This window comes from Nostoc paludosum FACHB-159 (assembly GCF_014698835.1).
Classification (GTDB): Bacteria; Cyanobacteriota; Cyanobacteriia; order Cyanobacteriales; family Nostocaceae; genus Nostoc; species Nostoc paludosum.
Genome location: NZ_JACJTU010000056.1, coordinates 1 through 44,861, shown reverse-complemented (window position 1 = coordinate 44,861; position 44,861 = coordinate 1). Strand labels below are relative to the sequence as shown.

39 protein-coding genes, 1 tRNA gene and 1 pseudogene are annotated in these 44,861 nt (G+C 42.6%); 20 read left to right on the top strand and 21 right to left on the bottom strand.

From position 1 onward, the window contains the following. From H6H03_RS32955 to H6H03_RS32940, 4 genes and pseudogenes are all read left to right on the top strand, one after another. A pseudogene (locus tag H6H03_RS32955) lies at window positions 1–134 on the top strand (photosystem II q(b) protein); the annotation flags it as partial. A 129-nt stretch (window positions 135–263) separates the two neighbouring features. Further along, window positions 264–401: a hypothetical protein gene (locus tag H6H03_RS32950; RefSeq protein WP_190959240.1), complete on the top strand. Its 138-nt coding sequence runs from the start codon at window positions 264–266 to the stop codon at window positions 399–401. 69 nt (window positions 402–470) lie between these two features. Then, window positions 471–1,028 carry a recombination mediator RecR gene (recR, locus tag H6H03_RS32945; RefSeq protein WP_199339172.1) on the top strand — a complete coding sequence of 186 codons (558 nt, stop codon included), beginning with the start codon at window positions 471–473 and terminating at the stop codon, window positions 1,026–1,028. Between the two features lie 343 nt (window positions 1,029–1,371). Next, window positions 1,372–1,647 (top strand): DUF5132 domain-containing protein, encoded by a 276-nt coding sequence (locus H6H03_RS32940; protein ID WP_190959239.1) that lies wholly within the window; start codon window positions 1,372–1,374, stop codon window positions 1,645–1,647. Window positions 1,648–2,022: 375 nt separating this feature from the next. Here H6H03_RS32940 and H6H03_RS32935 read toward each other — a convergent pair whose 3' ends face one another. Further along, window positions 2,023–3,303: a vWA domain-containing protein gene (locus H6H03_RS32935; RefSeq protein ID WP_190959238.1), complete on the bottom strand. Its 1,281-nt coding sequence runs from the start codon at window positions 3,301–3,303 to the stop codon at window positions 2,023–2,025. After that, window positions 3,300–4,556 carry a vWA domain-containing protein gene (locus H6H03_RS32930; protein WP_190959237.1) on the bottom strand — a complete coding sequence of 419 codons (1,257 nt, stop codon included), beginning with the start codon at window positions 4,554–4,556 and terminating at the stop codon, window positions 3,300–3,302. The genes H6H03_RS32935 and H6H03_RS32930 overlap by 4 nt, the downstream gene beginning before the upstream one ends. Window positions 4,557–4,788: 232 nt before the next feature. Between H6H03_RS32930 and H6H03_RS32925 the strand changes: the two genes are divergently transcribed. The 3 genes from H6H03_RS32925 (at window position 4,789) to H6H03_RS32915 (ending at window position 6,980) form a co-directional block, all read left to right on the top strand. Next, window positions 4,789–5,451, top strand: coding sequence for an ATP-dependent Clp protease proteolytic subunit (locus tag H6H03_RS32925; protein WP_190959236.1), 663 nt, complete (start codon window positions 4,789–4,791; stop codon window positions 5,449–5,451). A gap of 103 nt (window positions 5,452–5,554) precedes the next feature. Continuing rightward, window positions 5,555–6,148: an ATP-dependent Clp protease proteolytic subunit gene (locus H6H03_RS32920; protein WP_073642384.1), complete on the top strand. Its 594-nt coding sequence runs from the start codon at window positions 5,555–5,557 to the stop codon at window positions 6,146–6,148. A 208-nt stretch (window positions 6,149–6,356) separates the two neighbouring features. Then, window positions 6,357–6,980, top strand: coding sequence for a J domain-containing protein (locus H6H03_RS32915; protein WP_190959235.1), 624 nt, complete (start codon window positions 6,357–6,359; stop codon window positions 6,978–6,980). A gap of 449 nt (window positions 6,981–7,429) precedes the next feature. Here the strand turns inward: H6H03_RS32915 and H6H03_RS32910 are convergent. Continuing rightward, a tRNA-Val gene (locus H6H03_RS32910) sits at window positions 7,430–7,501 on the bottom strand. 291 nt (window positions 7,502–7,792) lie between these two features. Here H6H03_RS32910 and fbp point away from each other — a divergent pair. The 5 genes from fbp (at window position 7,793) to H6H03_RS32885 (ending at window position 15,144) form a co-directional block, all read left to right on the top strand. Next, window positions 7,793–8,842 carry a class 1 fructose-bisphosphatase gene (gene fbp, locus H6H03_RS32905; protein ID WP_190959234.1) on the top strand — a complete coding sequence of 350 codons (1,050 nt, stop codon included), beginning with the start codon at window positions 7,793–7,795 and terminating at the stop codon, window positions 8,840–8,842. A gap of 289 nt (window positions 8,843–9,131) precedes the next feature. After that, window positions 9,132–10,277: a transaldolase gene (gene tal, locus H6H03_RS32900; RefSeq protein WP_190959233.1), complete on the top strand. Its 1,146-nt coding sequence runs from the start codon at window positions 9,132–9,134 to the stop codon at window positions 10,275–10,277. Between the two features lie 240 nt (window positions 10,278–10,517). Next, entirely contained in the window at window positions 10,518–12,047 is a 1,530-nt protein-coding gene (gene zwf, locus H6H03_RS32895) for a glucose-6-phosphate dehydrogenase (protein WP_190959232.1), read from the top strand. A 175-nt stretch (window positions 12,048–12,222) separates the two neighbouring features. Continuing rightward, window positions 12,223–13,587, top strand: a complete 1,365-nt coding sequence (opcA, locus tag H6H03_RS32890; protein WP_190959231.1) for a glucose-6-phosphate dehydrogenase assembly protein OpcA — start codon at window positions 12,223–12,225, stop codon at window positions 13,585–13,587. Between the two features lie 78 nt (window positions 13,588–13,665). Beyond that, the gene (locus H6H03_RS32885) at window positions 13,666–15,144 is read left to right on the top strand and encodes a cobyrinate a,c-diamide synthase (RefSeq protein WP_190959230.1); all 1,479 of its coding nucleotides are present in this window, start codon (window positions 13,666–13,668) and stop codon (window positions 15,142–15,144) included. Window positions 15,145–15,675: 531 nt separating this feature from the next. Here the strand turns inward: H6H03_RS32885 and H6H03_RS32880 are convergent. Beyond that, window positions 15,676–16,116: a Crp/Fnr family transcriptional regulator gene (locus H6H03_RS32880; RefSeq protein WP_096537316.1), complete on the bottom strand. Its 441-nt coding sequence runs from the start codon at window positions 16,114–16,116 to the stop codon at window positions 15,676–15,678. A 707-nt stretch (window positions 16,117–16,823) separates the two neighbouring features. On the opposite strand from H6H03_RS32880, the gene H6H03_RS32875 reads away from it, so the two are divergent. The 3 genes from H6H03_RS32875 to H6H03_RS32865 all read left to right on the top strand — a co-directional run bounded on the left by H6H03_RS32875 (window position 16,824) and on the right by H6H03_RS32865 (window position 21,707). After that, window positions 16,824–17,498 carry a cadmium resistance transporter gene (locus tag H6H03_RS32875; RefSeq protein WP_190959229.1) on the top strand — a complete coding sequence of 225 codons (675 nt, stop codon included), beginning with the start codon at window positions 16,824–16,826 and terminating at the stop codon, window positions 17,496–17,498. A gap of 280 nt (window positions 17,499–17,778) precedes the next feature. After that, entirely contained in the window at window positions 17,779–18,411 is a 633-nt protein-coding gene (locus H6H03_RS32870) for a pentapeptide repeat-containing protein (protein ID WP_190959228.1), read from the top strand. A gap of 290 nt (window positions 18,412–18,701) precedes the next feature. Continuing rightward, window positions 18,702–21,707 carry a UPF0182 family protein gene (locus H6H03_RS32865; protein ID WP_190959242.1) on the top strand — a complete coding sequence of 1,002 codons (3,006 nt, stop codon included), beginning with the start codon at window positions 18,702–18,704 and terminating at the stop codon, window positions 21,705–21,707. Between the two features lie 168 nt (window positions 21,708–21,875). Here H6H03_RS32865 and H6H03_RS32860 read toward each other — a convergent pair whose 3' ends face one another. From H6H03_RS32860 to H6H03_RS32820, 9 genes are all read right to left on the bottom strand, one after another. Further along, the gene (locus H6H03_RS32860) at window positions 21,876–22,550 is read right to left on the bottom strand and encodes a DUF305 domain-containing protein (protein WP_190959227.1); all 675 of its coding nucleotides are present in this window, start codon (window positions 22,548–22,550) and stop codon (window positions 21,876–21,878) included. Window positions 22,551–22,782: 232 nt separating this feature from the next. Next, the gene (locus H6H03_RS32855) at window positions 22,783–25,062 is read right to left on the bottom strand and encodes a dynamin family protein (protein WP_190959226.1); all 2,280 of its coding nucleotides are present in this window, start codon (window positions 25,060–25,062) and stop codon (window positions 22,783–22,785) included. A 242-nt stretch (window positions 25,063–25,304) separates the two neighbouring features. Continuing rightward, the gene (locus H6H03_RS32850) at window positions 25,305–27,386 is read right to left on the bottom strand and encodes a dynamin family protein (protein WP_190959241.1); all 2,082 of its coding nucleotides are present in this window, start codon (window positions 27,384–27,386) and stop codon (window positions 25,305–25,307) included. A 16-nt stretch (window positions 27,387–27,402) separates the two neighbouring features. After that, window positions 27,403–27,729 carry a DUF3040 domain-containing protein gene (locus H6H03_RS32845; RefSeq protein WP_190959225.1) on the bottom strand — a complete coding sequence of 109 codons (327 nt, stop codon included), beginning with the start codon at window positions 27,727–27,729 and terminating at the stop codon, window positions 27,403–27,405. Window positions 27,730–27,860: 131 nt separating this feature from the next. Beyond that, a complete protein-coding gene (locus H6H03_RS32840) occupies window positions 27,861–28,253 on the bottom strand; it encodes a hypothetical protein (protein ID WP_190959224.1) in 393 nt (130 codons plus the stop codon). Window positions 28,254–28,367: 114 nt separating this feature from the next. Continuing rightward, window positions 28,368–28,703, bottom strand: coding sequence for a hypothetical protein (locus H6H03_RS32835; RefSeq protein ID WP_190959223.1), 336 nt, complete (start codon window positions 28,701–28,703; stop codon window positions 28,368–28,370). A 5-nt stretch (window positions 28,704–28,708) separates the two neighbouring features. Next, window positions 28,709–28,972 carry a type II toxin-antitoxin system RelE family toxin gene (locus H6H03_RS32830; protein WP_190959222.1) on the bottom strand — a complete coding sequence of 88 codons (264 nt, stop codon included), beginning with the start codon at window positions 28,970–28,972 and terminating at the stop codon, window positions 28,709–28,711. Further along, window positions 28,965–29,243: a hypothetical protein gene (locus tag H6H03_RS32825; RefSeq protein WP_190959221.1), complete on the bottom strand. Its 279-nt coding sequence runs from the start codon at window positions 29,241–29,243 to the stop codon at window positions 28,965–28,967. Before H6H03_RS32825 ends, H6H03_RS32830 begins: the two co-directional genes overlap by 8 nt. 47 nt (window positions 29,244–29,290) lie before the next feature. Then, the gene (locus tag H6H03_RS32820; RefSeq protein ID WP_190959220.1) at window positions 29,291–29,584 is read right to left on the bottom strand and encodes a hypothetical protein; all 294 of its coding nucleotides are present in this window, start codon (window positions 29,582–29,584) and stop codon (window positions 29,291–29,293) included. Here H6H03_RS32820 and H6H03_RS32815 point away from each other — a divergent pair. From H6H03_RS32815 to H6H03_RS32805, 3 genes are all read left to right on the top strand, one after another. Continuing rightward, entirely contained in the window at window positions 29,577–30,551 is a 975-nt protein-coding gene (locus tag H6H03_RS32815) for a cysteine synthase A (RefSeq protein ID WP_190959219.1), read from the top strand. The genes H6H03_RS32820 and H6H03_RS32815 overlap by 8 nt on opposite strands. A 107-nt stretch (window positions 30,552–30,658) precedes the next feature. After that, window positions 30,659–30,985, top strand: coding sequence for a (2Fe-2S) ferredoxin domain-containing protein (locus tag H6H03_RS32810; protein ID WP_190959218.1), 327 nt, complete (start codon window positions 30,659–30,661; stop codon window positions 30,983–30,985). A 221-nt stretch (window positions 30,986–31,206) separates the two neighbouring features. Continuing rightward, complete coding sequence (locus H6H03_RS32805; protein WP_190959217.1) at window positions 31,207–32,145, top strand: DUF5331 domain-containing protein; 939 nt, start codon at window positions 31,207–31,209, stop codon at window positions 32,143–32,145. A 43-nt stretch (window positions 32,146–32,188) separates the two neighbouring features. On the opposite strand, the gene ygfZ is transcribed toward H6H03_RS32805, so the two are convergent. The 5 genes from ygfZ to H6H03_RS32780 form a co-directional block, all read right to left on the bottom strand. Continuing rightward, a complete protein-coding gene (ygfZ, locus tag H6H03_RS32800; RefSeq protein ID WP_190959216.1) occupies window positions 32,189–33,184 on the bottom strand; it encodes a CAF17-like 4Fe-4S cluster assembly/insertion protein YgfZ in 996 nt (331 codons plus the stop codon). Window positions 33,185–33,713: 529 nt separating this feature from the next. Further along, window positions 33,714–34,001 (bottom strand): type II toxin-antitoxin system Phd/YefM family antitoxin, encoded by a 288-nt coding sequence (locus tag H6H03_RS32795; protein ID WP_190959215.1) that lies wholly within the window; start codon window positions 33,999–34,001, stop codon window positions 33,714–33,716. Window positions 34,002–34,169: 168 nt separating this feature from the next. Then, window positions 34,170–34,466, bottom strand: a complete 297-nt coding sequence (locus H6H03_RS32790; RefSeq protein WP_190959214.1) for a hypothetical protein — start codon at window positions 34,464–34,466, stop codon at window positions 34,170–34,172. Beyond that, entirely contained in the window at window positions 34,453–34,746 is a 294-nt protein-coding gene (locus tag H6H03_RS32785; RefSeq protein WP_190959213.1) for a BrnT family toxin, read from the bottom strand. The genes H6H03_RS32790 and H6H03_RS32785 overlap by 14 nt, the downstream gene beginning before the upstream one ends. Window positions 34,747–34,946: 200 nt before the next feature. Continuing rightward, window positions 34,947–35,435 carry a hypothetical protein gene (locus H6H03_RS32780; RefSeq protein WP_190959212.1) on the bottom strand — a complete coding sequence of 163 codons (489 nt, stop codon included), beginning with the start codon at window positions 35,433–35,435 and terminating at the stop codon, window positions 34,947–34,949. A 164-nt stretch (window positions 35,436–35,599) separates the two neighbouring features. On the opposite strand from H6H03_RS32780, the gene H6H03_RS32775 reads away from it, so the two are divergent. Further along, window positions 35,600–37,510 carry a protein kinase domain-containing protein gene (locus H6H03_RS32775; protein WP_190959211.1) on the top strand — a complete coding sequence of 637 codons (1,911 nt, stop codon included), beginning with the start codon at window positions 35,600–35,602 and terminating at the stop codon, window positions 37,508–37,510. A gap of 209 nt (window positions 37,511–37,719) precedes the next feature. Here H6H03_RS32775 and H6H03_RS32770 read toward each other — a convergent pair whose 3' ends face one another. Next, window positions 37,720–38,826, bottom strand: coding sequence for a saccharopine dehydrogenase family protein (locus H6H03_RS32770; protein ID WP_190959210.1), 1,107 nt, complete (start codon window positions 38,824–38,826; stop codon window positions 37,720–37,722). 134 nt (window positions 38,827–38,960) lie between these two features. Further along, window positions 38,961–40,475 carry a C-3',4' desaturase CrtD gene (gene crtD, locus H6H03_RS32765; protein ID WP_190959209.1) on the bottom strand — a complete coding sequence of 505 codons (1,515 nt, stop codon included), beginning with the start codon at window positions 40,473–40,475 and terminating at the stop codon, window positions 38,961–38,963. 633 nt (window positions 40,476–41,108) lie between these two features. Here crtD and H6H03_RS32760 point away from each other — a divergent pair. Continuing rightward, window positions 41,109–42,389: a M16 family metallopeptidase gene (locus H6H03_RS32760; RefSeq protein ID WP_190959208.1), complete on the top strand. Its 1,281-nt coding sequence runs from the start codon at window positions 41,109–41,111 to the stop codon at window positions 42,387–42,389. 113 nt (window positions 42,390–42,502) lie between these two features. Here H6H03_RS32760 and H6H03_RS32755 read toward each other — a convergent pair whose 3' ends face one another. Next, entirely contained in the window at window positions 42,503–44,626 is a 2,124-nt protein-coding gene (locus H6H03_RS32755) for a glycoside hydrolase family 10 protein (RefSeq protein WP_190959207.1), read from the bottom strand. Window positions 44,627–44,861 lie beyond the last annotated feature (235 nt).

Here is a 44,861-nt window from a genome sequence, read left to right as displayed (position 1 = left end):
GGGCTGACATCATCAACCGCGCTAACTTGGGTATGGAAGTAATGCACGAGCGTAACGCTCACAACTTCCCCTTAGACTTGGCGGCTTCTGATGTTGCTCCTGTTGCTTTAACCGCTCCTTCCATCAACGGTTAATCAGTAATTAACCCAAATACACTAAAAAGCGATCTCCGAAGGGGGGCGCTTTTTAGTGTCTTAAAATTGGGGGTAAAGACATATGCCTTCAACTAATTCAATCAAGATATACGAAACTTCAATCATGCGATGGTAGTCGTCTACAGACCTTTTCATATCACTGGTGCAAGCCTGACTCAATTTTATGATGTTTCAATCGAGCGATCGCCCCTCACCAAAGCCATTGGCTCAAAACCACTCCAAAATTCTGTAGGAATGTCATCATAGTTAAGGTGAAAACATTCTGGAGACAAAACCACGGTTTACGCACGTCCTTTAGCACGGTTAATTGAGCAGTTGCAACGCTTACCAGGAGTTGGCCCCAAATCTGCCCAGCGACTGGCTTTGCACATTTTGAAGCGACCAGAAGCAGAAGTAGAAGCTTTGGCGCAAGCTTTGGTAGAGGCAAAAAAACAGATCGGCTTGTGTTCTGTCTGCTTTCACTTATCTGCTGAGCCAGTTTGTGAAATTTGTCGTAATGTCAACCGTGATAACAATACTATTTGTGTAGTAGCAGATTCTCGTGATGTGATTGCCCTAGAAAAAACTCGCGAGTACAAGGGCAAGTATCATGTTTTGGGTGGGGTAATTTCTCCCATTGACGGAATTGGGCCAGAACAGTTAACGATTCAAGCTTTGGTACGTCGGGTGAGTAAACAACAACCCCAAGAAGTGATTTTGGCAATTAGTCCGAGTGTAGAAGGGGAGACAACTACACTGTATCTCGGTCAGCTACTAAAGCCATTTACCAAGGTGACACGAATAGCTTTTGGTTTACCTGTTGGTGGTGATTTAGAGTACGCTGACGAAGTTACTTTGGCAAGAGCCTTGGAAGGACGCCGGGAATTAGACTGAACTACCCCAACTAAAATTAAAGCATCAGCACGAATTGGTTCGAGAGATAATTATTATGACGTTCTCCCCCGTTAACCCTATGAGTATAACGGGGGCTTATTGTTATCTGCGGTTTACTGTTGTTAGCTGATGTTTAACTTATGGCATATCTATAGCAGGCAATAAGCAACAAGCTTAAATTTACACATTCATTTTGGTGTATCGTTGAGCCGAAAGCTTGCGATATAAAACTTTAAAGCGATTTTGTTTAACGTAACAATAAGTTGCTGGATGTTCTGATATTCAATTTTAACGAGAAGATAAAAAATAGGCTCAACTGAGATTAAACAAGGGAGGTAATACTATGTCAGTTAAGCTTTTACCCGACCTTGGCGATTTAGTAGAAGGACTGGGAGTTACAGGAATTGTCGGAATAATTCTTGTACCTGTTTTTCTTCCACTCATAGGTAGTGTTGGTAGACCCATAGCCAAAGCGATGGTCAAAAACGGCATTCTTTTTTATGAAAAAAACAAGGCTGCATTGACAGAATTAGGTGAGACTTGGGAAGACATCATAACCGAGGCGAGATCTGAGGTTGGAGAACAACGAATGAAATCGGCTAAACCTATGGATACATAAACTAAAGGGGAAGCTCACTCAGAAAATGCGAATTTTGGTTGGCGCTATTATCAAGTCCATTGTTGGTTGAGGAGTTTTTGCGTCAGCCGACGATCTCACTAAAGCTTTTTGGAGATGGTTTGCAACTTGTTAAGTATAAGCGATCGCAGATTTATGTAAACTATCCACACAATTAAACAAGACATGTAATGACTGCATTCAACGTAAGCAGCGACAACCAACTTTGGCAACCCGACCACAGTTTTTGAACCTTCTGCTTTATAGAATTGTTAGCCAGCATTCGGTAGGTTTTTCTACCGATAGAGTTTAATATGCTCATTTTTAAATTTAAAATACTTTACATACTCACCGTTAATCAGCAAAGCTGAATTTTTACTATTCCTGTAAAACCGTCTTTGATGCAATCCTAGTTTTCTTCAGGTCTGCTTCAGAAAGTTGTTCCCCAGCTTGCAGGCGGGTGGCGGAAGTTTGCAACACTGTCGCTGCACCTTTATCTCCTATCTGTAGTGCGGTTTTGGCAGCTGTTTGTAACATTGTAGCTGCACCAGTGCGATCGCCCTGTTGCAATTTCGCCTCCGCTAACTGGGTTTGCCGATACTTGGCTAATGCTAAAATAGATTGCTGCACCTGAGGATTAGATGCTGGTTGATAGTCCCTGACCACATCTGTGTAAACTGGCACGATGGGCGAAAGTAACCCCTGCTGGTTAATCAAAGGGTCATCGTAACGGATTTGCAGATGCCCAATTACCTGTTTACCTTCTGGCAACTGTCCCAAATAAATATTAGCCAAAACTACCCGTTCTACATCCTGCATCAAATCTCCCAAGCGCACAGCAAAACCAGAATCAGCTTCTGATTCCACTGGTAACTCAATGGTGTCTGGGGAAACTTGGGCAATGGGTTTAAATTCTGCTAATCGCACATTGGGCACTAAAGATAATAACAAATAGGCATTGGTTAGCCCCACAGATTGAATGCGTCCAAACAAACGGCTAAACTGCTCTAGAGCTTGTTCCGGACGCTCAATATAAGCTAAAGTTCCACCACCGACATCGGCAATTTTTTCTAACAAATCTTGATTCCAGTTATTACCAAATCCGAGAGTATTGATAGTTAAGTTCAGCTTGGCAGCTTTTTGCGCGAGTTCCAAACAGCGCTTGTTGTCATCAGGGCCGATGTGCCACTTCCAAATTCGCAAACTGCTTTCACCTTGGCCATCCGTCAGCAGAAAAGCTTGGGAAACAGCGCCTCTTGTGCCCTTCATCAGTTCTGTAATTCCCAGTTCCAAACCCTGAGCAATTATTGTACCGCCACTAGCACTGAGTTTCTTTTTAATTTGAGATTTGATGCTTTCGGGGTCTTCAATAATTTGGTTGGGGATAATGACTTCCGCAGAACCCGCAAAAGCGATAACTGAGATGCGATCGCCAGGCTTCAACCGATCGATTAATCCTTCCACTGCTTGAATCACCGTTGTAATTGGTTGTCCATGCATGGAACCGCTTTTATCTAGAATCAAGCAGAGGTTAAGGGGGAGATTTTGGTCAAACTCACCAGCAATTGCCGAAATTGTCATTGCCAATTGACGTTGGCTGCTTGTTTGAGCCACATCAACATTATTGTCATTTAGCGCCGAGAGCAATTTAACTTTCATTGCGGAGGGGTATCTTGCAAAACTGTTTTGGAGACAATTCTGGTTTTCTTGCGATCGCTTTCAGACAAATCTCCACCAGATTGTAACTGGGTGGCAGAAGTTTGCAACACTGTCGCTGCACCAGTATCTCCCATTTGCAAAGCAGTTTTGGCAGCCGTTTGTAGCATCGTCGCCGCACCAGTGCGATCGCCTTGTTGTAATTTCGTCTCGGCTAACTGGGTTTGGCGATACTTCGCTAATGCCAAAATCGATTGTTGCACCTGGGGATTGGGGTTTGGTTGGTAATCTCCGACTATATTGGCGTAAACTGGGATATTTGGCGTCAATATACTCGTTTCGTTGCTAGCTGGGTCGTCGTAGCGGACTTGCACATTGGCGATCGCTTGTTTCCCTGATGGTAATTGTCCCAAATAAATATTAGCCAAAATCACCCGTTCTGCATCTTTCATTAAATCTCCCAAGCGCACAGAGAAACGTCCGTCAGGTTCTTGTTGCAGTGGTAACTCAATTGTGTCTGGAGAAACTTGGGCAACGGGTTTGAGTTCGGCTAGCCTGACATTGGGCATGAGGGAGAATATCAAATAAGCATTAGTCAACGCTACTGCTTGAACGCGGCTGAACAAACGGCTAAATTCATCAACTACGCGATCGGGTTTTTGAATATAAGACAAAGTACCCAAACCAGCATCAGCAATTTTTTCTAAAACATCTTGGTTCCAATTGTCACCAAATCCTAAAGTATTCAAAGTCAAATTATAGCTGGCAGCCAATTGGGCAAATTTCAAACAGCGATTATTATCACCATGTTCATTTTCGCCATCGGTTAATAAGAAAGCTTGGGAAACGCTATCTTTTTTACCCTTGGCTAATTCTTCAATCCCCAACCGCAATCCTTCATCAATGGAAGTCCCACCATCGGCGGCTAGACGCTTAATTTGCTGTTTAATTTTTTCTGGATCTTCGATCGCCTGACTCGGCACTAAGACTTTAGCACGGTGATTAAAAACTACAACACTCAAGCGATCGCCAGGACTTAATCGATCCACCAGACGACTCGCGGCATTTTTCACCGTTTCTAGCGGCCGCCCATTCATCGAACCACTATGGTCGAGAATCAGGCACAAATTGAGTGGCACATTGCGGTCTTGAACTTCTGCGATCGCCGAAATCGAAATTCCCAACTGGCGTTGAGAGTTGATTTGATTGGCGTCCAAATTACTATCATTCAAGGCAGGCTGTAAGCTAACCCTCATAACTCAAAATTCCTATTTAAGATATAGATATTTGTAAATAACTTCAAAGCACTACTTTAGCGCTACGGAAAACCTATGCAATACATTAATATAATCAGAATATCTTAGAAGCCAAATATTGGCAGATGCTAGCCCCCCTTCAGTACTAGGGAGAAATCCACACCTTGAACCAAGTTAGCATCACGCTAGGATGTATTACAGTTAACGGCATAATTTCAGGCGATCAGTTGCTATGGACATTTCCGCCATCAAGGCTGTTCAATCCCCTTATTACGGCGATCGATTTTACCGGAAACCGCCGCCAGATTTACCGTCTCTACTATTAAAGGAGCGAATTGTCTACTTAGGAACTCCTTTAGTTCCACAAATCACAAAACTGATCATCGCCGAACTCCTGTATTTGCAGTCCGATGACCCAGAAAAACCAATTAAAATTTACATCAACTCTACAGGCACTTCTGGTTATAGTGGCGAACCCATAGGCTTTGAAACCGAAGCCTTCGCCATCTATGACACAATGAAATATATCAAGCCTCCTATCCACACCATCTGCATCGGTTCCGCGATGGGAATGGCAGCGATGATCCTCAGTGCTGGTACGAAAGGTTGCCGTGCTAGCTTACCCCATGCTTCGATTATTCTGCACCAACCCAAGAGTTTCGCCCAAGGTCAAGCAACGGATATTCAAATTCGGGCCAGGGAAGTTCTAGTCAACAAGACAGCAATGATTGACATTTTGTCTCGCAACACAGAACAACCGTCAGAAAAAATTAGCAAAGATATGGATCGTTTACTATACATGACTCCCTATCAAGCTAAGGAATACGGATTGATTGACCGAGTTTTTGAAAAAGAAGAATTGGCCAATCCCCCACTACCTGCCAGCGTCCTTTAAAAAATGCAGTGAGTCTGATTTCTTCTGATTTCAACTCACTCTACCCCAGAGGAGCTACCAGGCTTCATCCTTGCTATAAATCATTGTAATAACGGAGCAAATTATGCCTATTGGTTACCCTAGCGTTCCCTATCGGTTGCCAGGGGGACAGATGGAGGAATGGGTTCACATTTATACTCGTCTTTCCCTGGAACGAATTATTTTCCTGGGTGAAGAAATTGATGATAAGATTGCCAACGAGATTATAGCCTTCTTGCTATATCTGGATTCAGAAGATCCAGGCAAAGATATTTACATATACATCAATTCCCCTGGTGGTATGGTTACCTCTGGGCTGGCAATTTATGACACCATGCAGCACATCAAATCAGATGTGGTCACGATATGCACCGGTCTAGCAGCCTCTATGGGGTCATTTCTACTAGCAGGCGGAGCCAAAGGCAAACGTCTAGCGTTGCCTCACTCACGGATTATGATTCACCAACCTTCTGGTGGCACCCGCGGGCAAGCAAGCGATATCGAAATTGAAGCCAGAGAGATTCTGCGGATTCGTAACCAGCTAAATCAAATTTATGCTGACAACACAGGTCAAACCCTAGCAAAGATTGAAAAAGACATGGATCGTGACTTTTTCATGTCTGCCCAAGAAGCTAAAGAATACGGTTTGATTGACCGTGTGATTGAAGAAAGACCGTAGGAAGAGGACGTGGGGACGCGGGGACGCGGGGAGATGAGGGATAAGAATTAATAACCCATGCCCCATGCCCCATGCCCCATTCCCCATGTTAAAAAAACTGTCAAAATTGAACTTTAAAATATTAAATTTACCTTTATGATTAATATCTCAGGCTTTAAGTTCATAGCTGATAGCCCGTAGCTAAATATTCGATAGCTCATAGCTCAAGATGGATCTTGGAGATTGCTACCGTTTATTGGGTTTAAGGTCGGGAGCCTCTTTTGCTGACATCAAAGCGTCTTATCGACGACTGGCGCAGCAATATCACCCCGATATCAACCCAGATGACAACAAAGCAAAAGATAAGTTTATTGCCTTGACAGAGGCTTACAAAGTCCTGCTGACAGTGGTACTGCCAGAAGAAACAGCTGCACATTCCAATTCGGTGTCAACGTCGGGACGCGATCGCCCCAAAGCAACGCATCGGGAAAAAACACCAGGCACAAAGGCGAAAACCCACCAACCAGGGACACCAAAGCCACCTAATTTGGTGGAAATAGAACAGCGGCTCAAATGGAAAACTTATGAGCAATTGCAGCGATTTTTGCAAGAAAGACGATTTCCCCAAGCGATCGCCTTAGCCGAAGCTTTATCAGATCGGTTATCAAGTGATGCAGAAGTCCGCCAATGGCTAGCAGTTGCCTATCAAATCTGGGGCCGAGCATTAATTTCTGAAAACCAACTGCTCAAAGCTAGAATTTATCTGAAAAAAGCCCTGAAAACAGACCCTCATAATAAAAGTCTCTGGTATGAAGTGCAGCGGGATTTCGAGCGTTTAGAACAAATTTTTTGAAGAAGAATACAGAATTCAGAATGGGCTACGCCCCGCTGCGCTAACAGAATTCAGAAATAAATTAACGTGAGTTGGATGGGTTAAAAAAGGCAAAAAGCTTGCCAGATATCAAGTGTGAGAAGCTGAGCAGGACATAAGGCGATGCCTGCGGCTGGCTTTGCCGACGCTAAGATTGATTGAGAATCGGTCAAAAAGTCACAAAAAAAGGCCGAAACTAAAAATATCTAAGAAAAATAAGATACAAAGAAGCCTGTGCTACATTGCAGCAAGCACAAGTTAATTTTGCTGGATAAGGAGATTTAGAACTCAATCTGGTAAAAACGTGTTTAATTCAATATCCACTTTTTCAACCATAATCTGCCGCGCGAGTCCTCAAGCATAATGTTGCCGCTGGGGCAAACTTATGCTTGAAATCACAAAGTGCGACATATAATTTGCGAATCTACAAATGGGCGATACTGGATTTGAACCAGTGACCCCATCCGTGTGAAGGATGTGCGCTACCCCTGTGCTAATCGCCCAAGATTTCAGATTATATCATAACTGTTACAAAAAATTGTAGATTTTTACTAATAAGAGAATAATTTATTAAATTCTAAGTGCGTAGGCGTAGCCCGTCGTAGACATCGCTCCCTCTCCAACACCTCAATATCAGCTATCGCTCTAAGGACTATAGTCATCAAAGATTCATTTCTTTAGTTTATCTAAAGTCGCATCTCAGTTCTCAAATTACCTTCCTAAGATAGAAACAGCGACCATAAAGTTGCGACATATAACCCAACTAACAGCTAGTGGCTACGGAGAACACAAAAATGACTCAAGCGCCAGAATCTTTAGACTTGTCCGTCAACGACGCTACAGACAAAGCTTTAGATCGTGATTGTACAACTCTATCGCGTCACGTCTTACAGCAACTTCAAAGTTTTTCGGCAGATGCACAAGATTTGAGTGCGCTGATGAATCGTATCGCCCTGGCTGGCAAATTGATTGCTCGTCGCATGAGTCGGGCTGGTTTAATGGAAGGCGTTCTCGGATTCACTGGAGAAGTGAATGTGCAAGGTGAGTCCGTCAAAAAAATGGATGTGTATGCCAACGATGTCTTTATCTCAGTATTTAAGCAAAGCGGCTTAGTTTGTCGCCTCGCTTCTGAGGAAATGGAAAAACCCTACTACATCCCAGAAAATTGCCCCATTGGGCGCTATACCCTGCTATATGACCCAATTGACGGTTCATCCAACACGGATATTAATCTCAGCTTAGGTTCCATTTTCGCCATTCGCCAACAAGAAGGAACTGATAGCGATCAGCAAGCAAGTGACCTCCTGGCCAACGGACGCAAGCAAATTGCTGCCGGATACATCCTCTATGGGCCCAGCACAATGCTAGTCTATAGTATAGGTAAAGGCGTACATTCCTTTGTTCTCGACCCCAGCTTAGGCGAATTTATTCTTACAGAAGAAAATATCCGCATTCCTAACCACGGTGCTGTTTACAGCGTAAATGAGGGTAACTTCTGGCAGTGGGAAGAATCAATTCGAGAATACATTCGCTACGTTCACCGCACAGAAGGCTATACCGCTCGATACAGCGGGGCAATGGTGAGCGATATCCATAGAATTTTAGTTCAGGGTGGTGTATTTCTCTACCCAGGTACTATTCAAAAACCAGAAGGGAAATTGCGTTTGCTTTATGAAACCGCACCTCTAGCGTTTTTGATTGAGCAAGCAGGTGGCCGTGCAACTACAGGGCTAGTAGATATTTTGGATGTAGTGCCAAAAAAACTGCATCAGCGCACACCTTTAATTATTGGTAGTAAAGAAGATGTCGCTAAAGTGGAGTCTTTTATTCAAAACGGTCATTAAATGAGGATGAAAAAGCGTCAATAATGCATTTAGATTTCATTAATTAAAGGTTAATCATGGTGATTTAGGATTGGGAATGCAGAATAGCACTTCTTGAAAATAAATTAAGGATTATCTCAGCTGGCCGATGCGATAAGTGATTGGCAACGTCACAATTCAAGAGTTACCGTCAACAATCAACAGTATTCAACACTTAATAATCAACAGATGTTAACTGATAGCTGTTTGAGAATTTGATGGATGCCAACTTCACTAGGAAACATCATACAGGAGTGAAACAAACTAGGTTATGGCAACCAATCATCTACTAGAAATTAAGCAATACGGTCAAAGTATCTGGATGGATAATTTGACTCGTGACATTATTCAATCAGGCGAACTCCGAGACTTAGTTGAAAATCAAGGAATTGCTGGGATAACTTCCAACCCAGCGATTTTTGAAAAAGCGCTCGCTGGCAACGTCATTTATGATGCTGATATAGAAGCTGGAGTTCGGGCTGGCTTACCAACATACAAAATTTACGAATCGCTGATTTTTGCAGATATTCGTAGTGCGTGTGATATTTTACGCCCTGTTTATGAAGCCTCGAATAAACTCGATGGTTATGTGAGTATCGAAGTACCACCCACCATTGCCCACGATACCCAAGCAACAATAGCCGAAGCCAGACGGTATTTTCAAGAAATTGACCGGGAAAATTTGATGGTTAAAATTCCTGGTACCGAAGCTGGTTTGCCAGCAGTAGAACAGGCGATCGCCGAAGGCATCAATGTTAACATTACATTGCTGTTTTCTGTAGAAAGCTACGTCAACACAGCTTGGGCGTATATTCGGGGATTAGAAAAACGGGCAAGCGATGGTAAAGATATCAGCGAAATAGCTTCAGTTGCCAGCTTCTTCCTCAGTCGGATCGATAACAACATCGACGCCAAAATTGATGCTAAGTTGAAAAAAGGTGTTGATGATATTGCAGTAGAAGCCAAGCTAAAAGCTGTGAAAGGAAAAGTAGCGATCGCTAACGCTAAGATAGCCTACCAAGAATACAAGAAAATCATCGAAAGCGAGCGTTGGCAAGCCTTAGCAGCAAAAGGAGCCAAAGTACAGCGGCTACTGTGGGCTAGTACCAGCACCAAAAACCCCAGCTACAGCGACGTGATGTATGTCGATGAGTTGATTGGCAAAGATACCGTGAACACCGTACCGCCAGGCACTATCAAAGCTTGTGCCGATCATTGTAACGTAGGCGATCGTATAGAAACAGGAACAGAAGAAGCTTACAAGCTGATCGAAAACCTCAAAGACCCCGACATCAACATTAATCTCGATACCGTCATGGATGAACTCCTAGCTGAAGGTATTGACAAGTTCATCCAACCCTTCCAGTCCTTGATGAACTCTTTAGAAGAAAAAATCAAGGTATTGTCGCCAGTGTAGGGGCTGGGGAGTGGGGAGATTGGGAGATGCGGGGCAGAGGGGCAGAGGGGACAACGGGATAAGGGGACAAGGGGACAAGGAGAATAATTCTTAACCAATGCCCAATGCCCACTTGCCCTGAGCGTTCGCGTAGCGTCTCGTAGAGAAGCCGAAGGGATGCCCAATGCCCAATGCCCCATGCCCCATGCCCCAATCCCCAGTACCCAATCCAAAATCCAAAATCTAACATCCAAAATTCCTATGGTCAGTCTGCTAGAAAATCCCTTGCGCGTTGGTCTGCAACAACAAGGGATGCCCGAACCGCAAATTATAGTTATCTTTGGCGCTTCCGGTGACCTTACCTGGCGCAAACTAGTACCAGCACTTTTCAAATTGCGGCGAGAACGGCGCATTCCACCTGAAACTACCATCGTCGGCGTAGCACGTCGAGAGTGGACTCACGAATACTTCCGCGAACAGATGCAAAAAGGGATGGAAGAGGCACATCCCGATGTCGATTTGGGGGAACTCTGGCAAGACTTCTCTCAAGGTCTGTTCTACTGTCCTGGCGATATCGACAAGCCCGAAAGTTATCAAAAACTGAAAACTTTATTAACCGAACTAGACGAAAAGCGGGGCACGCGAGGCAATCGGATGTTTTACCTCTCCGTTGCCCCAGCATTCTTTCCCGAAGCAATTAGGCAGCTAGGAACTGCTGGGATGCTAGAAGATCCCTACAAACATCGTCTGGTAATTGAAAAACCCTTCGGTCGTGACTTGGCTTCCGCCCAAAGTCTCAACCAAGTAGTACAAAAATTTTGTAAAGAAAACCAAGTCTATCGTATTGACCACTACTTGGGTAAAGAAACAGTCCAGAATTTGCTGGTGTTTCGCTTCGCCAATGCGATTTTTGAACCCTTGTGGAATCGGCAATTTGTTGACCACGTGCAAATTACCGTAGCAGAAACCGTGGGCGTGGAAGACCGCGCTGGTTACTATGAAAGCGCCGGCGCACTACGGGATATGTTGCAAAACCATTTAATGCAACTTTACTGCCTGACAGCAATGGAAGCACCCAACTCAATGGATGCCGACAGTATCCGTACTGAAAAAGTAAAGGTTTTGCAAGCTACACGTTTAGCTGATGTCCACAATCTCTCACGTTCCGCAGTGCGCGGTCAATATAGCGCTGGTTGGATGAAAGGTCAACCAGCACCAGGGTATCGGGAAGAACCAGGTGTCAATCCCCAATCTACAACACCCACCTATGTCGCCATGAAGTTTTTAGTTGATAACTGGCGCTGGCAGGGTGTTCCTTTCTATCTGCGGACTGGTAAGCGGATGCCGAAAAAAGTCAGTGAGATTTCCATCCACTTCCGCGACGTTCCTTCTCGGATGTTTCAATCCGCCGCGCAACAGAGAAACGCCAATATTTTGGCAATGCGGATTCAGCCGAACGAAGGAATTTCCCTCCGCTTTGATGTGAAAATGCCTGGGGCAGAATTCCGCACCCGTTCCGTGGATATGGACTTTAGTTATGGTTCGTTTGGCATCCAAGCAACTTCCGATGCCTACGATCGCCTCTTCCTTGATTGTATGATGGGCGATCAAACATTATTCACCCGCGCCGACGAAGTAGAAGCAGCTTGGCAAGTAGTAACCCCAGCCCTTTCAGTTTGGGATGCACCCACAGACCCAACTACCATTCCCCAGTACGAAGCCGGTACTTGGGAACCAACAGAAGCAGAATTATTAATTAACCAGGATGGCCGTCGTTGGCGCAGACTGTAAAAAGTTAGGAGTTAGGAGTTATGAGTTATGGGTTATAGGTTATGAGTTTTGAGTTAATAATTGTTAGCTTCTAACTCCTAACTTTCAACTTCTAACTCCTAACTTTCAACTCCTAACTCCTAACTCCTAATTCCTAACTTATCCAAAATCCAAAATCCAAAATCCAAAATTGACTATGGCTCCCCAAGCTCCTACTATTTTTTCACTTCAAGCTCCGAAGGATATTTCACTCACAGAAATAGAAGCGGAACTGAATCAAATCTGGCAAAGTTACGGTATTACCGGCGAAGATGGTGCGCTTCCTGCTGCCACTCGCGCCACGACATTTACTTTAGTGGTTTACGAACCAGAAGAAACCCAGTATCTTTTAGCTACTTTAGGTTTTTATAACGGGCCACTGGATGGAATTTTAGGGCCTCAAATGGAAGCCGCTCTACGACAAGTACAGATAAAATATTCACTGCCAGAAACCGGAATCGCAACACCTGAAACCCTGGCTTTATTGCGAGAAGAATTCACCAAACGTCAAGGAAATGGCGCTAGCGGGGATAATGGTTCTTCCTATAACTTAAATGCCCCAAGCCCCCGAATAGCTGATGAAATCGCTCTCCGTAACCCCTGCCGGATTATTGCCCTGTTCCCCATTACTGGAGAAGATGAAGGCGTTAAGGCTCAAGTTTCTGCCTATTGCCCCATTCAAAAGCAATCTTCAAGTACACTCATCTGCTGCGAATACATCACTCTTAGTGGCACCGCTGCTGCCTTGGAACGCGTAGGCGGGATGATTCCGGCATTGTTGATTGGTGGCTTGCCCAAATTTCTTTGGTGGAAGGCAACACCAGACCCCAACAACACTTTATTCAAGCGGCTGTCAGCAGTTTGCAATAACGTGATTGTGGATTCTTGCCGCTTTAACGAGCCAGAAAGCGACTTACTCCGCCTCCAAGAATTGGTGGAAACTGGTGTTCCTCTAGCTGACTTGAACTGGCGTCGCCTTTCAGCATGGCAGGAATTGACAGCTGAAGCCTACGATGCACCCCACCGTCGTGCTGCTCTCAAAGAAATTGATAGAGTAACAATTGATTACGAAAAAGGCAACCCCGCACAAGCATTGCTGTTTTTGGGCTGGCTGGCAAGTCGGCTAGAATGGCTGCCAGTTTCCTATCAAAAGGAAAGCGGAGATTACGACATTACCCGTATTCGCTTCCTTGCCAAAGACCAGCGACAAGTAGAAGCTGAGTTAGCCGGAGTCCCTGTTGCTGATGTCGGTGAAATTATTGGTGACTTGATTGCTATCCGCCTGAGTTCCACAAATACTCAAGCAGATTGTGGTACAGTAATCTGCTCAGAAACCGGTGGTTGTATGCGGATGGAAACACACGGTGGTGCCCAAGCCGCAGGTCTGTTTCAACAAGTGAGTTCACTCTCAGAACAAAAGGCGGAAGCATTGCTGAGTCAGCAGGTGCAACGTTGGGGTCGCGAGTCACTTTTTGAAGAAAGTCTAGGAGTGATAGCGAAAACTTTTAAGATTGGAAGTTAGGAGACGCCATTAATCGCGTCTGTACAACAGTTAGGAGTTATAATGCATAATTTCTGACTCTTAACTTTTAAATTTTTCATGTCTCTAATCATTGCTGGAGAACGTAGTGGGGTGGGCAAGACAACAGTCACGCTCACCCTTTTAGCATCTTTATGTCGTCGCGATCGCTCTGTACAATCTTTCAAGGTCGGCCCAGATTACATCGACCCCATGTTTCACCAACATGTAACTGGTCGTCCTTGTCGAAATTTAGATCCAGTACTAACTTCTGAGGCCTACGTCCAGCAATGTTTTGCCCGTCATAGTCAACTCACCGAATATGCCCTAGTGGAAGGAGTGATGGGGCTATTTGATGGAATTGGGCATAGTGTGGGGGAGACGCGGGGAAGCGGGGAGACGGGGACGTGGGGAATACCCAATGCCCAATGCCCAATGCCCCATGACCCATGCCCAACTGACTTTGCTAGTACCGCACACATCGCACGGTTGTTAGATTTACCTGTGGTGTTGGCGATCGATTGTAGCCGTTTGTCTGGTTCTGTGGCAGCGATCGCCCACGGCTACCAATCTTTCGATCCCCGAATTAAAATGGCTGGGGTAGTATTAAATAGAGTGGGGAGCGATCGCCATTTGTCTCTCCTCAAAGACTCCCTACAATCCCTACAATTACCGATTCTCGGTGTGCTGCGGCGTCAAGATAATATCACAATTCCCGATCGCCATTTGGGTTTAGTACCCACGGCCGAACTTCCCGAACTCGATGCTGTAATCAATCGCCTTGCCGATTTAGGAGATACGTGCTTCGATTGGCAACGCTTATTACCGCTGTTACAATCAAAACCTCTCCCCATTTCCCCATCTCCTCATCTCCCTACAGACGCGATGAATCGCGTCTCTACCTACTCCCCTGTTAGAATTGCCATTGCCCGCGATCGCGCTTTTAATTTCTATTACCAAGACAATCTCGATTTACTGCAACAACTGGGTGCAGAACTAGTTTTCTGGAGTCCTCTAAAAGATGCTGAACTACCAAAAGATGTCCAAGGAATGTATTTTGGGGGTGGTTTTCCAGAAGTTTTTGCCCAGCAATTAGCAGAAAATATCAGCGCCCGTAATGCAGTAAAAAGAGCAATTCTCAAAGGAATGCCCACAATTGCTGAGTGTGGGGGATTAATGTATTTGTGTGAAGAAATTATCGATTTTGAAGGTAAATCTTGGTCGATGGCGGGAGTTTTACCAACATCTGCCGTGATGGGTGGGCGTTTAACTTTGGGTTATCGTCGTGCTGTAGCTTTGCAAGATAATCTGTTAGTCAAGGTAGGTAAAACTGTTTACGGACACGAGTTTCATCGTTCTCATTTAACCTCAATTCCCAATCAGCCCCTATTTGAAACTTCTCGCTACGATTGTGAGGAAAATATGGGATGCGAGGGATGGAGTTTACCTGCAAATGTTCATGCTTCTTATGTTCATTTACATTGGGGAGAAAGTGTAGAAATTCCACAGCAGTTTATTAAAGAATGTCTGAAAGTAGCATCTTCAAAAACATGGATTTAAGGGAACTCCAACCCACTTCCATTCCTCTGACCGAGAGAGTTTTTTTCAGAAATCAAATACAGCAGTTTGCAACTAAATGAGGTTCTTGTCAGCTTTTGGTGATCACTAGTGGGCTGGTTTAGGCAGAAGGCAGAAGGCAGAGGGCAGAAGGAAGAAAGAAGAAAACTACAGAAATTCCTGCTGTGCAAGGGTTACAGAACCTCTAGATCACAAGAAAAGTCTTCAAGTTTGATCTGAGTCTTGGCCACAAGTTCTACGACGACAGGCAGAATCTTAAAACCCTTCTGCCTTCTGCCTCCTGCCCTCTGCCTTAAAGCGCGTAACTTTTCATCATCACCAAAAGTTGCCAAGAACCCTAAATGAGGTACAGAACCAAGGATTCACAAATCAAATTATTCTTCTCCCTCCTGCCTGGTTGTTGAATCTCGACTTCGCTCGATTACCGCGTAGTCGAAACACTGCCTTCTGCCTCAAAACCAGTGACTTTGTACTTCATGCAAAAGAAAACTGCTGTATTATTCCTATAGATGATTAACTTGGCAAAGAAGTCACATTCATATCATCGTTCAATCTGCGAATCAGCCGCGATAGCTCACGAATGATATTCACCGCAATATCTGGAGTTTCTTCAATGGCATCATATAATTGCTCTTGGGTCAGCTCTAGAAATTCGCAAGGTTCCAAAGTGGTGGCGCTGGCGGAACGGGGTTGAGTATCAAATACTGCCATCTCACCAAAGTATTTTCCCTGTTCTACTTCTGCCAGCTGTTTGTTCCCAATATGGACTCTAACACGACCTGATACCACAATGTAGAGCGATCGCCCTTCTTCTCCTTGCCTAAAAATCGTGTAATTAGCTGGAAATGACAATTCATTCATCACTGAAGTCAGCCGCACAATAAAATCGTCCCGCAATTCCTTAAAAATTGGGACTCGCCGGACAAATAATAGACGGTCAACACTAGTTAGCATAATTACGAGTTGAAAATAAGAATTCAGAATTGGTGAATTCAGAATTCACAAATTAGAGCAAGGAAACGGGATTAGACCCGCCACTAATTGTAGTCCACCAAATTAAAAATTTGGTGTGGTGCTTGAGCAGTTATTCATTAAAAGCGACGGGAAACTCCACAGAGCAAGTGGCGTGGAGTTTTTTGTTTATGACTTCTCAGTCTGGAATTATTTATTGTTAAAAAAATTAAACATTACTAATACCATTGACAAAAATCTTTGCAATCCAAGAATTAACGTAGGGGGATACAGATGTACGCCCCTAGCAACGCATTTGCAACCAGAATTTCGTTTGACACTCTCACGACTAAAGTTGCAAAGCTTCTTCTGATTCTGAATTCACCAATTCTGACTTCTGAATTCTCTTTTAATCACTTTAATTTATCATTTTAAAAAACAAGAGTATTTGCTCTTATTCGGTCAAAGGTCATAATATTGACTGCATGAACTCCCAAGGTACCTTGCTGAGAAAAAAATCACCAATTTGATTGGAGGCGTAGTTTACTACCGTAGGCATCGCTTCTAAAGATTGGGCAATTGGCTGGTGACTGGTGAACCTCTATTAGTTGTCGCTAGGAAGAACAGTCAAAAAACCTGAACTGCCATCACATCGAAAAGCAGAGTCAGGATTTAGGAAAAATAGCATTGAATTATTGTGAGTAGCGATCATGAGTTGGCTAATCAGTACGGTAATTATTGGGTTCTCTGTAGCTTTTGCAACTACCTTTGACGACAATTTATATTTGACAACTTTCTTTGGGAAAGTCAATCGCACCTTTAGTGCTAAACATATTGTTATCGGTGAATTTGTTGGATTCACTGTATTAGTGCTTGCTAGCTTGCCTGGTTTCTTCGGTGGTTTGATTATTCCTAGTACCTGGATTGGGTTACTAGGTTTACTTCCCATCGCCATTGGTATCAGTAATTTCATGAGTAGAGAAGACGACGGAGAGACAGTACAAGATGTGTCAATTAGTTTACCCTCTCCGAGCAAATCTGGGCGGCAGAAGAAATCATTATTGGCAACCATCCGCGATCCCCAAACCTACCGTGTTTCAGCAGTTACCATTGCCAATGGTGGAAACAACATTGGAATTTATGTACCTTTATTCGCCAGTAGCAATCTTCCAAGTTTGGGCGTAATTTTGTGTGTTTGTTATTTGACTGTTGGCGCGTGGTGCTTCTTGTCTTACAACTTGACCCGTAATCCTCTCATGACGCCTGTTTTAGCTCGGTATGGTCGAAAAATCTTCCCCTTTGTCTTAATTTGGCTAGGATTGTCTATTTTGATTAAAAGTGAAACCTATCGACTCTTACCTAGTTTGGCAATGCTTGGCAGTTAGTTATGGTCATACAATTTTGGATTTGGGATTTTAGACTTTGGATTGGGGATCGGTTTCTAAATCTAGTAGCCTGTCAAGCCAACTTTGCAGAGTTTTAAATTCTCTGCGTCCCTAATCCGCTTCCCAGTCCAATAGTTTTTTAATCACTTGAATTTATGTTTTTAAATCAAAAAAATATTTGCTCTTATCAATCAACTTATTTAAAGTGAACATAAAGCACATTATTGATGGCTCTTACAAAAGCAAATCTAACACTGCAAATCATCACAGGAAGCAAACGATGAATAAACTAAATTCAAAAAAATTAACTCAGTGGCTCGTAACTGCCCTATTTGTAGTAGTTGTAGCAACATTTTCGCTACTGGATCAACCCAGCGCTAAAGCTCAAACAATAGCACCATCAGAACCAGCTTTAGAATCAACTCCAGTAATATCTCCAGTTCCATCACCAGTATTGGAACCAACCCCAGTAATACCCCCAGTTGCAGTACCAGTAGAATCTGTAGCAGCCAACGTTCAACGTTTACTAACAACCAAAGAATGTGTCGGATGTAATTTAACTGGTGCAGTTCTCAAGGATGCAAACCTGCAAGCAGCAAACTTGCAAGGTGCGAACTTACAAAAAGCAGATTTTGAAAGAGCAAACTTACAGCAAACAAACTTACAAGGAGCCAACTTGCAAGGAGCAGATTTAGGCAAGGCAAACATCGCAGGAGCAAACTTAGCGGGAGCCAACCTATTTGATGCAGACTTAGAAAAGGCTAGCTTCTTGGGAGCAAATTTACAAGCGGCAAACTTGCAAGGCGCAGACTTGGAAAAGACAAACCTCACAAATGCAAACATCCAAGGAGCAAACCTGATGGGAGTTGATTTAGAAGGCGCCATCAGACCCGAAGGATTTATTGCTCAGTAGTGCAAAATAAATCCTAGCTGCCACTACCATTAAACGAGTCTAAATAATCGCAAACCCCCTCAGTAAAAACTGAGGGGATTATTGCTTTGGCTCATCCACGTAATACTATGTAAATTCGATCGCTGATAAAGACTCATATCATAATCTGCTGAATTGCTCATAATAAAAGAACCTCTTATTGAAGGAGGGGCTGGGGAAGAGATTACGCTTTAATAACAAGTAATTTGGCGCACGTGATATCATCACCAATGCCCTATGCCCAATCCTCAAATCCCAATCGCCAATATAAAATGTTCTGGAAATGGAGCTTTAGAGTATTTATCATATTCCTGGGGTTATGGCTACTCTTGGATTTAGCCTCCCGCGTGGGAGCAGAAATTCTTTGGTTTCAGGAAGTCGGCTACCTGCAAGCATTTCTAGTCAGGTTATTGACTCGTGGTATTTTGTGGGTAGTGGTAGCTAGTGTCAGTGCTGCCTATCTACTGGTAAACCTTGCTCTGGCACAACGGCTGAAGTATCCCCGGTCTTTGAAGATTGAGGAAGTTGAACTACAAAGTGAATTCCAAAACTTTCTCAGCGTTGATTATGCAAGACGCGATCGCATTTCGACACCCCAGACCCAAGACTTAAAACCATTAAAATTACGCTGGCTGTTACCCTTAGCTTTGATACTGAGCTTGTTGACAGGGTTAATGGTAGCTCACTACGGTCAAATTGCTCTTGCTTACTGGCATTCTCCAGTGGATAACGCTAGTTTACCGATTCCCGCCTTATTCCGACCAGAGAGGATCTGGCAACTTTTAAACCAGATTGTCTCTCAAATTTGGGATCTCGGCTTAATTGTGGGGGGAGCGATCGCTATTTTAATTTTTCCAGGTTTTTTACTCACAGCGATCGCTATTGTCTTTAGTGCCATTTTTGGGTTGATGCTATTCCAAAACTGGGCAAAGGTATTGCTATATTTTCACCCTACCACTTTCAACAGCACTGAGCCTTTATTTGGTCGCGATATCAGCTTCTACATATTTTCCTTACCGTTTTGGCAACTGCTGGAACTCTGGCTGATGGGATTATTTTTGTATGGCTTTGTCGCCGTCGCCTTAACTTATCTCCTGTCGGGTGACAGTTTAAGTCAGGGAATTTTTCTTGGTTTTTCCCAAAAGCAACAGCGTCATTTATACGGTATGGGTGGCTTGTTGATGCTCTTGGTAGCTTTGAGTTACTGGTTGAGCCGCTATGAACTGGTGTATTCTAGCCGTGGAGTCAGTTATGGTGCCAGCTACACCGATGTCACAACCCAGTTGCCAGCTTACACGATTTTATGTGTTGTGGCTGTTGGCATCGCCTTTTACTTACTTTGGCGAACATTATTCTGGAAACCCAAATCTCAGTATCGCCGCTTGGTGTTTTACGGATTAGGCATTTATTTGGTACTAGTTCCAGCAGCTGACGTTGTTCTGCCTAATGTAGTGCAATATTTAATTGTGGAACCGAATGAATTGCAAAGAGAGCAACCCTACATTCAGCGTACCATTGCCTTAACTCGCCAAGCATTTGATTTAGAGGCGATCGATGCTAGAACCTTCAACCCCCAAGGAACATTAACTGAAGCTGATATTCAAAAAAATGACTTGACAATTCGCAATATCCGTCTTTGGGATGAGCGACCATTGTTAGAAACCAACCGTCAGTTACAACAAATTCGCCCATACTATCGCTTCCCCGATGCGGATATCGATCGCTATACTTTGAAAACAGAGGTAAGTTCAGACCAACCATCTGTTCCCCAACCAGCCCCGAAACAGGAAGTAATTGAACCACTACAACGCCGTCAGGTACTAATTGCTGCACGAGAATTAGACTACACAGCCGTACCACAGCAGGCTCAAACCTGGGTTAACCGCCATCTAATTTATACCCACGGTTTCGGGTTTACTGTTAGTCCAGTGAATACAGTGGGTGCGGGTGGACTACCAGAATATTTTGTCAAAGATATTAGCGGTGATAGTACCGCCCTGACAACTTCCAGTCAAGGCATTCGTGAAAGTATTCCCATTGGAGAACCCCGAATTTATTATGGGGAAATTACTAATAACTATGTAATGACTGGCACAAGAGTTAGAGAATTGGACTATCCCAGTGGTAGCGACAATGTTTATAACTCCTACGATGGACGGGGTGGCGTTAAAATTGGTTCGCTATGGCGTCGCTGGCTGTTTGCCATGTATTTGAAAGATTGGCAAATGGTCTTAACGCGAGACTTTTTGCCAGATACCAAAGTGTTATTGCGGCGGAATATCAGGCAAAGAATCCAGGCGATCGCACCTTTTTTGCAATTTGATAGCGACCCTTATCTAGTCAGTGCTGATGCAAATCGTAACAATACCGATCCAGACTACCCAAATGGTAAAAGTTACCTTTACTGGATTGTCGATGCTTATACAACAAGCGATCGCTATCCTTACTCAGACACTGCTAACGAAGGTATTAATTATATCCGTAACTCTGTAAAAGTAGTAATTGATGCCTACCACGGCATTGTTAACTTTTATATTGCCGATCGAAGCGATCCGATTGTGGCCACTTGGTCGAGGATATTTCCCAACATCTTCAAACCGCTCAGCGCCATGCCCATCAATCTCCGCAATCATATCCGCTATCCTGAGGACTTGTTCAAAATTCAATCTGAGCGGTTGATGGCCTACCACATGACCGACCCCCAAGTATTTTACAACCGGGAAGACCAGTGGCAGATTCCTAACGAAATTTATGGTAGCGAACCCCGTCCGGTAGAACCGTACTATTTGATTACTGGTCTACCTAATGTAACTTTTGAAGAATTTATTTTGTTTTTGCCCTACACTCCCAGACAGCGGACTAATTTAATTGCTTGGTTGGCAGCGCGATCGGATAGCGTAAATTACGGTAAGTTATTGTTGTATATCTTTCCTAAAGAAAGACTGGTCTACGGCCCAGAGCAAATCGAGGCGCGAATTAACCAAGACCCGGTAATTTCCCAGCAAATTTCCCTGTGGAATCGCCAAGGTTCGAGAGCCATTCAAGGAAATTTACTAGTAATTCCCATTGAGCAATCGCTGTTGTACGTCGAGCCAATTTATCTAGAAGCCACACAAAATAGCTTGCCAACTTTGGTGCGAGTAGTTGTGGCTTACGAAAACCGAATTGTCATGGCACAAACATTAGAACAAGCATTACAAGGAATCTTTCAACCAGTAGTTACACCACCCGCCCCCATTATCCGTCCAGTGGAAGAAGGAAGCCCGACAGCGCAGTAATATCTAGGATTGACGCGGGGACACGGAGACGCGGAGATCGATCTGCTGGGAGGTTATAAAGAATTGGTATCAAAGAGACTGGAGATTTGGTTCTGTTGACTCATAATTCAAAACTCTCCCTATCCCTGCTTCCCCGCGTCTCCGTGTCTCCCCGTCTCCCTCACAACATCACTGGTTATACCAACTTTTCCGCCATTGCTGCATTTGTTTAATTTCAGTATCTTGTGCTTTGATAATTTCTTGGGCTAATTGTTTAATTTCGGGGCGTTTAGACTTAGTTAAAGCGTCTTGTGCCATTTTTACAGCCCCTTCATGGTGAGGAATCATCGCATTAATAAAGCGCAAATCAAAGTTAGCATCAGCCGCGCCTAAATCTTGACTCATCATCATCGCTTGCATTTGCTCAGGTGACATCTCCATCATGTGACCCATTTGACTGTGATAAGCCATTGGTTTATTTCCTGCGCTGGGATACCAAGCTTTTCGCCACTGCTTCATCTGGGTAATTTCTTGATTTTGGGATTTGATGATGTTGTCTGCTAGTTTTTTAATTTCAGGGCGTTTGGATTTTTGTTGTGCTTCTTTGGCCATTTCCAAAGCCCCTTGATGGTGGGGTATCATCGCATCGATAAACCGTAAATCAAAGTCAGCATCGGCTGGGCCTAAATCCATTCCCATGCTGTGATTCGTGTGGTTCTCGCTAGCATTGGTAGGAGTTGCGTTTGGGGTTTGCGTTGGGTTCTGGGAAGCAGCATTGGAACAGGCTGTGAGTAATCCACTTGCTGAAGCGATCGCCACAAAGCTTAACGCTAAAAAACCCTTCCTCAAAGATAGCAGTTGCATAAGTTTTATCCAACAGTTTTCTAATTCTATATTTACTTACTAACTTCGCAACCAGAAATGAAATTAGGATGAAATCTCTTGAGAATTCAGAATTCAGGAGTCAGAATTCAGAATAAATTTTATCTAATACCGATATAATCCGACAAACAAACCATTTGTAGAGACGCGATTCATCGCGTCTTAACCCAAGAATGTGTTGCTGATTGTATTCTAAATTCTGAATTCAGAATTCTTAACTCTCAGTCAAAATTGTGTAAGCTTCATTCACTAAGTGCATTTTCTCTTCTGCTTGTTTTTGTTGTTGCGGTTTACCCACAAATAAATCTGGATGCCATTTTTTTACTAAAGTTCGATAAGCTTGCTTCACCTCACTTAAAGAAGCATTAGGTTGTAATCCTAAAATGCTGTAAGCACGAGTAATTTTATCTTTTTGTGTCTGCGTTTTCGGGGGATTTGGTGCTTTATTATTTTGAGTTGTATTTTGCTGTTTGTTACTTTGAGAACCAGGCGATCGCATTTCTGCTTTCATTCGCGCTATTTCCTCATCAAGTTCCCAATTATGAAATTTCGCGTCTACTTCTTCTGGACGTGGAGAAACAGAAGTTTTCGGTGGTGGAGAAACTTGTTGACGAGAAGATTCTACTTTTTTCTGGGTATTTTTAGCAGGATTTTGCTGTGCTACTTGTTCTGAACGTGGAGAAACTTGTTGATAAGTAGATTCTACTTTTTTCTGGGTATTTTTAGCAGTATTTTCCTGGGCTGGGCGAGAAGTTTGGAATTTTTCTGGTTGTGGCAAATATCGAGTATTTATAGTTTTGGATTTCGGTATTTCTTGATAAGGTTGATAATCAACGCGAATTTTGACTTTTTCTAACTCTCGCAGTAGCTCATTAAAAATATTTTGCAAGCGTTGTAAATCTTGGCGTTTATTAGCGATTTCTAAGGGTTCTTCATTGACTTCCAAGTAAATTACTTTTTCGGCTTTACCATCGTATTTAGCCAAAATTGATAATCCTTGACTACTAAAACTAGACAAATAATCTTCTGTTGCAGCTATACAAAGTTTGGCAACTTGCTGATGATAAGATTCATTAGCTGATTTTTCTTCTTGTTCTTGAATATTTTTATTTAATAAATAAGAAATACTACCAACGACAGCAGCACCGACAGGCCCGCCTAACAACCAACCAATACCACCACCAACTGCGATGGAACCAGTTTCACTCAAATCACTGTGATTATTCGGCTTGGGAGGTAATATGATTTGGGGTTCGTTAGGGAAGGGAATTAATAAGTCTTCTGGTCTTTCTGCTTGGAAAAATTCGTAAGCTTGATAAAGCCATTTCACCGTTGCTAGTTGCAATTGATTTAAGTCTTTTTTAAGAGTATTTGTTTGCCATGATTTAAAGTTATTTTCTGCCAGTGCAACTGCGGCGTCAGCTTGATATTTTGCTAGTAGTTTTGGTAAACTTAACCAATCGCTTAATTCCGAGATACTAGTAGCAAAGCCTTGTTTAATTAAGTTAGCAGCTTTTTCTTTGATTTCAATTTTGGCATTGTGTTTATCAACAAGTGATTTTACTTCCTGAGCAATGGGGTCAATTTTGGCTTTTAATGATTGTTGAATTTGAGTAGCGATCGCCTCTACTCTTGGCAAACGTACACTACCACGATTTTGCTGTAAAATCCCCACAATATTTTGCAAAGCCGTTTCAAAAGCCACCAACCCGCTACTATTAGCTTCTGCCACATCGCCTTTTAATCTAGCCCGTAAGGCGGGTAAAGCATCAACACGATATAAATTACTAAAACCTGGAGGTAATTCGGCTCGAAAGCTTTCCGCCACAAATACCAAGCGATTTTGCACTTGTTTTTGTTCTTCAGGCTCAAGTAAATTAATAAAATTGGCAATAAAAATAACTGTTTTAATCCCACGATCTAATAGCCAATCTCGCAAGTTTTCTCGTTCGCCTAAAGTCATTAACTTGCGTGCATCTAATAATTGTACAACTAAATCTACACTTAAAAGTTGTTCTCGTACTAAATTATCTTGTTCTTCTCGGTCATTAGTGCCTGGTAAATCAAGAAATTCTACACCCGTTTCTAAAAAGGAATGGGGACAAAAAACTTCTACAGATACTACATCTTTTCGCATCTGTCTATTCCCATCTAGAATAGCAAATTGCTGTAAAATTTCCGTCCCACTGCGGTAAATTTCTGTACCATCTACCAACATGATGCGAGTTCGCACATCAGAACCATACTTAACAGTAATCGCTGCACCTGTAGTCGGAATTAAATCAATGGGTAATGTGCGATTCCCCAACATGGCATTTAATAAGGTAGATTTGCCATGATTAAAAGGGCCAAATACCGCAATCCGAAAGCTAGGATTAATTAGATAATTACAAATAGAAATTACATCTTGATTGAGTTGCGATTTCCGTTCTAAGTTTAATAATGCAGACGCAGATTTGAGAGAATCTACTAATTTTTCATACTGTTGTTGCATAGTTCCTTAATTCCAGATTTCAAAATAGATTTTTAAATTAAATACTCTATTACAAAAACTCCTCACTTCCCCTCTGCGTCTCTGCGTGAATTTAGAATATTAGTAACCACAGATAAACTAATCAGTGTTTATCTGTGGTTTTATCCTTTATTTCCTGAGTTGTGAATTTTTTTTCAACGAACCACAGAGAGCGCAGAGAAAAGAAATAGAGGTTTTCACAAATGATTGAGTATTCCTACACTTTAGCTATAGTAAGCTAACAAATTGCTATAAGCAGCCTCAATTTTTTGCAACTGAGCTATTACATCTTCTTGTAAGGTTTTTAACCTCTTGAATTCACTTTCACGATTAATTTCACGGGTTTCTTTTTGCTTAACTAGATTATCTAATTCAGATTTACGAGAGACGATATCATCATTAATCCGCTTGCTCACTTCTCTTTCATAAGCATCAAAACACTCTTTCACAGCATCGTATACAACTTGAGATTGCTCGTGCGCTACTTGGGGTAGGTGTTTAACTAACTCTTTTTTAGCCGTTTTTACTAACTCTTTACGCGCTTGATCTGCTTGTAAAAAGCCCACTCCTAAACCTAGCAGTGCAAATCCAATAGGCCCCAGAAAAACACCCGTCACCGCTGTAATTATCCCACCAATACCAATTACAGTGAAGTAGTTTAACAAGATATTTTTCCAATCAAATCCACTTCCAGCTAGTGCAACACCAGCAAGATTTCCCTTAGATAGTGATAACAATCCCATTGCCCATTTCGCCCAAGCTGGAGAGTTATCATCTTCACTAGCTATAGTGGCATTTACTTTGATGTTTTGCCCGGTGATTTTTTCGGTGATTTGGTCTGTGACTTGGCTGTAAGATGCGCCATATTGTGCTGCACTGCGAGAAAGTTCTTTAAAAGCGGCATTGATATCTTTTTCAGCACTTAATGTCCAAGCAGCAGATTTGTCAGTGATATATTGCTCAAAGGCTTTTTGCAGTGCAGCGTTAAAGGCTTCCCGTTTTCCGCTACTCAGAAAATCAAACAAATTTAATTCTGGTTGATAACGTAAAAAATCGTTTTCAAAGGTATTACCTAAGTTTAAAACGTAGCTGCGGAAGGATTCAGAAATTGTTCTTGCTTGAGAATCTCTGGTGTTGAGAATTTCTTTTTGGAATTGATCTCGAATAGTGGTGAGTTTATTAAACTCTGGTTCTACTGAATCAATTCGTTTTTTCAACTCATTTACATCTTGGTCGAGTAATGGTACTCTTCTGGCAACGGCTTCGAGGATGTGATTGACAGCTTGCCTAGATAGGGTTCTGATTTGACGAAGTTCGGCGATCGCTCTTTCTCTGGTAAGAAAAGTATTCAGTGCCCCCATAAACTTAGGAAACCCAGTCCCCTCTAAATCAGCTTGGGGGTTTTTCAGCCGTCTTCTAAGTGCTTGAATTGACGAAAGCTCAAATACACGTTCGTCATAAATATTTTGGCCATCTACGTAACAATACTCTGCTAAATTCGCTTTAAATACTTGCCGCAATCTGTCTTCAGCTGCTTTTAATTCTTCTTCATCATCAGGATCTATCAATGACTCCCGCAGTTGATCCCAAGCGTTAATTAAGAAGAAAACCGTCAGTCCTCTACCTTTAATGTAATTTTCTAAATACCGACGTTCGCCCAAAGTGCAAGGTTGAGAAGCTCTCATCACGAACAAAATTGCATGGCAATTATTCACATAATTCAAAGATAATTCGTTTCGTGCTTCTGTATCATTTAATCCTGGGCTATCAACAATTTCAATTCCTTTTTCTAGTAACGTTAAGGGATATTCGACTACTGCATAATCAACATCAGGAAAAGCTTGCTTTTTCTCCTGTTCTAATTTTTTTGCTTCTGCCGGATCGATGGTATATTTATGTTTAAAACTTTGAAAATCTAACTGTTGTGGACTTTTGCCATCATTAAAATGAATAGTAACTTTCTTTTCTGGCCCATAGCGTAAAACTGTTAACACTGCGGTACAAGGGTTAACGTCACTGGGCAATAAGTTTTCTCCAATTAAAGCATTGAGAAACGTACTTTTTCCCCGTTTCATATCGCCCAATACCAATAGGCGAAACACACCTTGGCGGAGATTTTTACTAGCTACTGTAATATCTTCAATATCTCGCTCTAAACTGAGTTTTCCTGATGATGAGTCTCCAGCTAATTCAGCTTTATTAATGATTTCAACAAGTTTACTCAAACATACAGAAATTTCCGATCGCACTTGAGCAACGCGCTCTAAGTCTTGGATAAATTTGTCAGTTGCTACCCGATCGCTCATAATAGTTACACCTGAATTAAGAATTGGTTTTTTTGGATTCAAAAAATAATTTGTAAGACATCCACCCCAGTGCAGCAACAATAATAAACCCAGCTAGCACTGAGGCTATCCTCACCGCAACTAACGCTACCACACCAAGAGCAAACAACTTTCCACCTAGAATTAGTTTTTTCATCCAAGGTTTCTGAAAATTTTCTGGCTGATGCTTAACAGTTTGATGAAAAGGTGCATCAGCAGTATGAATTTTAGCTTCCATTTCTCGAAGTCGCAATTCAACTTCTCGTTCTCGTAATATACGTTCTCGTTGTTCAAGTTCTTTATGGCGGTCTTTCTCAGATGTCATCAGTATCCACTCCGTCTAAGAAATTTTCATTGTCAGCTAAATTTAAGCTGGAGTTAAATCTTACAAAATGCACTTGCTCGCCAAACATGGGCATCATTCACTATGAATGATGCTTAGTTATTGCTTGCTGGTTACACCGTCTGGGTAGAAGCCGATTTTGAATCTGCACTCGATTTTAACCGGGTAATAGTAGCTTTACGAATGCGTTCGCTTTTACGTACTCCGCCTGTCATCTCATATTGCCGACTGTTTTTGCCATACCTCGACGCCACACCATTGACTAGGCGTTCTGAAGTTTCACGAATGCTTTTTTCAAGGGTTTCTATTTTTTCCTTTGCTGTGTCAATGGCAGTGAGCATCATATTATACTGGTCAATTTCGTTGCGGAGTTCTCCGGTTAGCTCGGTTAAATGGTTTACACTAACGGAATCACCAAAATCAAGGCTGGAATCAATTGATTTAAATCCGATTAATTTCTGTTCGGTTTTTTCTAGCAGCGGAGAGGTTCTTTTTTTGCGTGGCATCAATGGATACCTTTTACTAAACTCTATCTTTCTAGGATGTCTTAATAGAACAATGTTTCGGCTCAGTAAAGCTGACGAATAGAGGTATTTTTTGTATTTAAATTAGATTTAAAGCTAAGTAATTACACGAAAAAATAACAAATCGTTGAGAACAGACTTGTGTTGTGGACGAATGGACTTGCGTTGTGGACGAATGGACTTGCGTTGTGGACGAATGGACTTGCGTTGTGAACGAATGAACTTGTGTTGTGGACGAATGAACTTGTGTTGTGGACGAATGGACTTGTGTTGTGGACGAATGAACTTGTGTTGTGGACGAATGGACTTGTGTTGTGGACGAACAAGAGAGACGCGATAAATCGCCGTCTCTACAAGACTATGCGATCGCCCCTGTTCAAACAGATATTGTAAACAGAATGGAGATGCGTAGGCGTAGCCCGCCGCAGGCATCGCTTTTACGGTTTATATACCTCACTGCGATGAGCAATCGCCACAACAAGTACCTGCACAACTTCATCGTCTATAGAATAAATGACTCTGTAATCCCCAATTCGGTAGCGATAGTAACCTGCATAATCTCCTTTCAGGGCTTTAATGTTGGGGTGCGATCGAGGAGTTTGTTCTAGCTGCTGCAAACATCGGGCAATTTTCTTAGCAAAGGCTTTGTCAGCATTGACATAAACTTCCTGGACATCGGGATGAAGAATAACTTCATACATCAGAGCGAAGAGTTCTCCAGGGGGTATATTGGGCTTTAGGCGTTACTTGATTTTGCTTAACTCGCTCTAACAATCCAGGAATTGCCAAAAGCTCTTGGGTTGCAGCTTCGCTTTCAGCATTTGCCAAATAAGCAGCAAAATCAGTCAGCACCCGTAATCGTTCTGGAGATAATTGCTGGAGTAATTCATTAAGCTGTTGCTGTAACTCTGCAACAGAAATCAAATCTGCTGATGACCCATCATCCATCGGAGAATTATCGGTAGTATTCATTGCCTACTTCAGGATTTTAAGGTTTAGTTTTTATTATGCCGCGATCGCTAGAGATGATGGAAGCAAATAGCTTTGATACTTTGAGGCAATTGTAGCAGAGGGCGATCGCCCCTAATAAAACAGATATTGTAAACAGAATAGAAATGCGATTTTATCCAATCTGGAGTTGAGCCGATAGCTTTGTAGCAAACATTGGAATTAATACTCGATACATCTTGAGTATGGGATTTTACGCACTGGTTTGCAACTTTTATGGTTATTTCTGGAGATGTGTCAATCATGCCACCGCTATAAGCCAAAATTTTTATAGAAGAAAACACAGGTAGAGTCAAAATGGACATTAAAAATGGCTTCGTCGGCGCTGTTGGGAACACACCTCTGATTCGCTTAAACAGCTTTAGTGAAGAAACAGGGTGCGAAATCCTTGGTAAAGCAGAATTCCTCAATCCTGGCGGTTCCGTCAAAGACCGCGCCGCACTTTACATCATCCAAGACGCAGAAGAGAAAGGTTTACTCAAACCTGGTGGTACTGTTGTGGAAGGAACCGCTGGTAATACTGGTATTGGACTAGCACATATTTGTAACGCCAAAGGCTACAAATGCCTAATTATTATCCCTGATACCCAATCACAAGAAAAGATAGACGCACTGACAGCCTTGGGAGCAGAAGTCCGTCGCGTCCCGGCTGTACCCTACAAAGACCCCAACAACTACGTCAAGTTATCTGGTAGAGTCGCCGCCGAATTAGAAAACGCTATTTGGGCAAATCAGTTTGATAATTTAGCCAACCGCCGTGCCCACTACGAAACCACAGCCCCAGAAATTTGGAAACAGACAGATGGTAAAATAGATGCATGGACAGCTGCAACTGGTACTGGTGGTACTTTTGCTGGTGTAGCGTTGTACTTAAAAGAACAAAATCCCGCCATTCAATGCGTTGTTGCTGACCCCCTGGGTAGTGCACTTTATAGCTATGTCAAAACAGGCGAAATCAAAATAGAAGGAAATTCCATTACCGAGGGCATTGGTAATGGTCGTGTTACAGCCAACATGGAAGGCGCACCTGCTGATGACGCTATCCAAATCGATGACCAAGAAGCTTTGAGAGTAGTTTACCAACTACTGAGAAAAGATGGCTTATTAATGGGTGGTTCAACGGGTATTAATGTTGGGGCTGCTGTTGCCTTAGCCAAGCAATTAGGCCCAGGACATACCATTGTCACCATATTGTGTGATAGCGGTTCCCGGTATCAATCGCGGATATTCAACCCTGAATGGCTAGCCTCAAAAGGACTTTCAATAGATTAGTTATTGGGTATGGGGCATGGGGAGACGCCGGGACACAGGGACGCGGGGACGCGAGGACGCGGAAAAAGACTAATGACTAATGACTAATAACTAATGACTTATGACCAATGACAAACATCACTCAATTATCAAACTTTTCTGCAATAAACCAACCCTCTTCTCCTACATGTGTGCGGGTTTGTCAAAATCGCACTTGTAAAAAGCAAGGTGCTGCGAAAGTCTTAGCAGCTTTGACGGCTTTACCAATTCCTGGGGTAACGGTAACAGGTAGCAGCTGTTTAGGACAATGTGGCAATGGGCCGATGGTGCTGGTATTACCCGATATAGTATGGTATAGCGGTGTTCAGCCCGATGAAGTATCTCTACTGGTAGAACAACATTTGTTAGGTGGCCAAAGAGTCAAACAGATGCTCTATCATCGATTTCATTCCTAAAAAATAAAGTCTGCACTGTTGTTAACTGCTAATTTTAGTTTTTAGATTGTTGATAGCCCAATATTGGCAAGCTATCAAGCTCCTTTTACGCCTCCAGCCCTACCCGTTTATTGGTAGGGTCAATTGAAAATTGTTCGACTGAGCCTAGTCGTTCGCGTAGCGTTCCGCAGGAAAGTTTAAAATTCCAAATCCAAAATTGTTTGACCTAAGTGAGGCATTCAATGAATATCCAGCAACTGCGTCAATCCTTAAAACAGAAGTGGCTGAGTTACTACGAGGAAAATAGCTCTTGGCTAGTTAAAATGCGAGTTTGGGCTACTTACGATGGTCTGCGGCGTCCTTCGTCTGGTTTTATTTTGGCAACGCTGTCTGTTTTGGAACCGCAGTTTGAAGAGATACTTGATTTTATATTGGAATTAAGTAATAATCCTGATAAAATAGTCGCAGCTTTGGGTCTCAACTTCAATCCCGATGAAGAGTTACGTTTAATAAAATCAACAACCCAAGTTAAAAGCGAGTCGTTAGAAGATAAACTTTCTCACGAAAACAAAGGTATTCCATTAGTTTTAAATACTACCAGCAATACGCTACACTCTGATTTACCACGCTTAGAGCAATCTGTAACATCATTTACAGATAGCACAGAAGTAGATCTGACACAAAAAGGTGGAACATTAGTTGCAGTTATTACTAAGATTCCTGCTAATACTTCCGTAAAAGCGCTACATTCAGTCAAGCCAGACTCCGGTTTATTCAGGGAAGATAAACCAGTAAAATCACCCGTCGATCGCTTTTCTTCAACAGGAACACTGGCCATAGCTCAGGTCAACAGCAAAGCCAAAACTATGCCATCTGTGGCATCGGGTAGCCAAGTTTCTAGCCACAGCAAACCAGTACGAACGCTACCAATTACTACGGAAATTTCTAGTAATAATAAACCAGTGCGATCGCTAGCAATTACTACCGAAGTTCCTAAAAATACCCAGCATGTTAATACACCACCACAAGACGTTAAAACGAAAGTGAATTTATTACTAAGTACCAATGCCCGTAGTGTAGCTTCTTGGGTAGATGAATTTTGCCAAGGTACTAGATGCGATCGAGAAGAATTGAGAACTCAGGAGTCAGAATTCAGTATTAATTCCAGTCCGACTCTTTAATAAATAAAGATTGCTGAATTCTGCATTCTGAATTCTTCTTTAACTATGGGTATTCGTGAGAAACAAATGGGATTTCTACTATTTCACCTTCAGTTTCTCCTACCTTAACTTTCAATCCCACACCACCAGCTTTGGTGCGGATGTAACCTAAGCCAAAATAGCCATCAGGAGTTTCTGTATAACTGGTCAGTTTACCGACCTTTTCATCTCCAACGGCGATCGCACTACCAATTTCCGCAGCAGCGCTGAGTTTAATGCCAAATAGGTGTTGCTTTACACCTTTATATGTGTTTAACCGAGCAATGGTTTCTTGCCCAATATAGCAGCCTTTTTCAAAAGAAATTGTCTGCCATAAACCAACTTCTAGGGGATTGTAATCATCGGTTAGTTCTGCATCTGGGGCGGGGCGACCTTGTAAAATTCGCAACATATCCCAAGCGCGATCGCTCATCTCTACTACTCCAGCTTCTACCAGTTTCTCCCACACTGTTGCTTTGTCAGTATAGGGAAAAGTTAAAGTGTAGCCGGGAATTCCTAGCCCACTACCTACAGCAACTCGCACTCCCTGAGCATTGGCAATGGTGTATACTTGGTGACTAGCGTAAGATTGACCGATGAGTTCGCCAATACCCAACTTTTCGATTACAGCGTCGCTTCCTGGGCCGATGAGGCTGAGGGTGTTAGTAAATTCTGTGATATCAGATAATTCCACCTTGTCGGCGAAGAAAATATATTTGTCTAGCCATTCCATGAGAAACTGGCGGCGGTTAGGCGAAACGAGCAAAATCACCGCATCTTCTCTAACGTAGGCGGTTACTAAATCAATTGTTCTGGCTGTGGAAGTGACGAAAACCGTATCACAACCTTGTCCTGGTTTGAGTGCGAGGAAATCATTGGTACTTTGGTTATGTAAAAAGCGGAGGCGGTCATCGCCAGACACTTTGATGCGTCCCCAGCCAGAGCGATCGCATATTGCAACCCCTTCTGTTGCAGCTTCGATGGCGGCTGCATCTCGATTGTCAATTGTAGATGTTGCCATGATGAGGAGTTTGCCCTGTTTGAATGTTGTCGCACTGGAAATCTTAGCAAATAAGGGTTTGCAGCTTCAATGCACGCGCCAAGTAAGTTTGAAAAGGATCTTGACTGAAGCGATCGCTTAAATTAGCGAACGACTGGAGTACAGGCAGTAAATATCCGATGGACAGTGCAATTTGGTTAATTAGTTTAAAGCTATGGTGACTAAAAGCATGAGTTTGTCAATGAAACTAAAGTGTTTCGTCAACAAAACGATGAGTTTGTAAATATTCCTAAAGTGTTTCGTCAACAAAAGCATGAGTTTGTCAATGAAACTAAAGTGTTTCGTCAATAAAACGATGAGTTTGTAAATATTCCTAAAGCTGTTGTCAATAAAACGATGAGTTTGTAAATATTCCTAAAGCTGTTGTCAATAAAACGATGAGTTTGTAAATATTATTAAAGCGTTTAGTCACTAACAAGGATAAATTTGTAAATATTTCAGCCTGAGAAAAGGTTTCTGCTTCTAAGTTATCTGAAGACATTAAATTTATCTACTCTTCTTTCTCAAGTCCAAATTTATTGCGGAGTTCATCTATAGACTGGGGTTGATTAGTCTTAGTCTTAACACGTTGTAAAGCATCTAGAAGTCGTGCTGCATTTTCAGATGATTGAAACAAATATGCCGTTTCTATAATGCTATTAAGTTCCGCAGTCGGAATTACGGATACACTTTCAGCACCTTCACGATTTACCACTACAGGTTCGCGGCTGCTAATTGCCTCTTCATAAATTTTGTCAAAATTATTGCACGCTTCGGTGTAGTTTATTTGGTTAGGCATTTTTTAGTTCTCAACTTATCTGTTATTCTCAGGAGTTACGCAAAATCATGAAAAAACGTAGACGCGGAGCGGCTTGCCGCAGGCTACCACAGAGGACGCAGAGGGCACGGAGAAATAAGAGTTTCAGAGAGTTTTTGCGTAAGTCCTAATTCTTTGCTAAACACTTGACTAGAGAGATGTTTCGGCTTGAATTTCTTGAATTATGGTTAAAATTTCCTCTTTGGATTCTATGTGCCTTGCTAGAACTTCAGCAGTTGATTCAAGTACCCGCTCAGAAAATAATTTAGCTAAATCTTGTCGCAAACTCTGTCCAATGTAAAACTTGAGTAATGCTTCAAGTGACATATCTCGATTAGCTGCAACTTTTTTGAGCGATTGTAATGCATCTATTGGTATGTTTATTGATACTGTTTCTGTTGCACGGGGTTTGAAATGTAGTTCGAGTTCTTCATCATGGTTGTTCATATAACTTTCTTTCTGTACGAGTAGCTGGACGAGCAGAAATAATGCGTGTTTGCCTACTGCGTTCTACATAAACTACGAGCAATAAGCGTTGAGAAAGAGAATAACCTAAAATGAAATCGCGCTGTTCATTATTAGCAGTAGCATTACCCATTTTGTAGAAAGGGTCAAAGAAAACTTCTGTTGCTTCTTCAAATGTAACACCATGTTTTTGAATATTACTTAGTGCTTTATTCTCATCCCATTCAAATCCAATACCTTGTAGATGATAAATAATATCCATGTATCAATTTTGCTTTTGCATGAATCTTTCTCTTTAATCTTCTACTTGATTTTGGGTGCAGTATTTTAAAATATTATCCGTTTCTTTGTCGGAATATTGATCTTGAGAGTTGTGGATGAACTCAACTAATGTGGGCATCGCTCTTAACATTTAGTCAGAGTGTGTTGGCATAATGTTAAGAGCGATCGCACTTGATTTTTTCAACTTTCAGGTAAACTGGCAAACCTTTGCTCAACTAATTCCTTTGCCTTAGCATCTAAACGCAGCCAATCCACTTCGCCAAGTTCATCAATCAAACTAGTATCAATATTAGCCGCTTCCTCCTGTGGGTTGTATTCAATAAAACACACTTGATAACACAACTCCCACAAATCGATACTTGCTTGTTGCTGTTGACGCTGCAAAAGTAAATGATATCCTGGATGGGGCATCGGTAGACGAGTTAGAGTCTGTCTGATTTCATCTGCTTCTTCGGGCGTTGCAGTTTCCATTGCTTGCAACAGTTGAGTCACCAGTGCTTTGATTTCATCAGTGGTGTTAGGCGGCCAAATCAGGACATCGTGGTAAGTTCCCGTCCAAGAAGACTCATCAAGCTGTTTGCGGATATTGTCGATAACGCGAATGAAAGCTGGTTGCATGAGGATTTCAGCCTGCTGCCATGCAACTGAGTTAGTTATTTTAGGTGGCATTGGTAATAAACAGGGGCACTAAACAGAGAAATAAACAGTCTGCGTTTATTAAAAAGCTGCGTTTTTAATCTAAATCTTTTTTCAAGATAGCGGATTTCATTGAAGAAAATTTGGAGATATCTATTACTAGCGGAAAATTTCGGTGATAACTCTGGGGAGTGAATATGATAGGCAAGTTACTAGACCATCGTTACCAAATAATTAGAGTCCTGGCGACGGGAGGATTTGGTCAAACCTACATTGCCGAAGATACTAGGCGGCCGGGTAACCCTATTTGCGTTGTCAAGCACCTCAAACCCGGAACTGACCCCAGAGTTTTTGCTACTGCTAAGCGTCTGTTCAACAGCGAAGCCGAAACCTTAGAAAAACTCGGCAACCATGACCAAATACCCAGGCTACTGGCTTACTTTGACGAAAACCAAGAATTCTATCTAGTACAAGAATATATAGAAGGGCACACCATAGCCGAGGAACTTTTACCTGGTAAGCGTTGGAGTGAAAGCCAAGTAATTCAACTGTTGCAGGAAATTCTCGGCATTCTCGAATTTGTCCACCAGCAAGGCGTGATTCACCGTGACATCAAACCAGATAATATTATCCGCCGCACTTCAGATAATAAATTAGTTTTGGTAGACTTTGGGGCAGTAAAACAACTGCGTACCCAAATGGTGACAGTTGGCGGACAAGGTTCTGCCACAGTGGTTATCGGCACTCCTGGCTATATGCCCACAGAACAAGGGCAAGGTAAACCCCGCCCCAACAGTGATATTTATTCCCTTGGAATCATTGCCATTCAAGCATTAACAGGATTGCCGGCAACAGAATTACAAGAAGATCCAGAAACGGGGGAAATTATCTGGCGGCATTCAGTGACTGTGAATCCTCGACTGGCGGCTGTGTTGACGAAAATGGTACGTTATCACTTCAAAGACCGCTACCAAACTGCCACGGAAGCACTGCAAGCGTGTAAAAACGCCATTAATCCCGTAGTTGCAATTTCTACGCCTCAAGAAGCTGTCAAAAATTCCAGCTACCAAGCAACCAAACCCCGAACCCAAGCAGTATCTCGCCAGCAAACTCTGGCAGTTGCGCCAGCAAATCATGTCCCTCCTAGACCTGTCCGTCAGAATAGCAAATCCGACCCGTGGCCAATATTAATTGGTATATTGTTGGCGGGTGGCACCGCGGCTGTAGTAGCAAATGTATATCCTAATGTAAAAAATCTAGCTGCTAATTTTACAGGGAATGATACTGCTTTAGCCAATAAATGCTCGGCTGTGGTTGTGGGAAATTCTAATATCCGTTCTCAACCTAGTTCCATCGATTCTAGTAATATTGTGCAAACTGTTGGTAATAATACTAACTTCGAGGTGACTGGCAAGCAAACAAAACGAGGTTGGGTAGAAATTAAACTCAAATCTGGCAGTTTGGCTTGGGCACACCCGGATGTGATAGCCAATAAAGGAGAATGGACTTCTTGCCTGCGGGAAAAAGGCATTGCAACTAAGACAATAGATGATAGTACCTTAATTACTACTCGACCGATTGCTGCGGCAAAACCAAAATCTAAGGATGTAGTAACTTCATCGTCAGAAAAATTAAAACCGGCAACTTCTGATAATGGAAAATCAGAGCGATCGCAACCTAATGAAAACAGTGCCCAGATTTTAGAACAGGCAAAAAAGAAGTATGATTCTGGAGATGTAGTTGGAGCGATCGCACTTTTAAGATCGGTTCCAACAACTGCTGCTTCTGATATCCAAGAGACACGCAAAGTCATCGCCCAGTGGCAAGAAGATTGGGCTAAAGCAGATGCATTATTTAATGATATTAATCAAGCACTAGAATCCGGTCAATGGGATAAAGTTTTAGATTACAAAAATCATCCAGAAAAATTGCCTAATACTCAATATTGGCGAAATAAAATCGAACCTTTATTTAAACAAGCAGCTGAAAATCTGGCAAAACAAACACTAGAAAAAATAGACGATCGAGTTAATCAGAAGAATCCTCAAAAAGAAGTTACAGATACTAAGCAATCTGACACCACAGAAACTCCTAAAGGAAGTTTGTAATATTAACGTTGGCAAACCAAGGATCAAAAGCCCTCACCCTAAATCCCTCTCCCAAGCATGGGAGAGGGACTTTGAAATTTGCTCCCCTTCTCCCAATTGTGGGAGAAGGGGTTGGAGGATGAGGCAAATTTTGCATTCGTGCAACAGGTCTATTGCTTTAGTGCAGCGAGGTGCAGCCCATTGCGAATTGGAATTAGATGCACGACACATTATGACCAGTTGTAATGAATTTTAATTCCTCGGCTTTGCATTGTATATTCAAATAAATCTGTTGGTAATGCTTCTTCTACAGCAAAAACACCTGGTTTCTGAAGTTTGCCTTCTAGCAATAATTGGGCAATACTACCAGTGCCACAACCAGAAGCAGCTGCTGTATTTTCGTGTACTAAATTTGAGCAATAAACGGCTGTTTTACCATTTTTTTGCCCTGTTACTTCTGAACGAACTGCTACGCCAATACCACTCAAACTATCGGTGAAATCTGTCATTGAATGGCTGACGTGAGAAAGAAATTCAATCATGTAACGACGCTGCATTAACCACTTGGGAAAAACATGTGCTGCTATCCAAGTCAAGTGATTGTAAAAATCAGGTACAGAACCAAATTTGGTAATTACAGTTTTCACTGATGGGAATGCATGGGGTAATGTAAAAGTTTCTGGCATATCAAACCAGTAAACTCCACTATCTTCATAGGGAGATGGAAAGTTAACTATTTCTCTTTCACTATAAGGTTTAACTATCTCCCATTTTCCATTTATCCAAGCTTCAAAAGGATGCTGTAATCCCAGAAAAGTTGTTCGCATGACTGTAATGCCGGCACCACCAGAACCAGAAACTAAATAACTTAAATGGATCTTTTCTGGTTTATCAAATTGTTCAACGCCCTGACGTACCATGCTGTTAGAAATGCCAGGAAAAATACCAGTATTAACAATGGCTGTCACTCCAGCAGCAGCAGCTTGTTGATGATAATTGAGAGCTTTACTGGTATAAGAACGATGGTCGCTGACATCTACATAGTTAACGCCTTGAGCAATGCAAGTTTCCAGAACATTAGTATCTCTATAATGGAATGGCCCAGCACAATGGATGACTAAATTAGAGTTGGCGATCGCTTCTCTTAATTTATCAATTTCTGCTAAATCTAATACTAAAAACTCTACTTGCCCCCCTGAAGATAAGCTAATGCTTTTCCCAGTCTCGGCAGAACGTCCAGTAATTGTAATATGTGCCTGCGTATAAGTAGCAAGATCGTGAGCAACACTGCTACCAATGCGCCCACGTCCGCCAAGAATTAAAACTCTGTCTGTCATTACTCCGGGATTAGCAACATTAGCTTTATTTCATCAATTTTTTGTCTCCTTTGTCATCAGTTATAAGTGTGATTTATATCATTTAATGAAATTCTTCCTACAGATATGTTGTAGGAGTGTAAAGCTATGCGTTGCTACATTTGCGCCTCAATTTGCCTGACTACTGTTAGTGCTGAATAACTTACCCCAGCAGTACCTTCGCCGGGATGGGTGGAGTCACCGACTAACCATAGATGTTCGATTGGTGTACGATTGGCAAAACCAAAGGGGCCAAAAGTGGGGATTCTTTGACCGATACCGCCAACTATACCGCGATCGCGGGCTGTGTAATGTGCAAAGCTACGGGGTGTTGCGGCTTCTACGTGAATAATTGTTTCTGGTTTGAGATAAAAATATTGGGCAAGACGAGCGATCGCTTGTTGGGTATACTTTTGTTTTAATGCTGGATAATCTTGAGTATTCCACCAAGGTGCAGGATCGACGAATGAGGAAGCGATAATCGTCGCTTTACCTTCTGGGGCCCGACCATCTCCGGGATGACTGACAGAAACAAATAAGGAATTATTCTCGCCAATGGGGCCATTGGCATCATACATAAATTGTAGGTGGGGTGGACATTCCAGGGGGATAGCGCTGGCGTCTACACCCAAATAAACCACGAAGGCGCCCGATGCTTGGGGGAGTTTTTCCACTCTGTTTTGATAACCAGATGGGGCTTTTTCTCCTAACAACTGCACCAAGTTTTGTACGGTGACGTTGCTAACTACATGGTCGGCTGCTTCTGTCCAGACTTCCCCAGTTTTCTGATTTCTAATTACTACAGCAGTGGCTTTGCCGTTTTCTACTTTGATTTGTTCGACGGTGTGGCGCATCAATAATTTGCCGCCATCTCGTTCTAAGGATTGTACCAGGCGATCGCTCAATACTTGCATACTACCTTCAAGATGAAACAATCCTTGGGGCAGTTGCGATACACTCAAGGCTGTGGCGGCGTAAAGTAATGCTGTTTCCTCTGCATTCACTTGGGAATACAACTTCAGTTGCAAATCTAAAAATGTTCTCAGTCGTCGGTCATTTCCCAACCCACATAACCGTAAAGCATCGCCCACGGTGAACAAAGTGAAGGGTACAGTAATTAATGTACTCGGACGTACTGCTTGGGTTAACTGCCACAAATCCCATAAATTACGCGGTGGTAGCACCGGGTCGCGTCCTTGAAATTCCCAACTGGCATTAAATAATGTTGCCATCAATTTCCAGAACGGTTCGCTACCAGGAAATTGCCTTTGTCGTTCCTGTTGCCATTTCTCTGGGTCGCGCCAAACGTTAATGGGCGTAATTTCTCCAGGTAAATACACTGCACAAGCAGGATCGCAAGGTGTTGCTTCAGGTAAATCTATTTCTAATTCTGAGAAAATCCGGTGGTGAATACCTCCAGGTTCCAAGCCTGCAACTTGGGTTGCGCCTACATCAAAGGTAAATCCTTGACGTTTAAATGTAGATGCACAACCTCCCGGTACGATCGCTTGATCTAAGATTAATACGCTGTAACCTCTATGAGCTAATAATGCCCCAGCAGTGAGTCCACCGATTCCCGCACCAATGACGACGACACGAGATTTAGTTTTGTCTACAGAAATCTTGGACATTGATACTGATTTTTTATAATTCTTAACATTACTACTCATAATTTTACAGCGTTTTTCATCTAATTTAAACTTGAATCACATATCTAGCCTGTAATTCGATTGCATCGGCTTACAATGCCATTGCATCGACTTACAATTCGATTGCATCGGCTTACAATGCCATTGCATCGGCTTACAATTCGATTGCATCGGCTTACAATTCGATTGCATCGACTTACAATGCCATTGCATCGACTTACAATTCGATTGCATCGACTTACAATGCCATTGCATCGACTTACAATGCCATTGCATCGACTTGTAAATACGGTAAATTTCTAAGTGCTGAATATAAACCCAATTGCTTCAAGGTTTTTAGCAATCAACACTGTCAGGACTTACGCAAAAATCGCCAAAAAGCTTTATTTATCGAACCGTCTTCTCTACGAGAGGCTTCCGCCAACGCGCAGCGTCTCGTAGAGAAGAACGCCAAGGATTCGTAGAGTGTGCGTAAGTCCTAACTGTTCTAACCTATGTAACTACAGCTATATTTATTACCCAGTCATCGGCACAGTGATGGTATGAATACCTGAAAACTCTTGTAAGTCGTAGATAAGATAAGAGAGTAACGTAGCTCCCTCACATAAAGTAGCAATGACCTCAACCGTGGACAAATTTCCTCGTCTAAATGCTCCAAACCTGCATAAATTACCCAATGGTTTGACAATCATAGCCGAGCAGATGCCAGTTGATGCCGTGAACCTCAGCTTATGGATAAAAGTTGGCTCATCTGTGGAATCTGATGCCATTAACGGCATGGCTCACTTTTTAGAGCATATGATTTTTAAAGGAACAGAACGACTAGCTAGTGGTGAGTTTGAACGTCGAATTGAAGAACGGGGTGCTGTCACCAATGCCGCTACTAGCCAAGACTATACTCATTACTATATAACTACTGCGCCGAAAGATTTTGCCGAGCTTGCGCCATTACAAATAGATGTAGTAACTAATGCCAGTATTCCTGATGATGCCTTTGAACGGGAACGATTAGTAGTTTTGGAAGAAATTAGACGTTCAGAAGATAATCCCCGCCGCCGCACTTATAGACACGCGATGGAGACAGCATTTGATAGGTTACCTTATCGGCGTGCGGTGTTGGGGCCAGAAGAAGTAATTGCCGGACTCAAACCCCAGCAAATGCGAGATTTTCATGGGACTTGGTATCAACCCCAGTCAATTACTGCTGTGGCTGTGGGCAATTTGCCCGTAGAAGAATTAATTGCAACTGTTAGCGAATCATTTACACAGGTTATTAAAACTCCTCATTCCCCATTGCCTATTCCTTATTCCCGACTCCCCACCGAACCACCATTTACAGAAATAGTCCGTCAGGAATTTATTGATGAAACTCTGCAACAAGCAAGATTAGTGATGCTGTGGCGGGTTCCGGGAATGGTTGAACTGGAACAAACTTATGGACTGGATGTGTTAGCAGCAATTTTGGGACATGGACGAACATCAAGACTAGTGCAAGATTTAAAAGAAGAACGGAAATTAGTTTCTTCAATTTCAGCAAGCAACATTAGCCATGAGTTTCAAGGTACATTTTATATTTCAGCTAAATGTGAAGTGGAAAATTTAGCAGAAGTAGAAAATGCGATCGCTCAACATATCCGTAGTTTACATACAGAATTGGTAAAAGAATCAGAAATTGCCCGCGTGCGGCGACGAGTAGCCAACAGATTTATCTTTGGTAACGAAACACCAAGCGATCGTGCTGGGTTGTATGGCTATTATCAATCTTTGGTGGGAGATTTGGAACCTGCATTTAACTACCCAGCTAAAATTCAGAATCAAGATGCTATTGATTTAATGCAAGCAGCCAAAGACTATCTTTCTGGTGATGCTTATGGTGTAGTTATTATGAAACCGTGAGTATGCACGTATCATACCATTTTAGATTTTGGGCATAGTTGATTTCATGTATGAAAACGATTGTGCATGAGACGTTGCAATGCAACGTCTCTACATGTGGATTAATACTGAACTTAACTAACTGTAATCACCGTTCCTAAACTCTCATTCGCCAGCCTATCCACTGCACATACAGCATAGGTTCCTGCTTGTTGGACAGTAGCAAAGGTTGTGCCAGCAGACAAAATTCGCGCAATTGTCCAAGTATCATCATCAATTTGGCGATAAAGTGCCCAGGAACGAACCGGCTGATTATCTCCAGGCTGCCAACTGAGTTTGCGGTTATTAACTTGTAGTCCGGTGGGTGGAGGAAGTGGTGTTGTGTTCTGCCAAGGCATAGTAGGAGGTAAGGCAGGTTTATTATAAAGAAAACTTTGGAATCGATCGGCTATGCCTTGACTATTTTCTCTTAAAACAGCGAGATTAAAAAAGATATTCCCTAATGATAAGTTTGCGGCTTGGCTACGACTAATTTTCACTTGCTTTTCAATCTCATCACTTTCTCGACTTTTATTGCTTGGTTCTGTGAGATTGTTACCTGCGTAAACGTGTCTTTGCTTTGTGTTGATGTCTGTCCACCACTTTAACAATGCAGAATAACTTTGTTGTGGTTGGTCTGTGCGCCAGTAAAGTTGAGGCGCAATATAATCAATCCAACCTTGTTCTAGCCATTTCTTCGAGTCGGCGTAAAGCACATTGTAAGCATCTAAGCCAGTAATACCGGGGGGTTGTCCGGGGCGATAAATTCCAAAGGGACTAATACCAAATTTCACGTGGGGTTTAGTTGCTTTAATTCCCTCAGAAAGACGCAATACCATTTTGTTAACATTGTCCCGCCGCCAGTCGCCGAGGCTGAGTGTACCACCAGTTGCTTTGTAAGCAGCGTAGGTTTTGTCATCCGGGAAAGATTGCCCGTCAACAGGATAGGGGTAAAAATAATCATCTAAGTGAACGCCATCGATATCGTAGCGCTTCACTACGTCAAGAATGACATTGTAAGCCCTGTCCTGAACTATTTTCAGCCCTGGGTCCATCCAGCGTTGGGTTTTCCACAAATAAACGGTTTCTGGATTAGTGACTGCTATGTGCGGATAGACGGTTTTAGCTGGGTTGGTGGAAGTGCTGGCGCGGTAAGGGTTGAACCACGCATGAAGTTCGATATTGCGTTTGTGGCATTCTGCGATCGCAAACGCTAAGGGATCGTAAAATGGTTCCGGTGCTTTTCCCTGAGTTCCCGTAATCCAATTACTCCAAGGCTCTAATTGCGATTCATACAAAGCATCTCCCTCTGGCCTAACTTGGAAGATTAGGGCGTTGAAGTTCAGTTGTTGTAATTTAACAGTAATTTCGGTGAATTCAGCTTTCTGTTGCTCAACAGAAAGTCCCGGTTTGGAAGGCCAATCACCATTCCACACAGATGCTACCCACGCCCCACGAAATTCTCTGATATGATTTAGCTTGACGCTACCAACAGGTATGGGTGTTGGAGTTGGCGTTGGCGTTGGTGTTGGCGTTGGTATTGGCGTTGGCGTTGGCGTTGGTGTTGGCGTTGGTATTGGCGTTGGCGTTGGCGTTGGCGTTGGCGTTGGTGGCAGCACGAGGTAACTAGAGGCAATCTTTTCTGCTGCACCTAAATAAACCAAAGCTTGATAAATAATTGCAGCTACATCTGCACGGGTGGCTGCAAGATTGGGATTAAGTAATTTTAGATTTGGGAAATTTACTACTAATCCTGCACTAGTGGCAATAGCTATTTGATTTTTGCCATAGTCAGGAATTTGAGCAGCATCTTGATAGATTTGTCCAAGTTTTGAGAGGAGTTCAGGTTTTACCTTCGTGGCAATTTCTAAACCTGATACTAAGGAAACTAAAACTTCTGTTCTAGTAATTCGGTTAGCAGAACGGAACGTTTTATCAGGAAATCCGCTGATAAATGCTTTTTCGTAAGCTGTTTGAATGGCTGCTGCTGCCCAAAAACTATTGGGTACATCAACAAAAGGTACATACTGCCGCTTTTTGGTAACACTTGGAAATGCCTTAGCGATGATGGCGGCAAATTCAGCGCGGGTGAGTGAGTTATCGGGGCGATAAGTGCCGTTAGGCAACCCGCTAACAATTTCACGTTGGGCTAAAGCTGTGATAAATAAGCGTGCCCAATGGTTTTGAATATCTGAGAACGGAGTAGAGATAGATACCATTGTTGAGATTGCAGCTAGCTAGCCTGGATTTTGATTACCTTTGTTAATTTAGCAATACCAGAGCGATCGCTGCTGCAATGTCTTGTAAACTTTTTTGGGCATTGGGCAAGCAGGAGGTGTAGGAGGTGTGGGAGGTGTAGGAGGTGTGGGAGGTGTGGGAGGTGTGGGAGGTGTGGGAGGTGTGGGAGGTGTGGGAGGTGTGGGAGGTGTGGGAGGTGTGGGAGGTGTGGGAGGT

Coding starts and splice junctions, on each gene's coding strand:
- H6H03_RS32950 (WP_190959240.1), top strand. CDS start 264: ATGGTAGTCGTCTACAGACCTTTTCATATCACTGGTGCAAGCCTGACT.
- H6H03_RS32940 (WP_190959239.1), top strand. CDS start 1,372: ATGTCAGTTAAGCTTTTACCCGACCTTGGCGATTTAGTAGAAGGACTG.
- H6H03_RS32935 (WP_190959238.1), bottom strand. CDS start 3,303: ATGAAAGTTAAATTGCTCTCGGCGCTAAATGACAATAATGTTGATGTG.
- H6H03_RS32930 (WP_190959237.1), bottom strand. CDS start 4,556: ATGAGGGTTAGCTTACAGCCTGCCTTGAATGATAGTAATTTGGACGCC.
- H6H03_RS32925 (WP_190959236.1), top strand. CDS start 4,789: ATGGACATTTCCGCCATCAAGGCTGTTCAATCCCCTTATTACGGCGAT.
- H6H03_RS32920 (WP_073642384.1), top strand. CDS start 5,555: ATGCCTATTGGTTACCCTAGCGTTCCCTATCGGTTGCCAGGGGGACAG.
- H6H03_RS32915 (WP_190959235.1), top strand. CDS start 6,357: ATGGATCTTGGAGATTGCTACCGTTTATTGGGTTTAAGGTCGGGAGCC.
- fbp (WP_190959234.1), top strand. CDS start 7,793: ATGACTCAAGCGCCAGAATCTTTAGACTTGTCCGTCAACGACGCTACA.
- tal (WP_190959233.1), top strand. CDS start 9,132: ATGGCAACCAATCATCTACTAGAAATTAAGCAATACGGTCAAAGTATC.
- zwf (WP_190959232.1), top strand. CDS start 10,518: ATGGTCAGTCTGCTAGAAAATCCCTTGCGCGTTGGTCTGCAACAACAA.
- opcA (WP_190959231.1), top strand. CDS start 12,223: ATGGCTCCCCAAGCTCCTACTATTTTTTCACTTCAAGCTCCGAAGGAT.
- H6H03_RS32885 (WP_190959230.1), top strand. CDS start 13,666: ATGTCTCTAATCATTGCTGGAGAACGTAGTGGGGTGGGCAAGACAACA.
- H6H03_RS32880 (WP_096537316.1), bottom strand. CDS start 16,116: ATGCTAACTAGTGTTGACCGTCTATTATTTGTCCGGCGAGTCCCAATT.
- H6H03_RS32875 (WP_190959229.1), top strand. CDS start 16,824: ATGAGTTGGCTAATCAGTACGGTAATTATTGGGTTCTCTGTAGCTTTT.
- H6H03_RS32870 (WP_190959228.1), top strand. CDS start 17,779: ATGAATAAACTAAATTCAAAAAAATTAACTCAGTGGCTCGTAACTGCC.
- H6H03_RS32865 (WP_190959242.1), top strand. CDS start 18,702: ATGTTCTGGAAATGGAGCTTTAGAGTATTTATCATATTCCTGGGGTTA.
- H6H03_RS32860 (WP_190959227.1), bottom strand. CDS start 22,550: ATGCAACTGCTATCTTTGAGGAAGGGTTTTTTAGCGTTAAGCTTTGTG.
- H6H03_RS32855 (WP_190959226.1), bottom strand. CDS start 25,062: ATGCAACAACAGTATGAAAAATTAGTAGATTCTCTCAAATCTGCGTCT.
- H6H03_RS32850 (WP_190959241.1), bottom strand. CDS start 27,386: ATGAGCGATCGGGTAGCAACTGACAAATTTATCCAAGACTTAGAGCGC.
- H6H03_RS32845 (WP_190959225.1), bottom strand. CDS start 27,729: ATGACATCTGAGAAAGACCGCCATAAAGAACTTGAACAACGAGAACGT.
- H6H03_RS32840 (WP_190959224.1), bottom strand. CDS start 28,253: ATGCCACGCAAAAAAAGAACCTCTCCGCTGCTAGAAAAAACCGAACAG.
- H6H03_RS32835 (WP_190959223.1), bottom strand. CDS start 28,703: ATGCCTGCGGCGGGCTACGCCTACGCATCTCCATTCTGTTTACAATAT.
- H6H03_RS32830 (WP_190959222.1), bottom strand. CDS start 28,972: ATGTATGAAGTTATTCTTCATCCCGATGTCCAGGAAGTTTATGTCAAT.
- H6H03_RS32825 (WP_190959221.1), bottom strand. CDS start 29,243: ATGAATACTACCGATAATTCTCCGATGGATGATGGGTCATCAGCAGAT.
- H6H03_RS32815 (WP_190959219.1), top strand. CDS start 29,577: ATGGACATTAAAAATGGCTTCGTCGGCGCTGTTGGGAACACACCTCTG.
- H6H03_RS32820 (WP_190959220.1), bottom strand. CDS start 29,584: ATGTCCATTTTGACTCTACCTGTGTTTTCTTCTATAAAAATTTTGGCT.
- H6H03_RS32810 (WP_190959218.1), top strand. CDS start 30,659: ATGACAAACATCACTCAATTATCAAACTTTTCTGCAATAAACCAACCC.
- H6H03_RS32805 (WP_190959217.1), top strand. CDS start 31,207: ATGAATATCCAGCAACTGCGTCAATCCTTAAAACAGAAGTGGCTGAGT.
- ygfZ (WP_190959216.1), bottom strand. CDS start 33,184: ATGGCAACATCTACAATTGACAATCGAGATGCAGCCGCCATCGAAGCT.
- H6H03_RS32795 (WP_190959215.1), bottom strand. CDS start 34,001: ATGCCTAACCAAATAAACTACACCGAAGCGTGCAATAATTTTGACAAA.
- H6H03_RS32790 (WP_190959214.1), bottom strand. CDS start 34,466: ATGAACAACCATGATGAAGAACTCGAACTACATTTCAAACCCCGTGCA.
- H6H03_RS32785 (WP_190959213.1), bottom strand. CDS start 34,746: ATGGATATTATTTATCATCTACAAGGTATTGGATTTGAATGGGATGAG.
- H6H03_RS32780 (WP_190959212.1), bottom strand. CDS start 35,435: ATGCCACCTAAAATAACTAACTCAGTTGCATGGCAGCAGGCTGAAATC.
- H6H03_RS32775 (WP_190959211.1), top strand. CDS start 35,600: ATGATAGGCAAGTTACTAGACCATCGTTACCAAATAATTAGAGTCCTG.
- H6H03_RS32770 (WP_190959210.1), bottom strand. CDS start 38,826: ATGACAGACAGAGTTTTAATTCTTGGCGGACGTGGGCGCATTGGTAGC.
- crtD (WP_190959209.1), bottom strand. CDS start 40,475: ATGTCCAAGATTTCTGTAGACAAAACTAAATCTCGTGTCGTCGTCATT.
- H6H03_RS32760 (WP_190959208.1), top strand. CDS start 41,109: ATGACCTCAACCGTGGACAAATTTCCTCGTCTAAATGCTCCAAACCTG.
- H6H03_RS32755 (WP_190959207.1), bottom strand. CDS start 44,626: ATGGTATCTATCTCTACTCCGTTCTCAGATATTCAAAACCATTGGGCA.